This is a genomic window from Virgibacillus halotolerans (assembly GCF_016908515.1).
In the GTDB taxonomy this organism is placed as follows: Bacteria; Bacillota; Bacilli; order Bacillales; family Amphibacillaceae; genus Virgibacillus_M; species Virgibacillus_M halotolerans.
Genome location: NZ_JAFBEA010000003.1, coordinates 115,344 through 173,014 on the forward strand (window position 1 = coordinate 115,344; position 57,671 = coordinate 173,014).

The 57,671-nt window shown below is 39.1% G+C and carries 62 protein-coding genes (2 of these 62 cut by a window edge); 38 read left to right on the forward strand and 24 right to left on the reverse strand.

Annotation, left to right across the window (positions count from 1 at the left end):
- A protein-coding gene (locus JOC34_RS09245) for an acyl-CoA dehydrogenase family protein (protein ID WP_205136475.1) crosses the window boundary here: on the forward strand, positions 1-124 show its final stretch. The gene continues 944 nt to the left of window position 1, outside the view; the window shows 124 of its 1,068 coding nt (coding positions 945-1,068); its start codon lies off the left edge, out of view; it ends in the stop codon at positions 122-124.
- 325 nt (positions 125-449) lie between these two features.
- On the opposite strand, the gene JOC34_RS09250 is transcribed toward JOC34_RS09245, so the two are convergent.
- A complete protein-coding gene (locus tag JOC34_RS09250) occupies positions 450-1,463 on the reverse strand; it encodes an LLM class flavin-dependent oxidoreductase (protein ID WP_205136476.1) in 1,014 nt (337 codons plus the stop codon).
- A gap of 270 nt (positions 1,464-1,733) precedes the next feature.
- Here JOC34_RS09250 and JOC34_RS09255 point away from each other — a divergent pair, with 270 nt between their 5' ends.
- The 10 genes from JOC34_RS09255 (at position 1,734) to JOC34_RS09300 (ending at position 10,239) form a co-directional block, all read left to right on the forward strand.
- On the forward strand, positions 1,734-2,129 hold the full coding sequence (locus tag JOC34_RS09255) for a DoxX family protein (protein ID WP_205136477.1): 396 nt from the start codon (positions 1,734-1,736) through the stop codon (positions 2,127-2,129).
- A 216-nt stretch (positions 2,130-2,345) separates the two neighbouring features.
- A complete protein-coding gene (locus tag JOC34_RS09260) occupies positions 2,346-3,002 on the forward strand; it encodes a carboxymuconolactone decarboxylase family protein (protein WP_205136478.1) in 657 nt (218 codons plus the stop codon).
- A 256-nt stretch (positions 3,003-3,258) separates the two neighbouring features.
- The gene (locus JOC34_RS09265) at positions 3,259-5,670 is read left to right on the forward strand and encodes a Na+/H+ antiporter subunit A (RefSeq protein WP_205136479.1); all 2,412 of its coding nucleotides are present in this window, start codon (positions 3,259-3,261) and stop codon (positions 5,668-5,670) included.
- Positions 5,657-6,079: a Na(+)/H(+) antiporter subunit B gene (locus tag JOC34_RS09270; RefSeq protein WP_205136480.1), complete on the forward strand. Its 423-nt coding sequence runs from the start codon at positions 5,657-5,659 to the stop codon at positions 6,077-6,079. The genes JOC34_RS09265 and JOC34_RS09270 overlap by 14 nt, the downstream gene beginning before the upstream one ends.
- Positions 6,079-6,420, forward strand: coding sequence for a Na(+)/H(+) antiporter subunit C (locus JOC34_RS09275; RefSeq protein WP_205136481.1), 342 nt, complete (start codon positions 6,079-6,081; stop codon positions 6,418-6,420). The genes JOC34_RS09270 and JOC34_RS09275 overlap by 1 nt, the downstream gene beginning before the upstream one ends.
- On the forward strand, positions 6,413-7,894 hold the full coding sequence (locus tag JOC34_RS09280) for a Na+/H+ antiporter subunit D (RefSeq protein WP_275577690.1): 1,482 nt from the start codon (positions 6,413-6,415) through the stop codon (positions 7,892-7,894). The genes JOC34_RS09275 and JOC34_RS09280 overlap by 8 nt, the downstream gene beginning before the upstream one ends.
- Before the next feature lie 6 nt (positions 7,895-7,900).
- Positions 7,901-8,380 (forward strand): Na+/H+ antiporter subunit E, encoded by a 480-nt coding sequence (locus JOC34_RS09285; protein WP_205136483.1) that lies wholly within the window; start codon positions 7,901-7,903, stop codon positions 8,378-8,380.
- Positions 8,377-8,658 carry a Na(+)/H(+) antiporter subunit F1 gene (locus JOC34_RS09290; protein ID WP_205136484.1) on the forward strand — a complete coding sequence of 94 codons (282 nt, stop codon included), beginning with the start codon at positions 8,377-8,379 and terminating at the stop codon, positions 8,656-8,658. The genes JOC34_RS09285 and JOC34_RS09290 overlap by 4 nt, the downstream gene beginning before the upstream one ends.
- On the forward strand, positions 8,642-9,031 hold the full coding sequence (gene mnhG / locus JOC34_RS09295) for a monovalent cation/H(+) antiporter subunit G (RefSeq protein ID WP_205136485.1): 390 nt from the start codon (positions 8,642-8,644) through the stop codon (positions 9,029-9,031). Before JOC34_RS09290 ends, mnhG begins: the two co-directional genes overlap by 17 nt.
- 161 nt (positions 9,032-9,192) lie before the next feature.
- Positions 9,193-10,239, forward strand: a complete 1,047-nt coding sequence (locus JOC34_RS09300) for a DUF1646 family protein (RefSeq protein ID WP_205136486.1) — start codon at positions 9,193-9,195, stop codon at positions 10,237-10,239.
- Between the two features lie 75 nt (positions 10,240-10,314).
- On the opposite strand, the gene JOC34_RS09305 is transcribed toward JOC34_RS09300, so the two are convergent.
- Entirely contained in the window at positions 10,315-10,881 is a 567-nt protein-coding gene (locus tag JOC34_RS09305; protein WP_205136487.1) for an NADPH-dependent FMN reductase, read from the reverse strand.
- Positions 10,882-11,151: 270 nt separating this feature from the next.
- On the opposite strand from JOC34_RS09305, the gene brnQ reads away from it, so the two are divergent.
- The gene (gene brnQ / locus JOC34_RS09310) at positions 11,152-12,507 is read left to right on the forward strand and encodes a branched-chain amino acid transport system II carrier protein (protein ID WP_205136488.1); all 1,356 of its coding nucleotides are present in this window, start codon (positions 11,152-11,154) and stop codon (positions 12,505-12,507) included.
- Positions 12,508-12,554: 47 nt separating this feature from the next.
- Here brnQ and JOC34_RS09315 read toward each other — a convergent pair whose 3' ends face one another.
- A complete protein-coding gene (locus tag JOC34_RS09315) occupies positions 12,555-13,220 on the reverse strand; it encodes a GntR family transcriptional regulator (RefSeq protein ID WP_205136489.1) in 666 nt (221 codons plus the stop codon).
- A gap of 175 nt (positions 13,221-13,395) precedes the next feature.
- Between JOC34_RS09315 and JOC34_RS09320 the strand changes: the two genes are divergently transcribed.
- The gene (locus JOC34_RS09320; protein ID WP_205136490.1) at positions 13,396-13,788 is read left to right on the forward strand and encodes a YuzC family spore coat inner layer protein; all 393 of its coding nucleotides are present in this window, start codon (positions 13,396-13,398) and stop codon (positions 13,786-13,788) included.
- A 104-nt stretch (positions 13,789-13,892) separates the two neighbouring features.
- Here JOC34_RS09320 and pdxK read toward each other — a convergent pair whose 3' ends face one another.
- A complete protein-coding gene (pdxK, locus tag JOC34_RS09325) occupies positions 13,893-14,708 on the reverse strand; it encodes a pyridoxine/pyridoxal/pyridoxamine kinase (RefSeq protein ID WP_205136491.1) in 816 nt (271 codons plus the stop codon).
- A gap of 113 nt (positions 14,709-14,821) precedes the next feature.
- Here pdxK and JOC34_RS09330 point away from each other — a divergent pair, with 113 nt between their 5' ends.
- Entirely contained in the window at positions 14,822-15,235 is a 414-nt protein-coding gene (locus tag JOC34_RS09330; RefSeq protein ID WP_205136492.1) for a VOC family protein, read from the forward strand.
- 162 nt (positions 15,236-15,397) lie between these two features.
- On the opposite strand, the gene JOC34_RS09335 is transcribed toward JOC34_RS09330, so the two are convergent.
- The gene (locus tag JOC34_RS09335) at positions 15,398-16,468 is read right to left on the reverse strand and encodes an NAD(P)H-dependent flavin oxidoreductase (RefSeq protein ID WP_205136493.1); all 1,071 of its coding nucleotides are present in this window, start codon (positions 16,466-16,468) and stop codon (positions 15,398-15,400) included.
- A gap of 208 nt (positions 16,469-16,676) precedes the next feature.
- Here JOC34_RS09335 and JOC34_RS09340 point away from each other — a divergent pair, with 208 nt between their 5' ends.
- Entirely contained in the window at positions 16,677-17,129 is a 453-nt protein-coding gene (locus JOC34_RS09340; RefSeq protein WP_205136494.1) for a GNAT family N-acetyltransferase, read from the forward strand.
- A gap of 55 nt (positions 17,130-17,184) precedes the next feature.
- On the opposite strand, the gene JOC34_RS09345 is transcribed toward JOC34_RS09340, so the two are convergent.
- The 4 genes from JOC34_RS09345 to JOC34_RS09360 form a co-directional block, all read right to left on the reverse strand.
- A complete protein-coding gene (locus tag JOC34_RS09345) occupies positions 17,185-17,880 on the reverse strand; it encodes a response regulator (RefSeq protein ID WP_205136822.1) in 696 nt (231 codons plus the stop codon).
- Complete coding sequence (locus JOC34_RS09350; RefSeq protein ID WP_205136495.1) at positions 17,867-19,303, reverse strand: sensor histidine kinase; 1,437 nt, start codon at positions 19,301-19,303, stop codon at positions 17,867-17,869. Before JOC34_RS09350 ends, JOC34_RS09345 begins: the two co-directional genes overlap by 14 nt.
- A 119-nt stretch (positions 19,304-19,422) precedes the next feature.
- Positions 19,423-19,641 (reverse strand): SHOCT domain-containing protein, encoded by a 219-nt coding sequence (locus JOC34_RS09355; RefSeq protein ID WP_205136496.1) that lies wholly within the window; start codon positions 19,639-19,641, stop codon positions 19,423-19,425.
- 17 nt (positions 19,642-19,658) lie between these two features.
- Positions 19,659-20,150 carry a hypothetical protein gene (locus tag JOC34_RS09360; protein WP_239544232.1) on the reverse strand — a complete coding sequence of 164 codons (492 nt, stop codon included), beginning with the start codon at positions 20,148-20,150 and terminating at the stop codon, positions 19,659-19,661.
- 167 nt (positions 20,151-20,317) lie between these two features.
- On the opposite strand from JOC34_RS09360, the gene JOC34_RS09365 reads away from it, so the two are divergent.
- The 5 genes from JOC34_RS09365 (at position 20,318) to JOC34_RS09385 (ending at position 23,520) form a co-directional block, all read left to right on the forward strand.
- The gene (locus JOC34_RS09365) at positions 20,318-21,082 is read left to right on the forward strand and encodes an arylamine N-acetyltransferase family protein (protein WP_205136497.1); all 765 of its coding nucleotides are present in this window, start codon (positions 20,318-20,320) and stop codon (positions 21,080-21,082) included.
- Between the two features lie 136 nt (positions 21,083-21,218).
- Entirely contained in the window at positions 21,219-21,542 is a 324-nt protein-coding gene (locus tag JOC34_RS09370) for a helix-turn-helix transcriptional regulator (protein WP_205136498.1), read from the forward strand.
- Positions 21,535-22,095: a DUF1700 domain-containing protein gene (locus JOC34_RS09375; RefSeq protein WP_205136499.1), complete on the forward strand. Its 561-nt coding sequence runs from the start codon at positions 21,535-21,537 to the stop codon at positions 22,093-22,095. Before JOC34_RS09370 ends, JOC34_RS09375 begins: the two co-directional genes overlap by 8 nt.
- Complete coding sequence (locus tag JOC34_RS09380; protein WP_205136500.1) at positions 22,088-22,933, forward strand: DUF4097 family beta strand repeat-containing protein; 846 nt, start codon at positions 22,088-22,090, stop codon at positions 22,931-22,933. Before JOC34_RS09375 ends, JOC34_RS09380 begins: the two co-directional genes overlap by 8 nt.
- A 32-nt stretch (positions 22,934-22,965) precedes the next feature.
- Complete coding sequence (locus JOC34_RS09385) at positions 22,966-23,520, forward strand: hypothetical protein (protein ID WP_205136501.1); 555 nt, start codon at positions 22,966-22,968, stop codon at positions 23,518-23,520.
- 164 nt (positions 23,521-23,684) lie between these two features.
- Here JOC34_RS09385 and JOC34_RS09390 read toward each other — a convergent pair whose 3' ends face one another.
- The 5 genes from JOC34_RS09390 to JOC34_RS09410 form a co-directional block, all read right to left on the reverse strand.
- The gene (locus tag JOC34_RS09390; RefSeq protein ID WP_205136502.1) at positions 23,685-24,527 is read right to left on the reverse strand and encodes an aldo/keto reductase; all 843 of its coding nucleotides are present in this window, start codon (positions 24,525-24,527) and stop codon (positions 23,685-23,687) included.
- A gap of 100 nt (positions 24,528-24,627) precedes the next feature.
- A complete protein-coding gene (locus tag JOC34_RS09395; protein ID WP_205136503.1) occupies positions 24,628-25,185 on the reverse strand; it encodes an REP-associated tyrosine transposase in 558 nt (185 codons plus the stop codon).
- A gap of 268 nt (positions 25,186-25,453) precedes the next feature.
- Positions 25,454-27,187: an ABC transporter ATP-binding protein gene (locus JOC34_RS09400; protein ID WP_205136504.1), complete on the reverse strand. Its 1,734-nt coding sequence runs from the start codon at positions 27,185-27,187 to the stop codon at positions 25,454-25,456.
- 32 nt (positions 27,188-27,219) lie between these two features.
- Positions 27,220-28,290: a HAMP domain-containing sensor histidine kinase gene (locus tag JOC34_RS09405; RefSeq protein WP_338062660.1), complete on the reverse strand. Its 1,071-nt coding sequence runs from the start codon at positions 28,288-28,290 to the stop codon at positions 27,220-27,222.
- A complete protein-coding gene (locus JOC34_RS09410; protein WP_205136505.1) occupies positions 28,287-28,961 on the reverse strand; it encodes a response regulator transcription factor in 675 nt (224 codons plus the stop codon). Before JOC34_RS09410 ends, JOC34_RS09405 begins: the two co-directional genes overlap by 4 nt.
- A 258-nt stretch (positions 28,962-29,219) precedes the next feature.
- Here JOC34_RS09410 and JOC34_RS09415 point away from each other — a divergent pair, with 258 nt between their 5' ends.
- Entirely contained in the window at positions 29,220-29,867 is a 648-nt protein-coding gene (locus JOC34_RS09415) for a hypothetical protein (protein WP_239544235.1), read from the forward strand.
- Between the two features lie 208 nt (positions 29,868-30,075).
- Here the strand turns inward: JOC34_RS09415 and JOC34_RS09420 are convergent, their stop codons facing one another.
- Complete coding sequence (locus JOC34_RS09420) at positions 30,076-30,516, reverse strand: DUF2512 family protein (protein ID WP_205136506.1); 441 nt, start codon at positions 30,514-30,516, stop codon at positions 30,076-30,078.
- Between the two features lie 295 nt (positions 30,517-30,811).
- On the opposite strand from JOC34_RS09420, the gene JOC34_RS09425 reads away from it, so the two are divergent.
- Positions 30,812-32,167 (forward strand): MFS transporter, encoded by a 1,356-nt coding sequence (locus tag JOC34_RS09425; protein ID WP_205136507.1) that lies wholly within the window; start codon positions 30,812-30,814, stop codon positions 32,165-32,167.
- Between the two features lie 152 nt (positions 32,168-32,319).
- Here the strand turns inward: JOC34_RS09425 and JOC34_RS09430 are convergent, their stop codons facing one another.
- Complete coding sequence (locus JOC34_RS09430) at positions 32,320-33,204, reverse strand: TetR/AcrR family transcriptional regulator (protein WP_205136508.1); 885 nt, start codon at positions 33,202-33,204, stop codon at positions 32,320-32,322.
- A gap of 174 nt (positions 33,205-33,378) precedes the next feature.
- Here JOC34_RS09430 and JOC34_RS09435 point away from each other — a divergent pair, with 174 nt between their 5' ends.
- The 6 genes from JOC34_RS09435 to JOC34_RS09460 all read left to right on the forward strand — a co-directional run bounded on the left by JOC34_RS09435 (position 33,379) and on the right by JOC34_RS09460 (position 41,083).
- On the forward strand, positions 33,379-34,905 hold the full coding sequence (locus JOC34_RS09435) for a DHA2 family efflux MFS transporter permease subunit (protein WP_205136509.1): 1,527 nt from the start codon (positions 33,379-33,381) through the stop codon (positions 34,903-34,905).
- A 169-nt stretch (positions 34,906-35,074) separates the two neighbouring features.
- Entirely contained in the window at positions 35,075-35,692 is a 618-nt protein-coding gene (locus JOC34_RS09440) for a TetR family transcriptional regulator (RefSeq protein WP_205136510.1), read from the forward strand.
- Positions 35,693-35,818: 126 nt separating this feature from the next.
- Positions 35,819-39,037 carry an efflux RND transporter permease subunit gene (locus JOC34_RS09445; RefSeq protein WP_205136511.1) on the forward strand — a complete coding sequence of 1,073 codons (3,219 nt, stop codon included), beginning with the start codon at positions 35,819-35,821 and terminating at the stop codon, positions 39,035-39,037.
- Between the two features lie 112 nt (positions 39,038-39,149).
- Complete coding sequence (locus JOC34_RS09450) at positions 39,150-39,980, forward strand: hypothetical protein (protein ID WP_205136512.1); 831 nt, start codon at positions 39,150-39,152, stop codon at positions 39,978-39,980.
- A gap of 342 nt (positions 39,981-40,322) precedes the next feature.
- Entirely contained in the window at positions 40,323-40,694 is a 372-nt protein-coding gene (locus JOC34_RS09455; protein ID WP_205136513.1) for a DUF2089 domain-containing protein, read from the forward strand.
- A gap of 14 nt (positions 40,695-40,708) precedes the next feature.
- Positions 40,709-41,083, forward strand: coding sequence for an SHOCT-like domain-containing protein (locus JOC34_RS09460; protein ID WP_205136514.1), 375 nt, complete (start codon positions 40,709-40,711; stop codon positions 41,081-41,083).
- 188 nt (positions 41,084-41,271) lie between these two features.
- Here the strand turns inward: JOC34_RS09460 and JOC34_RS09465 are convergent, their stop codons facing one another.
- The 3 genes from JOC34_RS09465 to JOC34_RS09475 all read right to left on the reverse strand — a co-directional run bounded on the left by JOC34_RS09465 (position 41,272) and on the right by JOC34_RS09475 (position 43,077).
- A complete protein-coding gene (locus tag JOC34_RS09465) occupies positions 41,272-41,991 on the reverse strand; it encodes a pentapeptide repeat-containing protein (protein WP_205136515.1) in 720 nt (239 codons plus the stop codon).
- 16 nt (positions 41,992-42,007) lie between these two features.
- Complete coding sequence (locus tag JOC34_RS09470; protein ID WP_239544285.1) at positions 42,008-42,286, reverse strand: PadR family transcriptional regulator; 279 nt, start codon at positions 42,284-42,286, stop codon at positions 42,008-42,010.
- Positions 42,287-42,453: 167 nt separating this feature from the next.
- Complete coding sequence (locus JOC34_RS09475; protein ID WP_205136516.1) at positions 42,454-43,077, reverse strand: DUF3298 and DUF4163 domain-containing protein; 624 nt, start codon at positions 43,075-43,077, stop codon at positions 42,454-42,456.
- A 143-nt stretch (positions 43,078-43,220) separates the two neighbouring features.
- Between JOC34_RS09475 and JOC34_RS09480 the strand changes: the two genes are divergently transcribed.
- Positions 43,221-43,739, forward strand: a complete 519-nt coding sequence (locus JOC34_RS09480) for a GrpB family protein (RefSeq protein WP_205136517.1) — start codon at positions 43,221-43,223, stop codon at positions 43,737-43,739.
- A gap of 19 nt (positions 43,740-43,758) precedes the next feature.
- Positions 43,759-44,586, forward strand: coding sequence for an aminoglycoside adenylyltransferase domain-containing protein (locus JOC34_RS09485; RefSeq protein ID WP_205136518.1), 828 nt, complete (start codon positions 43,759-43,761; stop codon positions 44,584-44,586).
- 40 nt (positions 44,587-44,626) lie between these two features.
- Here the strand turns inward: JOC34_RS09485 and JOC34_RS09490 are convergent, their stop codons facing one another.
- The gene (locus JOC34_RS09490) at positions 44,627-45,880 is read right to left on the reverse strand and encodes a serpin family protein (protein WP_205136519.1); all 1,254 of its coding nucleotides are present in this window, start codon (positions 45,878-45,880) and stop codon (positions 44,627-44,629) included.
- A 179-nt stretch (positions 45,881-46,059) separates the two neighbouring features.
- On the opposite strand from JOC34_RS09490, the gene JOC34_RS09495 reads away from it, so the two are divergent.
- The 6 genes from JOC34_RS09495 (at position 46,060) to JOC34_RS09520 (ending at position 51,356) form a co-directional block, all read left to right on the forward strand.
- The gene (locus tag JOC34_RS09495; protein ID WP_205136520.1) at positions 46,060-46,701 is read left to right on the forward strand and encodes a TetR/AcrR family transcriptional regulator; all 642 of its coding nucleotides are present in this window, start codon (positions 46,060-46,062) and stop codon (positions 46,699-46,701) included.
- Positions 46,698-47,600: an ABC transporter ATP-binding protein gene (locus tag JOC34_RS09500; protein WP_205136521.1), complete on the forward strand. Its 903-nt coding sequence runs from the start codon at positions 46,698-46,700 to the stop codon at positions 47,598-47,600. Before JOC34_RS09495 ends, JOC34_RS09500 begins: the two co-directional genes overlap by 4 nt.
- Positions 47,600-49,201, forward strand: a complete 1,602-nt coding sequence (locus JOC34_RS09505) for an ABC transporter permease (protein ID WP_205136522.1) — start codon at positions 47,600-47,602, stop codon at positions 49,199-49,201. The genes JOC34_RS09500 and JOC34_RS09505 overlap by 1 nt, the downstream gene beginning before the upstream one ends.
- 244 nt (positions 49,202-49,445) lie before the next feature.
- Positions 49,446-49,817: a GntR family transcriptional regulator gene (locus JOC34_RS09510; RefSeq protein ID WP_205136523.1), complete on the forward strand. Its 372-nt coding sequence runs from the start codon at positions 49,446-49,448 to the stop codon at positions 49,815-49,817.
- A complete protein-coding gene (locus tag JOC34_RS09515; RefSeq protein ID WP_205136524.1) occupies positions 49,804-50,664 on the forward strand; it encodes an ATP-binding cassette domain-containing protein in 861 nt (286 codons plus the stop codon). Before JOC34_RS09510 ends, JOC34_RS09515 begins: the two co-directional genes overlap by 14 nt.
- Positions 50,665-50,675: 11 nt before the next feature.
- Complete coding sequence (locus JOC34_RS09520) at positions 50,676-51,356, forward strand: hypothetical protein (protein WP_205136525.1); 681 nt, start codon at positions 50,676-50,678, stop codon at positions 51,354-51,356.
- A 126-nt stretch (positions 51,357-51,482) separates the two neighbouring features.
- Here JOC34_RS09520 and JOC34_RS09525 read toward each other — a convergent pair whose 3' ends face one another.
- The gene (locus JOC34_RS09525; RefSeq protein WP_205136526.1) at positions 51,483-52,022 is read right to left on the reverse strand and encodes a MarR family transcriptional regulator; all 540 of its coding nucleotides are present in this window, start codon (positions 52,020-52,022) and stop codon (positions 51,483-51,485) included.
- 139 nt (positions 52,023-52,161) lie between these two features.
- Between JOC34_RS09525 and JOC34_RS09530 the strand changes: the two genes are divergently transcribed.
- Entirely contained in the window at positions 52,162-53,175 is a 1,014-nt protein-coding gene (locus JOC34_RS09530; protein WP_205136527.1) for a quinone oxidoreductase family protein, read from the forward strand.
- A gap of 205 nt (positions 53,176-53,380) precedes the next feature.
- On the opposite strand, the gene JOC34_RS09535 is transcribed toward JOC34_RS09530, so the two are convergent.
- A complete protein-coding gene (locus JOC34_RS09535) occupies positions 53,381-54,088 on the reverse strand; it encodes a phosphatase PAP2 family protein (RefSeq protein ID WP_205136528.1) in 708 nt (235 codons plus the stop codon).
- 276 nt (positions 54,089-54,364) lie between these two features.
- Here JOC34_RS09535 and JOC34_RS09540 point away from each other — a divergent pair, with 276 nt between their 5' ends.
- Positions 54,365-55,378: an NADP-dependent oxidoreductase gene (locus JOC34_RS09540; protein ID WP_205136529.1), complete on the forward strand. Its 1,014-nt coding sequence runs from the start codon at positions 54,365-54,367 to the stop codon at positions 55,376-55,378.
- Positions 55,379-55,426: 48 nt separating this feature from the next.
- Here JOC34_RS09540 and JOC34_RS22235 read toward each other — a convergent pair whose 3' ends face one another.
- Together JOC34_RS22235 and JOC34_RS09550 are read right to left on the reverse strand one after the other, a co-directional pair.
- Positions 55,427-56,200: a cytochrome c oxidase assembly protein gene (locus JOC34_RS22235; RefSeq protein ID WP_205136530.1), complete on the reverse strand. Its 774-nt coding sequence runs from the start codon at positions 56,198-56,200 to the stop codon at positions 55,427-55,429.
- 151 nt (positions 56,201-56,351) lie between these two features.
- On the reverse strand, positions 56,352-57,671 hold the 3' portion of the coding sequence (locus JOC34_RS09550) for a catalase (RefSeq protein WP_205136531.1). The gene runs 264 nt beyond the window's last position; the window shows 1,320 of its 1,584 coding nt (coding positions 265-1,584); its start codon lies beyond the right edge, outside the window — the gene reads right to left on this strand; the stop codon is at positions 56,352-56,354.

The following is a 57,671-nucleotide window of genomic DNA, read 5'->3' on the forward strand; positions in this document are numbered from 1 at the left end:
TATGCTTCATAGCGGTGGTGCGGGATATTTATATAAAAGTCACCCTGCAAGAAAACTACGTGAGGCATATTTTCTTGCTAATTTAACACCAACGGTAAAACAACTGGAGAAGATGCTTGCCTAAAAAGATATGTGATATAACGCCCCTGATGTAAAACCATCCAATAGCTAAGTAAACAGCAACAATAACCCGCCTGATGGAAGGTGGGTTATTTGGTGTTTGTGTAAAATTTAGCGCAGTTTGGCGGGAAGTAAAACCCCCACCTCTAGTGGCAACTTCTTTGAACCTCACGTCGTGGGGGGGCTCGACTAACATTCAGGGGAAGAGGCAGACTAAAATCGCGACGTTACGCGTCAACGTCTGGAACTGCGCTAAAGCTCGTCCCACCGAAAACCTTTGCACTAGCATGTCAGTGCGTTGAAAACTCTGAATGAAGTTTTACTTTATGTTAATTGGGTTCCAATCCAAATGCTTCTGCCAATAATTCAATCCCTTTCATCCGGTTTTGGGTATCGTAAAAATGTGGAATAATTGTTATCTCGTCTGCTTGATAATGGTAGGATACATTTTCTATGCCCTTTTTTACCTCCTCCGGGTTTCCGATGATCGCTCGTTTTCGATTTTTCCTGACTTGCTCTTCCTCAAAGGAGCTAAGACCGCGAGCCTTCGCTGTTTCAACCGAAGGGTAGTATGGCGGCTGATTGCCTGTGGAGGGTTCGATAGACAGCAACCATAAATCAAAAGCTTGGGCGATTTCCGCAGCTTCCTCCGTTGTTTCAGCAATAATAGCGAAAACAGCAATCATTACTTTCGGCTTGTTCAGCAAAGCAGAGGGTTGGAAATGTTCCCTGTAATCATTTACAACATCGAGTCCAGCGTAAGAAGGAAAGCCAAATTGGGCAAAGGCATAAGCAGATCCCGTTGCGGCAGCAACTTTTGCACCTCCAGTTCCACTTCCGAGCATCCAGATTTCCGGTGTTGTTTCTATGACAGGGGTTGCGATCAGTTCTTGGAAGCGATGGTCTTCGGTTGTATTATCTGTAAAGTATTTATATAGATCCTGTACTTGCTGTTCATAGGGTAATCGTTTGTCCCTTGCCTCATTCAAGGCTTTGTTAACCAGTCGGAAGCTCGGTGATCTCCCTATACCCAAATCAATCCGATTAGGGTGGAAAGCTTCCAGCATCCGGAAGTTTTCGGCCACTTTGTAAGGACTATAGTGTGGTAACATGACCCCGCCTGAACCGATTCGTATTTGATTGGTAGTAGCGGCTAATTGCATCATCAACATCTCCGGGGTGCTTCCAGCAACAGAAAATACATGGTGATGTTCCGCTACCCAATATCGATGATAGCCTAACCGATCAGCAAGATGTGCTAATTCTCTTGTGTGCAGCAATGCTTCACGGGCATTTGAACCCTCATAGATTGGCGAGTAATCAAGTATATTTAACGAGACCATTTACAATCTCTCCTTTTACATCATGAAGACCTCTTCTTTTATTATAGGAGAATGGTGAACGAATTGACATCAATCGGTTTTACTGTTGAAATGGATTGCTACTTAATGATAGGTTTTGGTACTAATCAGGCAATTAGATCATTGACAAGGAAAGTTTAGAACGAGTCAGAACTATCATTAAAGTTGTTTCGTGAATTAGACTAGGAGGAAAGGGAAATAATAATAGGTAAATCAAACCGATATTATCTTGTTTTAAAAAGGAGCATGGTCATGGATATTGCCTTATTATTAATTCGAATTGTACTAGGATTAACAATTATTGGGCATGGCACACAAAAGTTATTTGGTTGGTTTGGCGGTAATGGTTTATTTAACACAGCGAAGTTTTTTGAATCACTAGGTATTAAACCAGGCATATTTATGGTATATCTGGCAACACTTTCGGAAATGATTGGCGGTTTGTTTTTTGTACTTGGCTTTTTAACCCCCTTGGCAGCTATTCTAATCGCTGGGACAATGGTGGTGGCTATCATTACTGTAACAGGTAAAAATGGCTATTGGATTACAGCTAATGGAGCGGAATATAATATTTTGATTATAACCATATGTATTGCCATGATTATTTCAGGACCTGGTATCTATGCTTTCGATTACTTTATCTTTTAATTGTTAATCAGAGTTAAGGACCTTGGCGGCATGACGGCTGAATAAGCGGTGTAAATTTTGTTACCAGACGATGAAATAAACCAGATTGACAGCATGTTTTTCTGAAAAATCACCCCTAGCGCGTCTCTTCTTTGGGGGTGTTTGCTGTCTGGAACGTTTGAGAAAAACGGAATAGTGGAATATAAGTTATAGCATGCATATGGGAGGAAGTTTATTATGTCCAACAATTTTTATGAAAAGGATCAGCACAAGCATTTAAATAAGTTGAATGAACTCGCACCTGAACAAGCAGAAGCTTTTTCAAACTTTAATACGGAAGTTTTCAAAGAGGGTGCTCTCTCAAAAAAAGAAAAAGAAATCATTGCAGTAGCCATTGCACATGTAACAAAATGTCCTTATTGTATTGACGGTCATACGAAGCAAGCGAAGGCAGAAGGTGCCACGCTCGGTGAATTGGCGGAAGCAGTAATGGTTACGGCAGCAGTAGAAGCCGGTGGTGCTGTAACACATAGTACGAATATGCAAAATGCTTTAGCAGAAGATGCAGATGATGCGTTATACGAACGATCAAATCTTAACAAGCTTAGTACATTAGGTCGCAATGCGCATGTAGGATTTCGAGGATATTCCACATTTAGTGGTGCAGCAATGAAGGAAGGGAAACTAGGTAAGAAATTTAAAGAAATTATTGCGGTAGCAGTCGCACATGCAACATTATGTCCGTACTGTATAGATGTGCATACGAAAAATGCGGATAAGTTAGGTGCAACAAATGAAGCGTTATCTGAAGCGGTATTGGTTGCATCCGCGCTATTAGCCGGTGGTGCTTACACACATATGGCCAATATGATAGAAAGTTATGGCAATGTATAAGAATTAATGTTAAATAACAATTTTACATTTTTAATAAGTTATGTTACACTCATCTCAATCAAATATAAGTAATGTACTTGGGGGAGTCTGTCACCAAGGGCGTTCTATGCCCTCGGTTGACGGCTCCCTTTTGCGTTTTTTGGGGTAGTAAACATATTTCTTCCTTTCTGCGTAAGTGTAATGAAGAAAAGCATCCATGAAGGTCCGGCGAATGCCAATTTTTTAGATAATAACTAATGAAAGGAGCATCATCTTAGTGGAATTCGTGTTATTGATATTTTTCCCTGTTTTGGCAGCGATTTTCGTGCCAATACTTTTCAGGAAACTGAAAAGCATACATACTGGTTGGTTTGTTTTAATAATCCCTATAACACTTTTTATTTATTATACCGGTTTCATTCAAACCACGATGAATGGTGGACACGCCATATCATCATTGGAATGGATCCCTTCTCTTGATATTTCATTCGTATCGTATATAGACGGTTTGAGTCTTCTATTCTCATTACTCATTACAGGGATTGGGGCACTTGTTGTGCTCTACTCGATCTTCTATCTTGATAAAACCCGAGAGAAGTTGAATAACTTCTATGTCTATTTACTGATGTTTATGACTGCTATGCTGGGTATTGTTCAATCAGATAACATTATTACGCTTTATCTTTTCTGGGAATTAACATCTATTTCCTCTTTCTTATTGATAGGCTATTGGTACACAAGAGACGGTTCGCGATTCGGTGCTTTAAAATCCATGCTAATAACGGTATTCGGTGGTTTAATGATGCTAGGTGGATTCGTTCTTTTAGGCATAATGGGGGATACATATTCTATTCGTGAATTGATTGCTAACGCGTCAAACTTAGTTGGACAGGAATTCTTTATATTAGCACTGGTTCTCGTTTTACTAGGTGCTTTTACGAAATCAGCTCAATTCCCATTTTATATTTGGTTACCGGATGCCATGGAGGCACCTACACCTGTTAGTGCCTATCTTCACTCTGCGACGATGGTAAAAGCTGGGCTATATCTTGTTGCCCGCTTTACACCTGTTTTTGCAGTTTCAGAAGTGTGGATTTGGCTTGTTACGGGCATTGGGCTGCTTACGCTTTTTTGGGGAGCGTTCTTTGCAGTCAAACAAACAGATCTGAAAGCTATTCTTGCCTTTTCAACAGTGAGTCAGCTTGGCCTTATTATGTCACTGCTTGGAGCAAGTGCCATCAGCTATCATGTAGATGCGGGTACAGCACTTTTCAAATTTGCCGGGTTTGCAGCCGTTTTTCACTTGATCAACCATGCGGTATTTAAAGGTAGCTTATTTATGGTGGCGGGGATTGTCGATCACGAAACGGGAACAAGGGATATCCGAAAACTTGGGGGGTTAATGGGTGTCATGCCAATCAGTTTTACCGTGGCGTTTATCGGATCTATGTCCATGGCGGGCCTTCCTCCGTTTGGAGGATTTCTTAGTAAGGAATTATTTCTTACATCGACGTTAGCACTGAAAGATTTTAATCTATTTAATTTTTCAACATGGGGAATTATTTTCCCGATTGTTGCTTGGATTGCAAGTGTATTTACGTTTATCTACAGTTTCTATTTTGTTTTTAAGACATTTGCCGGGAAAAGAAAAAAGGAATCACTGTCGGTGGAACCAAAAGAGGCACCTGTGGGGATGCTGATTGCCCCTGTGATTCTGGCTGTATTAGTTGTTGTGATTTTCTTTATTCCAAATGTTGTAGGAGATACTTTGGTGAATCCTGCAGTTGTTGCGATGCAGGCCGGACTCTATAGCCATCCATCTGAAGTGCTTGTGCATGTTTCCGCTTGGCATGGATGGACGCCTGAACTTTTGATGACACTTGGTATTATCGGGCTGGGATCCATTCTGTTCCTAACAATGAGAAAATGGCAGCCATTGTATAACTTACAGCCCGAACTTTTATCGTTGAATGGTTTATATGATTCATTAATGATGGCCGGAGAAAAAGGCATGAATCGATTATCCCGTCTTTATATGACAGGTGTTTTTAGAACATATCTTATTTATATGTTTGTGTCTATTGTGGTCATTACACTGGCAACGTTGTTTATCAAAGATGCATTTAAGGTTGATTTCAATAGTTTCGCACCTTTAAATGCATATGGCATATTGACTGCTGTGTTACTTATTCTCTCTGTGGTCATGATTTTGACTGCAAAAACGAGAATAACTGCGGTTATCGCGCTAGGAGGCGTTGGTTATTCTGTTGCATTCTTCTTCGTTATTTACAAAGCGCCGGATCTTGCGTTGACACAGCTTGTTATTGAAACGATTACGGTCGTCTTGTTTTTACTTGCGTTCCATCGTTTACCAGAGTTAAAAAGACACGGAGAGAGTAAGGGTTTTCGCTTAGGTAATTTTATTGTCGCTGCGGGGGTAGGTATTACCATGGCACTTGTTGCACTGTCCGCACATTCGCAGAAGTTGATTCCTTCTATTTCTCAGTTTTATAAAGACACGGTGTACAGTGAAGCGGGGGGCGGTAATATTGTTAACGTCATACTCGTGGATTACCGTGGATTTGATACATTGTTTGAAATTGCCGTATTATCAATTGCGGGAATCGGTGTATATAGTATGATTCGTCTGAAACTACCAGGAAAGGGGAGCACTGATGAAAGTAAATGATGTTGTTTTACAGACTGCAGCGAAGGTTGTGTTTTTCATCATCCTTCTTTTCTCAATATTTATTTTTTTCGCCGGACATTATACACCGGGCGGCGGATTTGTTGGAGGGCTTCTTGCAACAGGAGCGATCGCACTTCTTTTGCTTGCTTACGATTTGAGGACCGTTCAGCAATTATTGCCATTTAATTTTATGATTGTAGTAGCCATTGGATTGCTTCTATCTATTGGAATGGCATCTGGATCGATCATTTTTAATGTTCCTTTTTTTACACATGCTTTTGATGATTTTTATTTACCGTTATTCGGGGCAACATCCTTGCATACGGCAATGATTTTTGATGCAGGAGTTTATCTCGTCGTCATTGGCGCGGCTATGACGATTATTCAAGCGATTGGGGGAGATTCTTAATGGAACTATTGATGGCGATTGTGATCGGTGTTCTATTTACGGCTGCCGTCTATTTAATACTATCTAGAAGTCTTCTCCGCATCATTTTTGGAACCGGATTGTTAAGTCATGGTGCCCACCTGCTTCTCCTGACGATGGGAGGACTTGGGGGCACTTCACCGCCTGTCCTTGCTGAAGGTATAACTGACTATGCAGATCCATTGCCACAAGCACTCATTCTGACGGCAATTGTCATTAGTTTCGGGGTAACATCATTCATACTGGTCCTTGCGTATAAAACATATTCGAAACATCAGACGGATAATATGGATCTTATGAGAGGAAATGATGAACATGATTAATTTATTAATACTTCCGATTCTCCTGCCGTTTTTATTTGCAGTAATTCTCCTGTTTCTCAAGGAAAACATCCGGGCGCAAAGGCTATTGACGATAGTTGGATTAGTTGTTAGTTTAGCTGCCGCCCTTAGACTCATCTGGAAGGTGAAAACAGCAGGTGTTCAAACAATTACACTGGGAAGTTGGCCAGCGCCATTTGGAATTTCCCTCGTTTCAGATATGTTGTCCGTGTTGCTTGTTACAACGTCTATACTAATTACCATTTTGATTGTGCTGTATAGTTTTACAGCAATTGGAGAGGCGCGCGAGCGTTTTTATTACTATCCTGCTGTCCTATTTATGCTGACAGGGATTAATGGTGCGTTTACAACTGGTGATATTTTCAACATGTTCGTCTTTTTTGAAGTCTTGTTGATTGCGTCCTATGTCTTAATCGTCCTTGGTGGAGAGAAAAGACAGCTGCGGGAATCCATCAAATATCTACTTGTAAATGTTATTTCATCTGCACTGTTTGTTGTTACAGTCGGCCTCCTGTATTCTGTGGTGGGGACATTGAACATGGCAGATATTTCCGCGAAAATTGCCGAAGTGGGGCAACCTGGGATTATTACTGTGATTGCTGTTCTATTCCTGCTCGTATTTGGGATAAAAGGAGCATTATTTCCGCTTTATTTCTGGCTTCCCGGATCCTATTCAGCTCCGCCAATGCCAGTGCTTGCCCTGTTCGGTGCACTGCTGACGAAGGTTGGTTTATATGCCATCACAAGGACATATACGTTGTTTTTCATACATGACGTAGCTTTCACACATGAGTTACTCCTGGTGCTATCTGTTCTAACGGTTATCATGGGTTGCGTCGGTGCACTGGCATATTTCGATTTAAAACAGATTATCATTTACAATATTATTATTGCAGTAGGGGTTATTTTATTCGGTGTTTCGCAAATGAATGAGGCGGGTATGTCTGGTGCAATTTTCTATTTGATTCATGACATGCTTATTAAAGCTGCGCTATTCATATTGATCGGAATTATTATTTCTGTAACAGGCACATCGAATTTAAGGAACATGGGCGGCTTGATGAAAACGCACACTTCTCTCGGTTGGATGTACTTGATTACAGTATTTGGGCTCGTAGGAATTCCGCCATTAAGTGGGTTTATCGGCAAACTGTTAATCGTTCAGGGCGGTTTCGAAGCTGGAAATACTTGGGCCACCGTCATTATTCTTATTTCAAGTATTATCGTTCTTTTGTCTGCTATGCGGATCTTTGTTTACGCATTTTGGGGTGAACCGGTTAAACTGCCGAAATCTGATCGTCGTTCTTACCGTAAAGAAATGCTTCCGGCAACATTGCTTGTAGTCATTTCTATCGTTTACGGCGTTAGCACGGAATGGCTCATTCCTTATATGGCGGATGCTTCAGATATATTATTAAACCCGTCCATTTATATTGACGCGGTTTTAAAGGAGTAGATGAAGATGGCTTTCCAAATATTATTGAACTTTGTCATCGCAGTGACCTGGATGCTTTTGAGCTCCTCGATGACAGCTCAGACATTTATCATTGGATATTTAATCGGGCTCCTCATCATATTTATCATGCGGCGCTATTTCAGAGAAAGGTTTTATTTAGGATGGGCGTGGGCTGCTGTTAAATTGGCACTTATTTTTTTGAGGGAACTCACGATGTCAAATATTACTGTCCTGCTTATCGTTCTCAATCCTAAAATGGATATAAGGCCAGCATTTTTTGCATTTCCAACCGACTTGCAAAAGGATTGGGAAATCATGCTGCTCTCCAATTTGATTACATTAACACCGGGAACATTGGTTGTACATGTATCAGATGATCAGCGGACACTTTATATTCATGCGATTGACGTTGATGATGTGGATAATGAGATCCAATCGATCAAACATTCATTTGAGAAGGCAATTAGGGAGGTGGGTCAATCATGATGACATTCATTTGGATCGGTTTAATGCTTGTTGTTTTATCGATTCTTGGCCTACTGCTTCGGATTTTCTGGGGACCTTCAATCCCTGATCGAGTTATCGCATTGGATGCATTTGGTGTCACGCTTATTTCAGCCATCGCTCTCTTATCGGTTTTGTTCGGAACGGGATTTTTTATGGAAGTTATTTTATTGATTGCTGTTATGTCTTTCATCGGAACGGTTGCCTTTTCCAAATTCATTGAGAAAGGAGAGATCATCGAACGTGATCGTAATAGCTAATATACTTGTCGTTTTGCTGATTTCTATCGGTGTTATTTTTACAGTAGTTGCGGTGATTGGTGTACTTCGTTTACCTGATGTATATACAAGATCACACGCTGCTACGAAGAGTACAACTTTTGGTGTCCTCTGTACATTATCAGGTGTCTTTCTTTATTTTTGGCTGATTGAGGGAGACTTTAATATCAAACTCCTTTTGGGTATTGTTTTTCTGTTTATCACTGCGCCGATCGGTGGGCATATCATGGGTCGTGCAGCATACATTTCAGGTGTGAAGCCGAGCGAATTGACAGTGAAAGATGAATTGGAGGAAGTTGTGAAGCAAGCTAAAAAGGATAGAACTTCCCAAAAAATGAAAAGCGACGAAGATTAAACCAATGAGATGAAATCATATTGCTTAACTTTGAATAACAAGGGGATTGAGGCAATAACATTATTGTGTCCTTGAAGATGTAATTAAAGCGGATTATATTTATAATGGAGAGAGCAAATCATAAAAGTGACATTACATATACTTTAAAGGAGAACATACTTATGATTATTGGATTAACGATCATATTAGTGCTTGTACTATTTTTACCGTTTACGAAGATCGTCGAACGGAACCTGGAAGTGTTTTTATTCATTATGGGTGTTTTATCCGTATTGGTAAGCCAAGTATTAAATTGGGATCTGATAAATGAAGCTTTAATACACCCAATTAACATAACATTGGCAGTGCTCGTTGCGGGGCTGTTATTCAGATGGTTCCAGGATCCGATTGAAAAAGGTGTATTGGGATTAAGCAAAGCGATACCATACCGCTTGTTTATTGCATTATTTGTAATTATTCTTGGATTAATCTCCAGTTTGATTACTGCCATCATTGCAGCAATTATTCTCGTTGCAGTTGTAGGCGTTTTGAAAATGGATAAAAAGTCGGAAATTCGTCTGGTTGTTTTAGCGTGTTTTGCAATTGGTATGGGTGCTGCACTTACGCCGATTGGGGAGCCGCTTTCAACTATTGTAGTAAGTAAATTAAATGAGGATTTCTTCTATTTACTGAAATTAATTGGTGTATATGTCATACCAGGTGTGATTGCCTTTGGTGTAATGGCTGCATTGATGGTGAAATCAAGAGATGAATCAGCTGCTATTTTGGCACAAAATAAATCAGCGTCCGATTCGGATTCAAATGCTGCCTCACAAACAGAATCCTATGCAGAAATCATTATCCGCAGTTTGAAGATTTATTTGTTTGTTATGGCATTAACTTTTCTAGGGGCAGGATTCCAACCATTTATTGAAAGGTATTTACTCGATTTAAGTCCGCTAATTTTATATTGGATAAACATGATTTCAGCTGTGTTGGATAACGCTACACTAGCCGCGGCAGAAATTAGCCCTGTAATGAACGAGACGACAATCAGAGATATTTTACTTGGGTTGCTTGTCAGTGGAGGAATGCTGATACCAGGAAACATTCCAAATATTATTGCTGCTGGAAAGCTGAAGATTACAAGCATACAATATGCACGTTTTGCTGTACCAGTCGGCTTGGTTGCCATGGTATTGTATTTCATTGTTATTGTTCTGTTCTGATTGGTTAATTTAGATGGCAAGTAAAAAAGGGATCTTCTGTGGAAGATCCCTTTTGCACTTTTAAAATAAAGCGAGTTAAATCGTAATGGCTGTATTCGTTTTGTGATAGAATTCAATAAAGTTATTTACAACTAAATCGAGGAATTCAATGGTTCCGTGATCCGTTATTTCACCAGCTTCATTCATTTTTTCATGAATGGATCCGATATATACTTCGTTTCCTGGAAGTAAGATCGGTGACAACGCCGGATTTGATAGTATATCTCTTAAGTGCATTTGTGCACGGACACTTCCAAGGACACCCATAGAAGAACCTACAATGAATGCTGGTTTGTCTTTGATTGTAAGGTCGCCACCACGTGATAGCCAGTCAATGGCATTTTTCAACGCACCTGGAATGGAATAATTATATTCCGGAACCGCAAATAATACTGCATCGGAATCTTTTACATCCGCTTTAAATTTATTTACATTTGCTGTTGGATCATTTTCAATGTCGATTGAAAACGTTTCAACGTCATTAATAAACACTGGGGTGATATCTAATTTATCTGCATAACGGTTTTTCATATATTCAACTAACTTTAAGTTATTTGATGTTGAACTCGTACTACCAATAATTGCTTTAACGCTTATGGTCATGTTTGTAAAACTCCCTTTTTATTATAATTAATAACCAACTTACATAATATAATGTCTTCTTGTTTGATTCAACTAATTTGCCTAGTATATTGTAAATGACATAAAACAATGCCAAATTAATTTAACACTTTAGCGTAGTGGGGGACTGTCCCCCACTAATATATTGCATTCTAGATGAAAAAATAGTATGATGGTTTTTCATTGATATATTGCATATGACGCTTAATGATATCAACTATAGAATCTTACATCATAGGGAGTTTGGATTGCATGAAGGATAAACTGGGATTTTCGTCTTATTTCGTAGTAGGGGTCATGTTGTTTGCCTTGTTTTTTGGAGCGGGAAACCTGATATTTCCGGCACAGCTTGGTCAATATGCAGGAACAAATTTATGGCCGGCAGTGATCGGATTTTTGATTACGGGCGTGGGGTTACCATTTCTTGGAATCCTAGCAATGGGATTCTCTGGGAGTCGTAACCTGCAGGAATTAGCGGGTCGCGTTCATCCAATTTATGGAATTATCTTTACTGCGCTTCTCTACTTAACCATTGGACCGTTTTTCGCCGCACCACGTACAGGTGCTGTAGCGTATGATATTGGTATTGCGCCATTTTTAGGAGAGAGTTTTGAAGGAGTAGGGTTAATCGTGTTCACATTATTGTTTTTTGCTGTGACACTGTGGCTTTCATTAAACCCTACCAAGATTGTAGACCGCGTTGGAAAAATATTATCGCCAGGAATTATTATCCTGTTGCTTGCTTTACTTGTTATGGTCATTGTGAAACCTATGGGTGCGATTGAAGCGCCGCAAGATGCCTATGCAGGCGGTGCATTCATGAAAGGTTTCACAGAAGGATATAACACGATGGATGCATTAGCATCTCTTGTATTTGGGATTATCGTTATCAATGCCATACATGCGCTTGGTGTAAAGTCTACGCGTGGCGTACTTGTTGCAACAGCAAAATCAGGCATTGTAGCTATTGCGTTTCTTGGTATACTTTATACTGGAATAGCTTATTTGGGAGCAACGAGTACGGAAGCAGTTGGACTTTTTGATACAGGTGGGCCTGTTCTTGGCAGTGCTGCATCCCATTATTTTGGAATGACAGGGTCTATCATGCTGACGATTGTTATCATACTTGCCTGTTTAACGACAAGTATTGGATTGATGACAGCTTGCGCTGAATACTTCCATACACTATTTCCAAAGATTAGCTATAAAATATTTGTATCTTTCTTTACAACCATGACGTTTGTCGTTGCAAACTTTGGATTAGCAAACATTATTAATTACTCGATTCCGGTATTAATGTTCCTTTATCCACTTGCGATTGTTTTAATGCTTTTGACATTTCTATCACCGTTATTCAATCATTCGCGAATTGTTTATGTTTCGGCAACAGTTGTTACATTTATGATTAGTATTATTGATGGCGTAAAGACATTTTGTGAGCTTTTCGAAATGGAATATTTCGGCTGGTTGGCACCTATTGTATCTTTCTATGAAGAAGTCTTGCCGCTTTATAGTGAAGGTCTTGGTTGGCTCTTGCCTGTTGTGATTGTGATTGCAATTACAGGGGTGATCGTCCACCTGCAAAGGCCGTCTGAAGTTCGTGCTTAAAAAAATCCGGTTTTCCCATAAATTAGTGGGGAACCGGATTTTTAATGTTATTCAGGCTTTTTAGTAGAACGAAATTCGTCGATGGCTCGAAGCCAATTTTTTCGCATGACAGAGGAGACCTCTGTGACATTTTTTTCTTTCATTAATTGAATGATTATATCGTGTTCGGCTATGGACTTTTCGGTTAAAATGATCGAGTTATGGAAAAATAATCTTCTAACATGTGCTTGCAGTTGTTCGATCATCGTAGGAATATAAGGATTGTTTGCGGTATCCACAATAATTTGATGGAATTCCTCATCGCTTTTCAATGCGGAGAAATAATTTTCTGACCGGATGTCCGCTGCAAATCGTTGATTCGTATTTTCAAGCAATGTAAGTGTATCAACTGTTAGATGAGCGATTGCCAGCTCAGCTGATAATGCTTGCAATGCGGCTAAAGGAGGAAGCAAGTCGTTAATTGATTCCTTTTCTATCTCTGTTACTTGTGTTGCCTTGCCGGGGAACAATTGAACAAATCCCTGTGCTTCTAGTAACTGCAAGGACTCTCGGATGGGGGTTCTGCTAACACCTAGGGCCTCCGCGAGCTCACTGTCATTTAACTTTTCACCTGGACGTAAAGTTCCATCAATGATCCATTGTTGTAATTGGTTAAATGCACTTTCTTTTGCAGACTTTCGAACTGGTTTCAAGTGATCAGCAGGTATCGGCATGATAATTCACCTTCCCTTAGTAATATTTTACAGCAACTATATATAGTATACAATATATTACGAAAAGTGTCATGCACGATTAGTTTGCAGGGTAAGAATGAATTTGTCTCATGGGCAAGCGTATTGGCATATGATGGTATGACCTTAATTTCCTGTGATAGGAAGGAGACTTGTTATGTATTATCACTGCCCGCTTTATTTCTTTCCTACTTATCTACAAAACTATCCACCTTACTATGCTCCGCAGTTATCACCAGTGCGTCAATATCCTCCGGTAGATACAAAGATATTGTCACAATCTGCGAAAACATTTAAGACACTTTTAAAGCAGGGTGAACTTCTTATAGATAAGTTTGCTGACAGAGAATTTTCTCATCAGATGATGGATGCGGCACAAAAAGGGGAACAAACAGAGGTGGATCGTTTAATTCAATCCGTCGAAGGGGTAACCGTTCCAGTTAAAGTTCGCTATACACCATCAGGCGTTCAAATTGATATTACCGCTCCTCAAGAAGGGGAAGGGAAGGACTGCTGTACCTTAACAATTACCCTGAAATGGGGATCCTGAATAGCGAAAGCCCCTCTATAAGGGGCTTTTGCTGTAAGGAAGTGAAACATAAACCTATTACAGAGGCGAACGGGCGCTTTACGTCGATTCCCGAATCACTATTCCTATTTGCTATTGCCAAACTGATTATATGCTCCATGCATGACTGGACCAACGTATGCATTCATTTTCCAGCCATGAGCAATTGCTGCAGTAACAAAATCCTTCGCCGCGATAACTGCGTCTTCCACAGATTTCCCATTTGCTAGATTTGCGGTGATCGCAGCTGCAAATGTACATCCGGCACCATGGTTATTGGTTGTGTTCAGTTTATCCTTTTCAAGCAGGATAAATTCACTTCCATCATAAAATAGATCAACGGCTTTTTCATGATCAAGCGCCTTCCCGCCTTTAATGACGACATTTTTAGCTCCAAGCTCATGAATTTTTACCGCTGCTTCTTTCATGCCATCAATTGTTTTAAGTGGGCCTGTTCTCGCAAGTTGTCCCGCCTCGAATAAATTAGGTGTTGCGATCGTTGCCCGTGGAATAAGCAATTCGCGCATTGCATCCGTGTTTTCTGGTTGCAATACTTCATCTTCGCCTTTGCACACCATTACGGGATCAATGACAATATTGTTTAGTTTATATTCATCCATTTTTCTAGCACCAAGTTCGATAATCTCGACTGAGCCGAGCATCCCGGTTTTCATAGCATCGACACCAATGGATAAAATCGTGCTTAATTGTTTCTCTACTGCATCCACATCGATTGGAAATACATCGTGACTCCAACCATTATCCGGGTCCATTGTTACAATGGAGGTAAGAGCATTCATGCCATACACACCATATTCCTGAAATGTTTTTAGATCTGCTTGTATACCTGCACCACCACTTGAATCAGATCCTGCAAGTGTTAATGTTTTTTTCATCGGCATAAAAATTCCCTCCAACTGTTATTTATATTAAAGTATCTATGAATAGGATATAATATTTATGAAGCTAGGGAAAGCATTATTTGGGGACAGTCCCCGAAAAGGAGGCAGATTTAATGGGAAATATCAATCAAAAAGTACATCCATTTCTTATGTTTGAAGGACAGGCAGAAGCAGCCATGAATGCATATACATCTATTTTTGACGACTCAGAAATTGTAAGTATAACACGCTATGGAGCGGATGAGGCTGGTGATGAAGGGACAGTCATGCAAGCCGTCTTCTCCATTAAAGGACAGGAGTTTATGTGCAGCGACAGTTATGTGAAGCATAACTTTACTTTCACTCCTTCCATATCTTTGTTTGTAACATTTGATTCAGAGGAAGAGATTGACCGCGTTTTTGAGGAACTGGCAGCAGATGGCAATGTGTTTATGCCGCTGGATGTTTATCCATTTAGTGATAAATTCGGCTGGGTAGGCGATGCGTTTGGGGTTACTTGGCAATTGAGTCTTATAAAAAAGGAATAGACGAAACAACGGTCGTTGAGCGGAATGAAACCCCTTTTGGACGTTGTTTATCTCCGCGGCGTTACTACTACACCCGCCTCTTCAAGTGGGTGTAGTAGTTGCGCTTATTTTTGTGTAACGCGGATGGTGAATAGTTTTCTAATGTGAACGGATCATCTGCGTTTAAAACCCCTGAGAGATATTACGAATTTGACTAACGATGTCAGAGATGATTTGGTCAGCAGATTTGTTTTGACTAAGGCGCGTATTTTGACCGGACCAAAGTGACATATATTCTGGTTTGTTCTGTTTGGCGGCTTCCTTTCGAATAGCATTTGTCATTGTATTCTGGATAGGGTAGTCAGGTAATTGTTGTTCATGTTGTTTCATGCTTGTGATAAATTTATTCTCGACACCTCTCGCTGGTTTCCCACTGAATGCGGAGGTCATAACAGGCCCGTCTTCTGCGCTATTCAATATTGCTTCTTTATGTTGCTTCTTTGCGCCGCTTTCAACACTGGTGACAAAAGCTGTTCCCATCTGTACACCTTGCGCTCCTAATATCACTGAGGCTAATACGCCACGCCCGTCCATAATACCACCGGCAGCAATAACAGGAATATTTACTCGGTCAACTACTTGGGGAACAAGAGCAACTGTACCAATCATCGCTTTTTCAAATGATCCATTAAAAGTTCCACGGTGTCCACCAGCTTCACTGCCTTGGACAACAACCATGTCCATACCACTTGCTTCATTCATGATAGCCTCTTCCACGGTTGTTGCTGTCCCAATCAAAATTTTATTTGCTGCTTTTAATTTTTGAATCATCTCTTTAGATGGGATGCCGAAAGTGAAACTAATGACTGGTACATTTTCCTCCAGAAGCACATCTATTTGTTCTGCGAATAATGTTGATGGAGTGTCCTCAGATATAGAAACGGGTGCAACACCTAATTCCTTTCTAATCGGTGACAGTAAATCATTGGTTTGGTCAATATAATCTTGTTTTGTTTCTGGGTACTCGGGATTAAACACATTCACCCCAAAAGGTTGAGTGGTTAGTTTATGAATGGCACGAATGGTATGCCTCATATCTTCGGCACGCATATATCCAGCACCTACATTTCCTAATCCACCGGCATTGGAAACTGCAGCAACTAATTCAGGAGTAGTTATACCTCCGGCCATACCCGCTTGAATAATAGGGTATTTGATTTTTAGCTGATCTGTTAATTGATTGCTATTCCACATTTATTATCCTCCTGATCAAAATTTCATTGCTTCTATATCTATGTTAACGATTACGAAGCATCGTGTAAAATAAAAATTAATGTTATTGTATAAATAATGCGAAAAATATGCCGAAATACGAACCAATCTTATTTATAGCAAGTAAGCATTGCAAAATCTATTATTATCGAATTTTACTTTGTTGTTAAAAATGGAGAGGAGTAATATAATGGTTCATTTTCGAAGCGCAAGAGAAGAAGATGTGTCGGCAATTGTTAAATTACTTGCTGATGATGAACTGGGAGCTACGCGTGAGCGTTATGTAGAAAAGCTGCCTATTGAATATTTTGAAGCGTTTGCAGAAATCGAACTGCAAAGGGGTAACCAGATTATCGTAGCTGTAGAAGACTCATCCATTATTGGCTGTCTCCAATTAACGATTATTCCGGGTTTGGCAAGGCTGGGTATGAAAAGGGCACAAATTGAAGCTGTACGTATTGATAGAGCGTATCGCGGTGAGGGGATAGGAGAAGCATTGTTCAAAGAAGCTATTTGCATCGCGAAGTCTGAGGAATGTGGCCTGGTGCAATTGACCACTGATAAGCAAAGGGAAGATGCCCATCGCTTTTATGATCGGTTAGGATTCGTAGCAAGTCATGAGGGGATGAAGTTGATTTTTTAACATTAAGTATTTTTAGGGACCGCCCATTTCTAACATTGAATGAACGGTGTCATGATTATGATTTCAGTCTGTAGCCTGATCCCCAGACTGTCTGAATGTACTGGGGATCGCTTGTATCTTTTTCGATTTTTTTACGGATCTTTTTGACGTGAACAGTTACTGTTGCGTTATCTCCCATCGCATCGAATCCCCAAATGCTTTCAAATAAATGATCTTTGGAGAAAACCTGATTTGGATGGCGAGCAAAAAATGTTAGTAAATCAAATTCCTTGGTTGTGAAATTAACTTCTTTGCCGTTGATATAAACTTGCCTGGAAACTGTATTGAGATGTAGTCCTCGAATATGAATTTCATCTTTCAGTGTGTCGGTTTGGATCAACCGTTGATATCTCGCCAGGTGTGCTTTTACACGTGCAACCAATTCACTTGGACTAAACGGTTTGACGATATAATCATCCGCGCCGAGTCCTAAACCACGAATTTTATCAATATCCTCATGTTTCGCGGTGACCATCAGAATCGGGATGTTTTTTTCCTTACGAATTTGCTTACACAGTTCAAAGCCATCCATATGGGGGAGCATGACATCTAGTAAAATTAAATCGTAATGGTGATGAATAGCGGCCTCTAGACCACTTTTCCCATCCGGAGCGATGTCAGCCTGAACCCCCCCAATTTCAAGGTAATCTCTTTCCAATTCAGCAATGCTTTGATCATCCTCAATGATTAATATCTTTTTACTCATGGTTATCTCCTTCAGACTTTTTTAATGTGAAGTGGATGGCGAGGCCTTTATCAGGTAGATTTTCTGCCCAAATGGAACCCCCATGTGCTTCAATGATTTGTGATGCGATGGCTAGGCCAAGTCCGCTACCTTGTGTACTTCTGGATGGGTCAGTTCGGTAAAATCGGTTGAATATTGTTGAGACTTCTTCCTCTGAAACACCAGGTCCGTTATCCATAATAGTTACTTTAACCACTTGTTCCTGATCAGTAAGTAAGACGGTAATTCGACCGGTGCTTTTATCCATATATTTTACGCTATTAAAGATAAGATTTTCCATGACACGGATGAGTTTGTCTCTATCTAACATAACATGTTTCTGAAAGTCCTTTGTATCCAGTTTTAACTGAATGTTCTTTCCTGCGAGCTCTGATGCAATCTCGTCTAAATAGTCCTGTACAAATGCGTGTATATTTACAGATTCAAAATAGAAAGGAAGTTTTTTTACATCCAATTTTGAGTATAGAGAGAGCTCTTCAATTAACCGATTCATATATGTTGCTTTTGTGTGGATGGTTTCAAGATATCGTTCTTGCTTGGCAACTGAATTGGCGACACCATCCTGGATACCTTCTACATACCCAAGTATAGAGGTAACTGGCGTTTTTAAATCATGGGAAATATTTGCGATTAATTCCCTGCGATTATTTTCATATTTATCTCGTAATGCTAAGGACTCTTTCAGCTGTGCACGCATTGTATCAAAAGACTGAACAAGTTGTCCGAGTTCGTCCTTGCTTTTGGATTGAACAGAGAAGTCCAAGTTGCCTTTGCTAACCTTTTCTGATGCATCAGAAAGCTGTTTGACAGGAAGCAAAATGCCTCGTGACATGAAATAAGATAGCAGTACGTTGGTCAAGATAAGGACAACGATTAAACTAATAAAAATGATCGGGAAGAATGTCCTGGCAAATTTCACAAAGGATGCGGCATGATCTAAGAGAAATATAGAACCCTCTGTACCATCGTTGAAATAAAAATCATGTTGTCTAATCGAATAATGTTCCTGCCCAAACCGTGCTCCTGCCGGGTCATATCCTTCATTCCCAAACGAAGGGAGATCCTCATTTGAAATGATTTTCAAATGATCGGTTGTATAAATAAAGCTTTCTCCTTTACGGATAGCAATATTAAAATCCTGATTATTTGTCAGGGTGCTCATATAGTCCCCGTCGGACAACTTTTCTTGTTCCAATGAAGCAGCCTTTTTTAGATCGTTAAATACTTCCGAAGTAGGCGCTTCGGTTGATTGCCAGCGCTGTTTGAAGTGATTTCCCTTAAACCCGCCATTAATCACGATATTGAATAAGAATATAATTAACAAAATAATGATAATTGGCATCACAATCATGGCGAAGTTAGATAAGAAGAGACGTTTGCGAATTGACATATCATTCTCCTTTGAGATAAGTATTCATGATACTTATCATAATAGCAAAAAATAAACGGCAACTGGACAAATCATAGATAAAAAGCCCACAACTATAAAATGTGGGCATTCTAGAAAGGTTATCTTTTTAGCGTTTCCTTTACTTCTTGATATTCTTCTTTACTAATTTCTCCTCTTGCAAGGCGGTTTTCTAAAATCGTCATAGCATCATATGGATTGTGGAAACATGTTCCTCTTCTACGTCTCCACATCACCATATTTGCAATAAATAATCCAACAATCAATAAAAAGAATATGAAAGCAAATGGATGAAAATTTGCCCAAAATATATCAATCAACTCCTATCATTTTTTGATTATTTCTGTTGTTTACGCCTGCCCCATGGCTTAAAGACGGAAATGGTAAAGATGAAGATCAGTGAAATAATTTGAATGGTGATGCCGATCCATAAATCAATTTGCAGCATGAACATATTCGTTTGATCAGTGATTGTTTCCACTCGACTTAGGGCTTGTAGTGTCCAGGCGTATATTCCCCATAGATTGAAACCAATGAGCATTATCGTGATGATTTGTTTTGCAATGATCCAATAAAATTGAAATAATCCCCATTTTGTCCAAATAGAAAGAAGAATTCCTGTTACAGTGGTCCCAATGGTTGATGCCTTCACAGATGTACTAGCGAGAACATGCATGATTTGATAACAGCTTTTGATCAGTTGTGCATTTTCTGTTGTCGCTGCAGTAATACTTAAAATAAGAAGTGTCACCATATTTCCAAACATGATCGCAGCAAATAAAATATGGATGGTTAGCAATCCCCTTTTAGATGTCATGGACAACTTCATTATTTCACCTCCTCAACTGTTTACATCATAACAAGTAAAAATGAACACCATCTGAAGCATTTATAAACTTTCTATAAACTGACATGGAAAGTTCCTTTGAAGGATTGTCTTCATTCGGGTATGTTAGGATTAATGGTAACAAGGTGGATAAGAGAGTAGGTATAATAATGAAAGTAAATCCATATTTAGAGAGAATAAAAGCTGGCCCTGTGAAAGAAAATAGTTTGGAAGAACTTAGCAAATTACAGTACCAACATATGCTTCATGTACCATTTGAAAATTTGGATGTAATGCATCATGTTCCGATTCCGTTGGATGTGGAAGTTTATTATAAAAAGGTTGTTTTAAATCATCGGGGAGGATTTTGTTATGAATTAAACGGTTTGTTTCACTGGTTACTGCAAAGTCTTGGGTTTTCATGTCAGCTAGCATCAGCTACGATTAATCGCCCGGATGGTACGTGGGCAAGATCTGGAAGTCATGCATGTACGATTGTTATGCTAGATCAACCCTATTTAGTAGATGTTGGCTTTGGAGATTCCGCCAGATCACCATTGTCATTAACAGGTGAAATTCATGAAGATATCAGTGGAACTTATCGGGTTAAAAAAGTGGAAACGCATATTTATGATGTTGAGCGACAGCAGGTAGGCGATGATGCGTGGGATACGATCTATCGTCTGGATACAAAGCCGATGAATTTAAAGGACTTTGCTGCGGCTTGTGTATTTAACCAAAAATCAATGCATTCTCCTTTTACCCAAAAGGAAATTGTCACACTTGCAACTTTAGAAGGCAGGGTAACACTTTCCGGCAATGTTTTAACAATTACCCGCCATGGTGTAAAACAGCAGCAAACCATTAGTGAAGAAGAAAGACCATATGTATTGGAAAAGTATTTTCAGATTGGGGACAGTCCCTTACCACGCTAACGCGTTAAAGGGGTGGGGGACTGTCCCCATTTTAAATAATTTACTACCTTGCAATAAACAGTACTGTGTGGTAAATTAATATTAACAGGTACTGTTCAATGCAAGGTAGTGGTAATTGATGAATGGAGTGACAATAGTGAACGTACAATTTAAAAAAGGTATCTTAGAAATTTGTGTGCTTGTATTATTGGATAAACAAGATCGATACGGTTATGAATTGGTTCAGAAAATCTCAGATAAAATTGAAATATCGGAAGGATCTATGTATCCACTTTTAAGAAGATTAACGAAAGAAGGCTATTTTACAACTTACTTCCAGGAATCTACCGGCGGGCCTGCTCGTAAATATTATAAATTGACAGAGCAGGGGAGAAATTATTTGCATGAACAGATGCAGGAATGGAAGGAATTTTCAAGGGCTGTGAATCAATTGATAGAGGAAGGTGTCAGCAATGAATAAAGAACAATTTTTAAAAAGCTTAGATAAATCTTTAAAACGACTTTCTTCAGATGAACGTCGAGAAATTATACAGGATTTCGAAGAGCATTTTGCGTTTGGATTAGAAGAAGGGAAAACAGAGGAAGAAATTGCAGCCTCGCTTGGCTCGCCAAACCAAATTGCGAAAGAATTACTCGCTTCCCATCATATGGAAAAAGTGGAGGCAACTGCATCAACCGGTAATATTTTCCGGGCAGTATGGGCTGTTATCGGTTTGGGGTTCTTTAACTTAGTGATCGTGCTTGGCCCCTTTATTGCACTAGCCGGAGTGGCTTTTGCTGGATGGGCAACGGGGATTGCGTTTATTGTGTCACCATTATTAGTGCTGGTAAATGCGGTAATATATCCGGAAACATTTGCACTCTTTGACTTATTCCTATCAATAATGTTGTCAGGTCTTGGGTTATTTATTGCGATTGGGATGTTTTTTGCAACGCGCGGATTAAGCAGCGGATTTGTTCGATATTTACAATTTAATGTAAAGCTTGTAAAAGGTGGGATGAAACATGATTAAAAAAATATCAATTGTTGCTTTAATACTTTTACTGGTTGGTATTGTAGGAAGTATCTTCACATTTAAATCAATAAATACAGCCAAAGACGTTACAGAAGAAAAAGTAGAAATTCAAGATGCATTCGATGAAATAGAGATTTCATCGAATGAAGCGAGGGTGGAAGTACTTCCCACAAGCGATTCGAAAGCCACAATAGAGCTAAGTGGTAAACATTCGAACTACCATTTATCGGCTGATGTTGAAGCATCTACACTTAAGGTAGATGTAGGCTATAGGCAGAACAAACTTTTTAACTTTGATTTTACTTCGGCGCTTTTAACGTTAAAAGTATACGTCCCTGAAAAGTTATATCAGTCCCTGCAAATAGAAAGCGGTAATGGACGTGCCCAAGTAGACGATTTACAGGCGAAAAATGTTTATGTAAAAACAGACAATGGGCATATTAAATTGAATAACTTGGAGAGTTCTAAGGTCACTGCCGAAGCAGATAATGGAACGATTGATCTGAAAAATGTAGCATCGTCTGCCGTTAATATAAGAGCAGATAACGGGAAAATTCATTTAGACAATGTAGAGGGTAATCTTTCTGGTAAAACAAACAATGGAAGTATTTCGCTTGTAACACATGATTTAGATCGCGCGATAGATTTTGAAACAGATAATGGGAAGATCAAAATCCAAACGGAAAAAGACCCAACCAATGTTATTTTTGATATAAAATTAGACAATGGAAAAGCTGATATTTTCGGAAAAACAAATTGGGATACCGTTATTGGCGACGGAGAGCATTTAATTAAGTTAACAGCGGGAAACGGTAAAATTACAGTGACAAAATAAGGGGACTGTCCCCACGATAAGGGGTATTTACTATGAAAAAACAGAAGGTGTATATACTCCTTACAGATACAGGAACACTTTTTACAAAAATGATAAAGTTATATACAAAAAAACCGTATAATCATGCGTCCATCGCGTTTGGTCGGAACTTGATGGAAGCCTACAGCTTTGGAAGGAAAAATCCCCGTAATCCATTTAAAGGCGGATTTGTAAGGGAAGATATACAGGGACATTTATTTCAACAAGCAAGATGTTCTGTTTATTGTTGTACTGTCACGGATGATGAACTGCAAAAAATGAATGATTATGTAGATGAAATGGAAGCAAAAAAGGATCTCTATCGGTATAATTTAATTGGATTATTCGCTGTTATTTTTAATAAACCGCTGGAAAGAAGGAATGCCTTTTTCTGCTCTCAATTTGTTGCTACTGTATTGTTGGAATGTAATGTCGTTGCATTTGAAAAGCCTTTATCACTAATAACACCTCACGACTTGCAAGCGTCTCCTGAATTTGAACTCGTTTATCAAGGAAAGGTTGCAGGTTTTTATACAGGAACAGAGATGGAATTGATGCACGCCATATAGGCGAATGCTTATTTCAAATAATAACCCCTATAAATTTTGTGTTTGGGGGTTATTACTTTCGCTAATATTGCTATCCTCGTAAAGGGAAATTCCAGCGTAATATATATTGCAAAAAAGTAAAGCACATCACTTGTGTAAATAAGTGATGTGCTTTATATGTTTTTTTAAAACTCTTCATAAGTAGCAGGATCCTGATCTTTATTTCTACCATCAGGGCGAGTTAATGTTGCAATGGTACTCATTTCTGTGTCATCAAGAGTAAAATCAAAAATGGATATATTTTCAAGTTGTCGTTTAGGTGATGCGGACTTAGGAATTGGGATTGCCCCGAGTTGATAATGCCAACGTAAAATAACTTGTGAAATAGACTTGTTATGATGATCGGCAATCTTCTTTATCGTTTCATTTTGTAAGACTGTGTTTGCTCGGGCTAATGGACTCCAGGATTCTGTTTTCACATTATTTTCTTCATGCCATTTCCTTTGTTGTTCCTGGTTGAAAAATGGATGTAATTCGATTTGGTTGATGCTTGGCATAACACCAGTTTCCTTTTCTAAACGTTCCATATGTTCAGGTAGAAAATTGCAAACACCAATAGATCGAACTAGTCCCCATTTTTTAGCGTCAACTAATGCTTGCCAAGCTTCAACATAGTTATCTTGTTTAGGGTTTGGCCAATGAATAAGATATAAATCATAATAATCCAAGTTTGCGCGATATAAAGATTCTTGAATGGTAGGAACAGCTTTATCATATGTTTGATAGCGACCCGGTAATTTAGATGTAATTCTTAAATCAGTTCTTGGAACAGAACTGCGTCTAACAGCTTCACCTACAGTTCCCTCATTTTCGTAATTATAAGCGGTATCAATTAATCGATAACCAACATCAATGGCACTATTTATCGCGTTGGCACCCTCATTTCCATTCAGATTATATGTACCAAAACCGATAACTGGCAAAGTAACGCCATCATTAAGTGTGATTTCTGGAATTGATTTATTCATAACGAACCACTCCTTTCAATATTAATTCAAGAATACCATCAATCTGAATGAAGATTCAAATATATTGTGTTGGGGGACAGTCCCCCAACACGTTAACGCATTAAATCGTTGAGGGACTGTCCCTATATTCTCCGACATAAGTGTAATACGCTTGCCTGCTAGGTTCTTGAAATGATGATAATATTTTCTTGGTTTCAACGATGGGATTATGTGTGGTTTCGTCTAGGTAAATTGCATAACTGCTCCAAAAGTAATGTTCTGGCTTGCGAACTATTTTTGCTTCAACAGGATTTAAATGAATATAGCTGCTAGCTCTCAGAAAGTAATTTTCCGAATCTATGATGTTCGAATGATAGCGATCCTGAAAAACGTGACCAGTTAATTCATAGCGTTTGTTGAAATGAATGGCGTATCGGGTGTGGATAAATTTGAAGATGGAGCCAGGGGGGTCATCTCGTGTTTCCAAGAGCAGATGAATATGGTTGGGCATGAGGCAATATGCATGAATGTCAAAGGGGATATCTTGCTTGCATGCTTTAATAAGATCCAAGTAATACTGGTAATCCTGTGCATCATAAAACATGGTATCACGTCTATTTCCTCGGGCTGTAATGTGATAAATAGCGCCTGGGAACCATGTGCGGGGTTTTCGAGCCACTGTATTATTCCTCCTTCTTTAATCCTTCCCATTATATATAGACATACAGCACAGAACAAACATGTGAAAATAGGTTTTAATATACGTAGGAGCAGAAAAATGCTATTTTATCTATATAAAATTGACGAACACTAACAGTTTCCGCTTATAAAATCTGAATTCGATGATGCTAATGAGCATTAAAAAAACCTTGTAAGGTGTTAACCTTACAAGGTTCCAAACCACTTTAATACTTTAATGCGGTAGTTTGGTGGGGGACTGTCCCCGTTTATGTCAATTGTTGTTCGGCAAATTGTCGATACAATGCATGTGATTGGGTTAATTCCTGGTGTGTTCCGCTTCCGGTAACGCGCCCTTTTTCAATGAAAATAATATTATCGGCATGAATGATCGTTGATAGCCGGTGTGCAATGACGAAGGTTGTTCGTCCTTCCATTAAACGGGTTAATGCTTGCTGAACGACACTCTCTGATTGGCTGTCAAGGCTTGCGGTTGCCTCATCCATCATCAGGATTTTAGGATCTCTTAAAAAAGCACGTGCAATTGCGATTCGTTGCCTTTGACCACCGGAAAGTTTTACGCCACGTTCACCAACTTCTGTATCCAATCCGTGGGAAAACTCTTTAATAAATTGATCGGCATAAGCCATTTTAGCTACTTCCCATAGCCGCTCATCCGGTATCTTTTCCCAATTTTGTAATCCATAGCACAGGTTTTCTCGTATCGTTCCAGCCATCATGGCACTTTCTTGCGATACATAACCAATTTGACTGCGCCATGACTTCATTGATAAATCTTTGATCGGTGTATCTCCAATTTTAATTTCACCGGATGTTGGTTCGTAAAAGCGTTCGAGTAACCCAAATGTGGTTGTTTTACCGCCACCACTTGGACCGGCAAAGGCAATCATTTCGCCGGGACGCGCTACAAAGGAAACATCTTCTAAAACAGATTCATCCTCATCATATGCAAATGATACATGGTTAACATGCACAGGTTTGTTGGCTACATCGATATCCAATCCATCCTGTCCTTTTTCCAACGGGATATCCAATATCTCGATGATTCGTTCTGTCGCACCCTTTGCCTTTTGTAATTGGGTGAAAAACATCGCAAACGAAGTTATTGGCATAATGATTTGGAAAAGATATAGCAGGAAAGCAACAAGTGATCCAGTTGACATCGTTCCGTTTGCAACACGCATGCCACCATAGCCAATAATCGTTACGATGACAATCATGATGACCATATACATTAGCGGACCGATTAAGGCAAGAATCTTCGCCTCTTTGAGTCCAAATCCAAGTAGTTTTCCAATACCATTAAGTCCTTTTGCTTCTTCATTTTTTTCTGCATTGGATGCTTTCATTAGACGGCTTTCACTGAGTGTTTGTTGAATGTCCCCGGTAAACACTGCTGTCTGATCTTGTAGACCGCGTGATATTTTGGCCATTCGACGACCAAGCGGAATCATGACCGCGACCGTAATCGGAACAGCTAGTAACATGACTAGTGTCATTTTCCAGTCCATAATCAGCAAAATTGTGACCGCGCCGATGATGGAAATAATGCCTGTAACGAACTGTGGAAAATGCTCAGAGATTAAATCTTTTACAATATTTGTATCATTTACTACCCGGCTTACCGTTTCGCCGCTGGATGTTTTATCAAAATAGCTGACAGGTAAGCGGATAAGCTTAACCCACATATTTTCCCGTAGTCTAGCTACGATTTTTTGCCCGACGGCTGTCAAGAGATACGTAGAAACGCCGTTGACAACTGCTTGGACGATGAACGCAGCGACAATCGCAATGATCAGTGGAACGCTTAACGATGATACGGAGAAGCCATCCACTAAATTCTTGGTTAATAATGGGACAACAAGACCAGCAATGGTTGTAATGATACTCGTGATTAAACCGAAAGTTAGTGCCAGTTTCGGAATGTTTGTAGATAGAATAAGCGAGATAAATGGCTTAAGTCCCTTTTGTTTGTTTTTCATAAAATGTAACTCCTGTTCTTTATGTTAATTTATTAGGATGGGGACTGTCCCCCAAATGAAATTTTAAATGTTGTTCCTTCTTTTGGTTTGCTTTTCACAAATATCGTACCTTCATGCATATCGATGATGGTCTTTACAATGGATAAACCTAGACCACTTCCGCTGGCGTTACGGATGCGTGCTTTATCCGCTTTGTAAAATCGTTCAAACAGATGAAGCTGTTCTTCTTTCGTTATGCCTATTCCTGTGTCGGTGATTTCGACAATGAGCGCATCCTGTTCATGATATAGAGACAAGTTAATGCTTCCTTCATCTGGCGTGAACTTAATCGCGTTATTCAGCAGATTCGTCCAAACTTGATCCAGTAATTCTTTATCAGCAACAATCTCTGCATCCTCTAACGAAAGATCCATTTCTATATTTTTATCGGTCCATTGAGGTTCACAAGATAGGACGATATTTCTTAGCTGTTTATCTAACCGATACCGCTTTGTTTCAAATAAATGGTGTTCTGATTCCAAGTAGGTTAATTTGAGTAAGTTATCGCTTATTTTTGATAGACGCTGGCTTTCTGTTTCAATAATCGAAAGATAATGCAGTCTTTCGTCGTGATCCAGCTTATCGTTTTTTAATGCTCGTGCAAAACCACTAATAGATGTCAACGGAGATTGAATTTCATGGGAGACATTGGAAACGAATTCCTGGCGCAACTGCTCCATTTCACCCAATTCACTGGCCATATAATTAATATTATCAATAAGGTCTGCAAACGGATCGCCAGGATTATCATGACCTGAAATTTTGCTTAGATTAACATTATAATCCCCAGTTGCAATTTGCTTCATGGCATCTGTGATGGATTGGAAAAATTCCATATGGTTTTTTCTTTGACGAGAGGAGAACCGCGAAACAAGCGCTATTCCACATCCAAAAATAAAGAAACCGAGCAAGGAATTGATAAGCTGAGTGAGCAATGGATTGAAATGGATGTGAAGATAACCGTAAATAAAGTCCGTAAAATAAAAGGCAGCAGCCCAACAAACGCTTAGTGATACAATCACAGTTAAAAAACCAAAGAACATCTTTAGACGTGTTTTATTCACGATTGCATCTCCAATCGGTACCCTAATCCACGAACCGTTTTTATTTGAAAGTCATCGTGTCTATTTGAAAACCTTCCACGAAGTCGTTTAATATGAACATCCACTGTCCGCTCATCACCTTCATAATCGTAACCCCATATCTTTTCAATTAATTGCTCGCGTGTAAATGTTTTTCCTGGATAACTTGCCAGAAGGAATAGTAATTCAAATTCCTTTAATGGTAAAATAAAATGCTCACCTTGGTGCATGACCTCATACGTTTTTTGGTTCAGGTGCAGCTCCCCGATCTGTACGGTTTGCGAAGTCGAAATCTGGTATCGCTTCAATAGTGCCTTTACACGGGCTACAAGTTCGAGTGGCTCAAATGGTTTTACGAGGTAGTCATCTGTTCCCATGTCAAAGCCCTTTAATTTTTGAGAAGTTTCTCTTTTTGCAGTAAGCATGAGCACGGGAAAGTCGTAAAATTCCCTCAGCTCCTGGCATAATTCCCATCCATCCATGTTTGGCATCATGATATCGAGAATAACCATGTCGACTTGGATGGATTCCAATGTTTTTAGAGCTTCGACGCCATCTGATGCCTCATAAACCTGGAACCCCTCATCGCGAAGAAGTAGTCCCACCAATTCCCGAATATGTGAATCATCGTCAACGATTAAGATTTTTGCCAAGTCTCTCAGTCCTTTTCTAATATGGATACCATCAGCATACAATAAAAATAAATCAAGCACGAATTTGATCATAAGTTAGGAGCAAGCAGGCAATATTCCCGCTTCAATCGGCTAACATAAAGCAGTATATAATAAAATTATGAACTCAATATGAACTTTTTGAGGAAATATCTATTTAAATAATATGACTTTTGTTCTATGTCTATATATACTCGACATATAGATATGCATTATACAAAGATTGGAGCTCATGGTGTAATGATGGATGTATTGCTTAAACATCAGTTGGAAATTTTCGTTGTAATGGAATTGCTGTCAGTGCTTTCGCTTCTATCGTTCGGTGTTGTACGTTATTTCTTTAGCAAATATAGAATGAGCGTGTTTTTTCTGTTACTTTTTATCATATTAATTGTATTTGAAGCTATAATGGCCTGGCTGATTTATCAAGAAACAGAAGAGATTTCAAATTTACTGATCATCATAACCATCTTCGTTCTTTATGCATGTACGTTTGGAATTTCTGATTTTAAAAAGTTGGATCGTTGGATGCGTAAACACATAGGGAAATGGCGCGGTATCGAACTACTTACGGTGAAGGATATCGAGATTATGTCCAAACAAAAGGACCCCAAACATATAGCAAGAAAATATCGCTGGAGTTCAACGGTTCATTTGATCATCTTCGTTGCAGTGCAAATTGCATTTTGGGTTTATGGAATGAATAGTGTTCAGGAAATGTTTGATTATGTTAAAGATTTATCATGGATTGGTACAGAAAATATTGCGGAAACACCATATGCGAATGAAACAATTTACCATATTTCGATGCTGTGGGGGCTCGTCTTTATCGTAGACTTTATTTGGTCATGGTCCTATACCGTGTTTCCATCTAAAGGGAAAGGATGAGCGGGGCGCGCTTGTCAGATCACTAGGCCATGATCAAAAGAATAGGAAGTTATAAACCATAACAGAATTAGGAAAAAATTTTGGTGTGGCTGAGGCAATTAGGAAATAGAACACTGGAAATGCGAGTAGAAGGTGTATTCTTGCATATGGAAACTGATTTAAAAAATGGGGACAGTCTCGGGGGACTGTCCCCATTATAACCTAATCTTTACTTGTCCTTTTTTATATTTTTAGTGATCGATTGCGCATCAGTTTCTTTTGCAAATTCAGTCTGTAGCTCATTAGGAAATGGGACATGCTCCTTTTTTTCGAACACTTTTTCATACATGTAAATATGAATGATGGATTCGCTAATTGCAGAGAAAAAAGCCGCTGCAAATGAAGCAAGCACCATTGGCATAGACACATCAATTAATAGAGATGCGAGCCCCCAATATAACAAAAAAAATAAACCAAAGTCTGCAACTACTGCAACCACTTTATTAATTCTCGGTAACACGAATAAATCCGCAATAAATGTAATTCCAGCAACAATTAAACTCATCCAAAATAACCGAATTAAGGACGAATTATAAAAGATACCAAAGATTGAAGCGGTAATCACTACCGATACAATAAATTTAATTCCAAAAGCTTTTGCAAGGTCCATAAATACCAAACCCTTCTTTTTGATAATTAGTATTTGGCTATAGTCATTTTTTATTCTATTGATGATTTGGGGACAGTCCCCGTGGAGTCGCTTTCCATGTCGCGCGCATGAAGGAGGTAAAAGAGATTGTTTTCTTTGATTAGAAATATCAAATAAACGTTTGATCAATCCACAAAGGTATCTACGTTTTCAATGAAGTAGGGTAAACTCAAACAAACCACTTTTTATCCATCGGGATTTGACCTATGATAGAGATATTATTATAAATTTGACAGTGTATTCTAGGGTGATCATAATGGCAGAAAAAATCCGCAAGCCATGGTTGTTAATTTTAACGATTGGGCTTGGAACATTACTTAATCCTTTAAACTCATCGATGATTTCAGTGGCATTAACAAGGTTACAGCATGAATTTGCATTAACATTTGCTGACGCTTCCTGGCTTATCTCTATATTTTACCTTGCGAGCGCTGCGGGGCAACCTGTCATGGGGAAATTAAGTGATATGTTTGGGCCGAAGAAGTTGTTTATGTCAGGGCTTATTCTTGTGGCGGCTGCTTCCGTATTGGCGCCTTTTTCGCCAAACTTTCCTTTTCTATTAGGATGTCGTGCATTGCAGGCGATTGGTAGCTCGACTTTATTTCCTAGTGGTATGAGTATGGTAAGGACACATATCACGAAAGGACAGGGGAAAGCACTAGCTGTATTATCTATCTTTGCGTCAACATCAGCTGCTTTTGGTCCTTCTATCGGTGGTTTTCTAATTGCGTCATGGGATTGGCAATCGATCTTCCTTATCAATTTCCCGTTCATTATTTTGTCCTTTGTGCTAGCTTTATTTATTTTGCCGAATACGGCACAAGGGAAATTTGAAGTGAAACGGATTGATTTTATTGGCATTGTGCTCTTTATTAGTGCAATTATAGGATTAATATTGTTCTTGTTGTCACTTGATCAGAACATTCGCTGGTGGGCATTATTGCTTTTTTTATCTGCCGCTGTTGGATTTTACTTTTCCGAGCTCAAGCACGAGGATCCCTTTATAGATGTGAAGGGATTAACCAAAAATCATAATGTTTCCTTTATCTACTTACAATTTATGAGTATTAATTTGATTTATTATTGTTATTTCTTCGGATTTCCAACCTATTTGCAACAGGTACGTCATTATGGTGAGCAGCATACCGGAGTCATTATGTTATCGTTGGCAGGCTTTGGTGTAATCGTTGCGCCACTGGCAGGTCGTATGATTGACAGGTATGGTTCGAAGCTGCCAATGGTTATCGGGGCATCTTTGCTTTTGGTTGGTACAGGTTTGTTATTAACGTACCATGACACGTCACCTTTACTCTGGCTGCTTGTTATCATGGCTGTCCTTGGTATGAGTAATGGATTTAATAATATTTCGATGCAGACAGCACTTTATGAACATGTGAAGCCCGAGGATACGGGTTCAGCCTCAGGTTTATTTCAAACAAGCCGGTATCTAGGATCTATTTTATCCTCCAGTTTACTTGGCTTGACCTTTAATCGTCATTTGGACACACAACATTTGCATCTGGTTGCGATTGTCTGCTTTGTCTTTTGTATCTTTGTCCTAGCATTGGCATTAAAGCTTCCTGGAAGGATGAAGAAGGGAAGGAATTATTAATCCTTGCTTATAAGAAAACGTGGCATGCGGCAGGCCATTAAGTGATTTGCTTTGGTTGCACTTATACGTGGAGGAGTAGGCATCTACTTTCCCTACTGCCAAAAAGATACCCCCGTACATTTTTATAAGAATGAACGGGGGTATCTTATATCCTATTTTATCGTATCCGCATAATACCATAGTTTTGAAGCAATTTCCTGCGCTTCCGCCTCGTGAGGGGTTGCTGTAAAAGTGTTGTTAAAGGAATGGGTGATTGTCTCTAAGAGAAAAGTTCTTGGTCGTGCTTCACGTAATTCATCCATTAAAAATTGGATGTATTGCTTTTCTTCAGGTTTGGTTTCTCCCTCAAGGTGTTTTTGGAACCCATCGAGCTGGAAGAGTAGCTGCTCTTTGGAATAGGTCTTCTCACTTTTTGCTTGATCGATATTGAAAAGTATTTCACCGCCAATAAATATATCATCTGTCCCTATCATACCGTTGATAATGGAATCCATTCTTCTAATAATAAAGTGGACAAGCTTTTCATGATCTACCTGTCCTTTTGAAAGAAGCATCCATATATGGGTCATATGCTGTAGCATGCCAAGCAAAAGCACCGTACAATCCGCTGCAAAAGGTGTTACTTCCTCACCGTATATATCAATTATTCTTCCGGAGAGCCATGAAAGTTCTTCTTTGAATTGTTTCGTAACAAATGCTCGTAATTCTGGATCACCAGAGTGAAAAATGGCCTCAAAGAGCGGAAGTAGATTTTGCTCCTGACTTACTTGCATATGGATGGATATTTGTTCAGCAAGAATATCCTTACTAGAAGCACTTCTTCCTATTAATAATTCCCTTCGTCTGACAGAAGTCTCAACCTTTATACGTTCCAATATTGCCAAAAGACATTCGTTTTTCGATGAAAAATAATTATAAAATGTCCCTTTTGAAATCTTTGACTCTTCTAAAATATCTTGAACAGACGTAGCGGAAAATCCTTTTTCCACAAAAAGACGCTGCGCTGTTAATAGTACCTGTCGTTTTCGATCATTCATATAATCACCTTTGTACGCTTAGTATAATTGTATTTTAGCTGATAAAGCCTTTATGATCAATCTAATAAAAAAGTTGATTTTAAACTTGCTAAAAATATACAGGACGTATAAAATATGATAAGCATTGAACCGAAAGTCTAATTTTTATACAATGAGTATGAACGGGGGAATGAAATGGAAATTAACGAAAAGGATATAAAAAAAATGCATGAAAAGCCACCCTATGGCATGATAGCGATCCTGTTTATAGGGGCTTTTGTTGCTTTATTAAATAATACATTATTAAATGTTGCTTTACCAACAATTATGAAAGAGTTTGATGTGTCAGCATCTGTTGTTCAATGGATCACGACAGGATATATGCTCGTAAACGGTATTTTGATTCCGGCCAGTGCCTTTTTTATTCAAAAGTTTACCAACCGGAGATTGTTCTTGGTTGCAATGACATTGTTTTCTCTCGGAACGCTTCTTGCAATGCTTGCGCCTACATTCAGTGTACTCGTCATAGCGAGAATGATTCAGGCAACCGGATCCGCGATGATGATGCCACTTCTTATGAACGTAATGCTTACTGCATTTCCAGTTGAACGAAGAGGAAGCGCAATGGGAATTTTTGGTCTAGCAATGATTACAGCGCCAGCAATTGGTCCAACATTATCTGGATGGGTCATTGAAAATCATGATTGGCGAGTACTTTTTGGAATCGTGCTTCCATTTGCGTTATTCGTATTGATTTATGCATTTATTAAACTTCGTAATATTACACCGAACCGTGATGTGAAATTAAATATGCCATCTCTGATCTTATCGAGTGTTGGTTTTGGCGGAATATTATACGGGTTCAGTTCTGCAGGAGATAAAGGTTGGGATGCGCCAATCGTCTATGGAACAATTATTATTGGTGCACTTTCACTAATTGCCTTCGTCTTGCGCCAGTTACGTATGAAAGATCCAATGTTGGAATTTAGAATTTATAAACATCCGATGTTTGCTTTGTCTTCCGCCATATCTGTTGTGTTGTCGATGTCTATGTTCTCTGGGATGATTCTTACGCCAATCTATGTTCAGACAATACGAGGCATATCGCCATTACATTCAGGGTTACTGATGCTTCCCGGAGCCATTGTGATGGGGCTCATGTCACCGGTAATGGGGAAATTATTTGATAAATATGGTGCGCGTATTCTCGCCATTATTGGTCTTACCATTACAATTGTTACAACATTCCTATTTAGTAGATTAGGTGTGGAATCAGGATATTATTATATCATGGCGATCTACACCATTCGTATGCTTGGAATTTCTATGGTGATGATGCCGGTAATGACGAACGGTTTAAATCAATTACCAATGTCAATGAACCCACATGGTACAGCGATGAATAGCACATTACAGCAAGTTTCCGGTGCAATTGGTTCTGCATTGCTTTTGACGGTCATGGATAAAAGGACGACAACAGCAGGAGAGGAGCTTATTGAAAAAGCAATGGCATCTGGAAATGCGCCAACCAGTGCTGAGGGAGTCGCAAATATGAAAATGGAATTAGCTAATCAAGCAATGCTTAACGGCATTAACTTTACATTTTTTGTGTCAACATTGATTGCGATTGTTGCATTGGTTTTAGCATTTTTCTTGAAACGGGTAACTCCGCCCAAGTATGAGGAAAATGTTGAGCATGACGATCAGGAGGAAATTAGCTAAGTGAAATCCCCCTATGATAAATTGTTACGGTGATGGGGATTATCCCAACTCCGTCCAACGAAAGCGACAATGTGTCATATTTTACATTGACAGGAAAAGCCATATAAGATATGCTTAACAAGTCAATTTATGACATTGTGTCATAATCGTTATGTGTAGGAGGGGAGTAGTGCCAAAACAAACTTTCTTTAATTTGCCATTAGAAAAACAGAACAACTTAATTCAAGGCGCTAAAAAGGAGTTCTCAAGCAAGCCATTAAATAAAGCTTCTATTTCTAATATAATTAAAAACGCTGGAATACCAAGAGGGAGCTTTTACCAATATTTTGATGATAAAGAAGATGCTTTTTACTTTTTATTAGAAAAACAGATGAAAGTAGATAGTGAAGCATTTATTTCAATGCTAAAGAAAAATGATGGAGACTTGTTTGACACATTCACGGAAACTTTTCAAAAAATGCTCAAAGAATTCCAGGTGCAAAAAAACCGGGACTTTTTTAAAAATGCTTTTTTGAATATGGATTATAATATGGAAAATAAAATTTCCCATAATTTTTGTGAAGGCAATTTCAGTAAACAATTCTTAGAAATCATAGCGACTATTGATAAGAAGCAGCTGAACATTTCAAACGAACAGGAAGTTATTCATGTTATTGAAATTATTCTCGCTGTCACATTGAAGAATTTGATTAGAAACTTTGCGCGGCAAAACACGTTTGAAGAAACGGTAAATAACTACATGTTCGAAATGAATTTGCTCAAAAAAGGATTAAATAAAAAAGAGTGAGCGATGTTGGGGGGAGCCCCAAAGTGCAAGTTCATATTGAGTTCATAATTATGTTATATGCTGATGTAACAGGCATGATCAAAATCTAAAAAATAGATTTAAACACATATATAAGGAGTGTGCAATTTGAAGAAAATTATCAACTTTTCCCTTAACAATAAGTTTGCCATATGGATTCTTACCATTATGGTAGTTGTTGCGGGATTATATTCAGGTCTTAATATGAAACAAGAAACAATGCCTGATATTACATTTCCGAACGTTTCTGTTATGACAACTTATCCTGGAGCTGCTCCGGATGAAATTGTAGATGAGGTAACAGAGCCAATTGAACAACGATTGCAAAATTTAGAAGGAGTAGAATTAGTTACTTCCTCTTCTTTAGCAAACGCATCTTCTGTTCAATTAGAGTTCAATTTTGATAAGGATATGGATAAGGCGACAGACGAAGTGAAAGAAGCACTATCCGATCTTTCCTTGCCAGATGGAGCAAAGGATCCGGAAGTTTCTCGATTAAGTATGAATGCACTTCCGGTGATGGCTTTAAGTATCAGTGACGGAGAGCATTCTTTAGAAGAATTGACAAAGAGCGTTGATGAAGACGTTGTGCCAGTTTTGGAAGGCATAGAAGGCGTTTCTGATGTTCAGGTTACTGGACAGCAGATGAAAAAGGTCAACATTGACTTTGACGAAGACAAATTAAAGGAATACGGGTTAACCCAAGATACAATTGAACAGGTCGTTCAAGGATCCGATATTTCATTTCCACTTGGACTAACTACTTTTGATAAAGAAGTGAAAAATCTAGTGATCGATGGGAATATTACATCGATTGATGATTTGAAGAAGCTTGAAATTCCAGTCACACCGTCGCCATCTGGTGATGCTGGTCAAGAAGGAATGCCTGAGCAAGGTGGAGAAGAACAAGGCATGCCAGGTCAAGAAGGAATGCCCGAGCAAGGTGGAAAAGAGCAAGGCATGCCAGGTCAAGGGGATGCAATGCCTGATCAAGCCGAAGTACAGCAACAAATGCCAACAGAAATGCCGACAGTTCAGCTGAAAGAACTTGCGGATATTGAAATTGTTGGTGAGGCGGAATCGGTCTCTCGAACGAATGGCGAAGATTCCATTGGGATACAAATTGTTAAAACTGCTGATGCGAATACAGTGGATGTTGTGAATGGTGTTAAAGACGAAGCGAAAAAGTTTGAAGATGAATTAGGTCTAACCGTAACGTCAACATTTGACCAAGGAGAACCGATTGAAGAATCAGTCAACACCATGTTAAGCAAAGCGCTATTTGGGATACTCTTTGCGGTCGTAATCATCTTGCTTTTCCTAAGAAGTATAAAAACGACACTTATTTCTATTATTTCAATCCCATTGTCACTATTGATGGCAATATTCCTGCTACATCAAATGGATATTACGTTGAACATTTTAACGTTAGGTGCACTCACGGTAGCCATTGGGCGGGTAATTGATGACTCGATTGTCGTGATGGAAAATATATATAGAAGAATGGCTTTACCAGAAGAGAAATTACACGGGAAAGATTTGGTGCGTGAAGCAACCAGACAGATGTTTGTTCCGATATTTTCTTCTACTATCGTAACGATTGCGGTATTCTTGCCGTTAGGACTTGTGCACGGCCAGGTTGGCGAGTTGTTCCTACCGTTTGCTTTAGCAGTGGTTTTTGCCCTTGCTGCTTCATTATTAGTGGCAGTGACGATTGTTCCGATGCTTGCACATTCGTTATATAAAAAGAAACTAAACAGCAAAACAGTTGAAGAAAAAAGTGAACATGCTGAGAAACCGAATAAATCAGCACGTTTCTATAAACGCATCCTGAATTGGACATTGGATCATAAGCTGATTACGTTTGGTGGGTCAGTGATTGTGCTTGTGCTAAGTTTATTCCTGTTACCAGTTATTGGTGTAAGCTTCTTACCAGAAGAAGAGCAAAAAATGGTTATGGCTACTTATAGTCCTGAGCCGGGAGAAACACGGGAAGAAGCAGAAGAAGTAGCAAGTGATGCAGAGAAATTCCTGAGTGATCGTGAAGGGGTTACAACTTACCAGTATTCACTTGGTGGTGGCAGCCCGATGGATGCCATGATGGGTATGGGTGGCAGCAATTCTGCATTATTCTTCATTGAGTATGATAAGGATTTTGAAAACTTTAGTGAGGAACCGAGTAAGGTTATTGAAGCACTAAACAAAGATACAGATATTGGTGAATGGAAGAGTATGGACTTCGCTAGTATGGGTAGTGGATTAGAGCTTTACCTCTATGGTAATAACGTGAAGGATATCGAAAGTGCTACCGATCAGATCTTACCTATTATGAAAGACAACAAAGATTTAGAGAAAGCCGAATCTAGCATGTCGGAAGCATATGATCAATATACACTTGTAGCAAACCAGAAGGAATTAAGTGAATATGGATTGACTGCTGCGCAAGTAGGTATGCATTTGAGTGACGGTGAAGAAGCCCCAGTACTCACAACGGTAAAACATGATGGGGAAGATATAAATGTGTATATCGAAGTGGAAGAAAAAGAATATAAGAACATTGATGATTTAACAGATATTGAAATTCAAACACCATTAGGAACCACGGTTAAAGTGGGCGATGTGATGGATGTGAAAGAAGGAAAATCACCAGATACAATTGACCGTAGAGATGGTAAAATGTATGCATCTCTTACAGCAGACATCAAAACCAATGATGCTGGAGCTGTGTCAACTGAAATTGAAGACAAGATTAGTGAATTGGATTTACCAAGTGGTGTAAAAGTTGAATTCGGCGGTGTAACCGAAGAAATCAATGACTCATTTACGCAATTAGGACTTGCGATGTTGGCAGCAATAGCCATTGTTTACTTTGTTCTAGTCATAACGTTTGGTGGCGCATTGGCCCCATTTGCAATTCTGTTTTCACTACCATTTGCAGTAATCGGTAGTTTAATAGCCCTTTGGATCGCGAATGAACCATTAAGTGTGTCTGCGATGATAGGTGCATTGATGCTCATTGGTATTGTGGTAACCAACGCAATTGTATTAATCGATCGCGTGATTCACCAAGAGAAGGAAGGACTTTCTACAAGAGAGGCACTTCTGGAAGCTGGTTCTACACGTCTTCGTCCGATCTTAATGACGGCTCTTGCTACAATTGGAGCACTTATCCCGTTAGCAATTGGCATGGAAGGCGGCGGTCTGATTTCTAAAGGACTTGGTGTTACTGTTATTGGTGGTTTAATAAGTTCAACCTTGTTGACACTTGTTATTGTACCGATTGTCTATGAAGTACTTGCTAAGTTTCGTAAAAAAGAACTGAAGTAACGAGAACGATAATCAACAGGGTAGCTTGTCTAAACAGGCTACCCTGTTTTATTTTTTGCAGGAAGGGAAAAAATCATATAGATATGATAAACAAAATGAAGGGGAGGTAGTTATGAAACGAAAGCTTCGATTCACCATACCTATTATTGCGGTTGTTCTAATTACGGCATGTGCATCTAAAAGTGATGATTCACAGGAAGAAAATCCTGGATCAAAAGGAAATACACAAGTACAGACGGAGCAAAATAATGAAAGTGTTGAGGGAAGTGAAAAAGGGAATGAGCAGGTGGCGTCAGAACAAGAAAAGGAAAAAACGATGACACAGGCCGAAGTAATAAAAGCGGTAAAACAGCAAATTGATACAGACTTATCATTGAAGCTACCGGATAAATTACCATTGGAAAAAGGGAAACATTTAACTGCTGTGACGGAAAATGATAAAAATAGTTATCGGATTGTGTTTTATGAAAGTGACGAACCAATCCCAATTAATAATGAAAAATTGAAGAGTGATGACGATGCAGTGGATGCGATTGCGACCATCCGTGCTCAGAAATATGATAGCCAGGAGGAAGCAGATGAAGAAATAGCTTTTGAGGAGTTTGCTGAAAATGGGGCTCAGGAAGTAGATCTTGGTCACGGTATAACTGGTTATCAGGACGCGGGAGCTGGTTCTGCCTATACAGGCTGGAACGAAGGGCGATGGGCACTTGCTACACACGCCCAAACGAGTGAGGGTGACAAAGGAACAGATCTTGCCAAAGATGCTGTGGCATACCTCGAGGAAAATACGTTACCTATACCGAAGCCGCATGGATATGCGCATCTTGATGTTGACGAGAAAGACAATCGGATACTTTGGGAAAAGGACACAACTGTTTATACGATTGATCAGGTGAAAGATCCAATGGATGCCTTAGAAATTGCCACAAACTTTAAATAATAGAAAGAAGATTTGGTTCGGATGACGCTTTTTATTTGAACGTTAATAAACACTGCTATGTCGATTTATTTGATGTAGCAGTGTTTTGATGTGTTTCAGTTTACTGTATGATGCGGGTCATTTTTGGTTTTTTGAGGGGCCCGAAAAGCACGTCTTAGGGCTTCATTTAATTTCATTTGTTTTCTGGTTTTCGTTATAGTTATGAGCTAACGTGAAATTAATTATATTGATATATATATTCACATATATAATTTTATTAAATAAACAAATAAATATAATTAATACATACATTGATTTAATGAATATGTTGTTATATACTGTATTTAGAGAAAGGGGTTTAAAATGTCTTATCCAGTAATTAATTCCTGCCCAATATGCAATCATTCCTTACATGTAACAAAATTGGAATGCGCGAATTGTCATACAACAATAGAGAATAATTTTACACTATCTAAATTTGCCTCTTTATCAGATGAACAAATGCATTTTGTAGAAGTGTTCCTTGTTAACAGAGGAAATATAAAAGAAGTAGAGAAAGAGCTTGGTATTTCATATCCTACCGTACGCGGTAAATTGAATGAAATTATCACCCAGCTAGGTCACGATAAGAAACCGATAGAAGAAAAGGAACAAGGTAAGTCACGAATAATCGCAATGCTTGAAAATGGCGAAATTACCACCGAGGAAGCTATCAAGTTATTAAAAAATGAATGAGAGGTGTGTGAGCGATGAAGGATGAAATAGCGAAGGTCATTGCAATGTTACAAGAGGGTAAGATTAATTCCGATGAAGCGGGCGAATTAATTAGTGCGTTAAAGGAAGAAGAGGCACCTGCATCTACTGAAAATTATTTAAACAAAATGTTCAAGGTAAGAATCTCGTCTGAAACACGGGATAATGTAAACGTCAATATACCGATAAAATTAGTAAAAACATTGTTAAAAATGGGGCATGGTATTGCTTCAAATATACCCCAGGCAAGTAAATATGCCGAAGATATTGATGTTGATTTGATTCTAAAGGCAATTGATAATGAAATTGATGGAAAAATAGTTGATGTTAAATCTTCAAATGGCGATATCGTCGCTGTTTATATCGAGTAAACTTTGAGAAAACACCTTGAATGGAGAATTCAAAAGCCAATGTTCAATGAGATGAACGTTGGCTTTTGTAGATAATCAATCACCCATGCTCATGCCTTTTAGCGTGACAGCAGTGATGAATCCCGTTACACAAATAATGGCTGTAGATATTACAATTGCGGTTCCTATACCCATGTGAAATTCCTCCTTTAGATTAATGTTACATTGCTAAGGTCAACCTTAGCGGCGCTTAAAAAGTTATATGTTAATTTATCCATCTTCGCACCATCAAAATCAACTTTCTTTACATCCGACATGCGGAATTGAACGTTTTTAAGTGTTGCATTACGAAATGATGTCTTTTTTAATGAAGACCCTGAGAAAATGGTTTGATTAAATGACTCCCCGTCAAAAACAAGCCCGGATAGATTGCAGCCCTTAAATTGCGCTTGGTCATATACTGCATTTTTAAAGGTGGCTCCCTTTAGATTCGTACTTTTAAATAAAGTTGCAGTCAAATTGACGTCTTCAAAGGTACAGTGCTCCAGGTTACTGCTTTTAAGTGTACAATTCGTTAAATCTGAATGACTGAAGTCAGATCCTTTTAAATCACTGGAATTAAATTTTCCGTCATGAACAGACACGGAACGAAAGTCAGAACCCCGAAGACGCTGCATCGAAAAGTTCATCCGTACGGCTTCCTCAAGTTCATTATGCTGAAGGTTAATCGATTCTACGAGTTCCGAAACTTCTCCGATGGAATCAATGGTAAACCTGTATGCTTCCTCATCACTATACCCTTTCTCTTTATAATCATTAAACTTTTCCTTTAGGTTCTGTGATAGTTCCTCTTCTAGCTCCTGTGCGGATTTTACATTTTGATATGGTGCAAAAATGCTGTGGACATGTGCTTTTAATTGGTCGATCATATTTCATTATCCTTTCTTATAACAGGCGTTCAAGAATTTTCTTTGCCTGTTCCCAATTTATTTTATTTTGTTTATAAGTGCTCTCCCCAACTGGTGTAATTGTATAATACTTTCTACGTCCACCCTGTGTCGCGTCACCCCAATAGGAGCGAATACTTCCTTCTTTTTCAAGCCGTTTCAAACTTGAATACATCGTTGCTTCCTTTAGTTCGTATTGTTCACCTGAGCTCGCTAGAATGAGTTTGCTAATTTCATAACCATATTTATCTCCACTAAGTAGGAGCTTTAAGATCATCGTATCGGCATGTCCGCGAAGCAGGTCAGAGGACAGTGTTTGTTGCACTATATCCTCACCTCCTTATGTACACTATAAAACAAATTACTGTGTCTGTCAAGGTAATGTGCGAGGGACAGTCCTCCATCGCTTTAGCACTTTAGCATGATGGGGGACTGTCCCCATTTTTAATTATTCTCCGCCATTCTCCCAAGTGGTCCGTTTTCTGCGATGATATCTTGCAATTCGAAAACGGAAATCGGGAACATTGGGAATCCAACATAGTGTGGGGTGATTTCGAAAAGTTGAAAATAAAGTACAAGCGACTTGTCGGCAATATAGAAATCTTGATTTGGCGAGATTTGAGAGAAGGTCCCCAAGAGTTGTATATTCCGTTCATTGATTTGTTTCTGGACAATTTTTGAAAGAACTTCCACGTAATTACTATTCGGTTTAAATAGATCTTTTAGTTTGTAGCTTTTTCCAGTTATTGTATCAAAGGTTAATGATTTCATGAGTGTTAATCCATTTGCATGTTGATAAGCAAATGCATAGTTGGATAAAGATAAACTCAGGATATTTCGTTCGTTGGTTTTGATCTCGAAGGATCCAATCATTTCTGTGAAGTTATTGGTACCTTGTTGTTGATATTGTTGTTGCATCAGAAATTGCATTAGCTGAAAAATAGTTTGATTGATGGATTGCTGCACATTTGTATTTTGTAAACCAAACACTTGCGGATAATAAATGGTGAAACCTTGTTGTTTGTGTACCATTGTTTGAATCGAAACAGGTAACGTTTGGGTGGGCATACTTATCATTCCTCTCAATGATTGTATAACATCTTATTCATATACTGGGATAATGTCCATGTGTTACGTTAAGCATGCGAAGTAATATGATAAAATGAAAATATATTATAGTAGGCGATTGCATTATCTTTGGGGGAATGTATATGAAAGTAAGGGTTATGAACTATGATGCGCAGTGGAGCAAGAACTTTAGAGCGGAAGCGAAAAAAATTCGGGACATATTAGGTGATGAATTAGTTGATATCCATCACTTTGGTAGTACTGCTGTTCCTGGAATACGAGCGAAGCCGATTATTGATATCATGCCGCTAGTGAAGGAGATTAAAAGGGTAGATTCATTTAATGATCAGATGATTGCACTAGGTTATGAACCGTTAGGAGAATATGGTATTAAAGGAAGACGTTATTTTCGAAAGGGTGAGGATAACAGAACACATCAAATGCATATGTTTCAGTTTGATAATGCTCAGGAAATCGATCGGCATTTGGCGGTAAGAGATTATCTAAGGAAACATCCTGAGGCAGCGCGAGCATATGGGGACCTAAAAGCAAAACTTGCCCTACGTCATCCAGAAGACATTGAAGCTTATATGAATGGGAAAGATGCATTTGTTAAAGAACTGGAGAAAAAGGCGCTAGATTGGTACAACAAAGATATATGATTTGAAATGGGGTGCTGAAATGAATCGGCCGCAAATCTGGACCAACTGTGACGAAGATATCCGGCAGTTTATTGAAAGACTGATTGATAGATTGGCCAGTGTACTTGGAACACAGCTGGTAGGTGTGTATCTTCACGGATCGCTTGCCATCGGAAGCTATTACCGTTCGAAAAGTGATATTGATTTGATTGTTGTTGTTGCTCATCCATTGGAATATACTGCAGCAGAGCGAGTTGGACTATTGATTGCGAATGAGGCTTTCAGTAGACCCACTACTGGTAATGTAGAATTAAGCGTTATTACTGCTAAGGCGGCCAAGCAAGCCCAAATGTTTACACCCTTTGAGGTACATTATAGTTCAGACTGGCATGAAAAAGTCATAAATCATCATATAGACTACACTATCGAACAAACCGATTCGGACTTAGTCTCGCATCTAACCTATGTTGTCCAGCGTGGAATCTGTTTACATGGGGCATCGATACAAAATGTGTTTGGGAAAGTGGAATGGCATCTTTTTATGGATTCCGTTTTGGATGATCTGGCGTGGATCCTTGAAAATGAACATATTCTAGAGGCGCCGTTCTATGGCGTATTGAACATTTGCCGTGTTCTCCAGTTGTTACACGTGAAAACGGAAACAGTTCATAGTAAGGATGAAGGCGGGGAGTGGGGGCTGAAGCACTTACCTCAGGACTATCATCCATTAATTCGCCAAGCACTTCATGTTTATCGATCGTCAGAAAAGGTAAATGAGGACAAAATAAAATCAGGTGGAGTGAAGTGGAATCAAACCGCTTTACGCACATTAAGAGATTACGCACGGTTAAAAATAGATGAACAGTAAATGAACACTTTAACACATTAGTGTAGTGGGGGACTGACCCCTATGGATTGAAAATTGTTCCCATAAATAGAATCGCGTCAGTTTCTTCTTCTGTAATGGAGATGAAAAATGGACGATTTACTTCCATATAGAATGAGTCGTCGTCAGGCTGTATAGCCGATGATTCTGTCACAATTTCTATAGATGTCACCCCGGCAGCTTCTGTTCCCGTTTCATTTACGTCAATGAATGTTTTTTGTTTTACCTTGCTAATCCATAATGGAGCATCTTCCTCAATCAGTCTCTCAAATCTTGCTTCGTCTTTATCAAATGCGGTTGTCATTCCTAGCCTTTGAAGCGGCTCATTTAATGTTGCTTCGTATTCCAACTGAAACTTTGGCAGCATGATCGTACCTTTTTTCCTCTGGAATTCAGATTTCCATTCCGCCCAGTTTTCATTCGTAAGCATTTCCTGGAAGTCTATCATATCGATATTTTTTTTAGGAAGAAATATATTCATACTCATTTCTCCATCCTCTCCGTAAGGCAACGAAACTGCTTGAAAGTTGTCATTTTCCATATAAGCTAATTCCCTTTTTTGTTTCATAAGCGGCGCATCTTTTGTTGCACCATCAGCTAGATAAAATGTCCGGTCCGCTGTTTCTTTTTCATCAAATTCATTTGTCCATTCTCCCTGAAAGTAAATCGCATTAATCAGCATTGTTACCATATCAGAATCCAAGGGAGAATCAGCTATTTTGTCAATTTTATAATTTGTCGCTTTCCTCACCCAATCATTTATTTTCTCGGCAGACTTTCTGTCATCCACATTGATCTCCTGTATTTCAGCATTAAAGTAACTTTTATTGTTTTTTGCAAAATCATCCTGAAACTGAAATCTCTTATTTAGCCAGATGGAGTTAGCTATATCTAGTTGAACCTGATCAGAATCGTTATTCATAATAGATATCAATGAAGCGTTTGCTTTATTTAGTTTACCAACATCGATCCCTTCAACTTGTAACACGTCCGCTATTTCCTCTTTCGTCTCGCCAACTGCTCCGTTATATACCATGGAAAGTGCCATCAATAGACTTGTAGGTGAAATAAATGTGTTGCCATTATCATCAGGCTCCGTGGTTGCTAATAAATCAAATCCCAATTCATTATTAGAGGATATCATCTTTTTATAATCATTTTTTTGAAAATCTCGATTACTTGTCTCACCAGCATGACTGGAATCATCTTTTTCCCCGCATCCAGTTGCAGATATAAGAAGAATTGTGATTGAAATTAAAGCAATTAATTTCTTCATATGCACCACCATCCCATAAAAGTAAGCTACCTAGATACTATTCTAACACCAAAGTTATAATTTTTGGAATATATCTTAAAAAGGATTGACCACTATGGTCGAAGCATGTTATGTTTAATTCGACCATAGTGGTCTATGTGGAGCGTAGATAGAATAAGATCAAATGGAGGTAGATGGAAATGAATAAAACGTTTAAAAACCTCGATAGAGATAAACAAAAGCGCATTATTAATGCTGCATTAAGAGAGTTCACAGTAATGGGATTTGAACAGGCATCAACCAATCGAATTGTAAAAAACGCGGAGATTGGGAAAGGGATGCTATTTTATTATTTTACAAGTAAAAAGGACCTGTACCTATATTTAATTGATTATTGTATAAAGATGATTGAAAGTAAATATTTCGCTTTAATTGATACGAGTGAACGTGATTTAATTGAACGCCTGAAAAAAATATCCAATGTCAAAATGGATTTTATGGGGGAACATCCGGATTCGATGAATTTTATGGCGACTATTCTAGTTGAGGGTGTTGATCAAATTGATGATACGCTAAAATCTCGGATTGAAAAACTGCAGGAAAAAGGATATGACATTATCTATGATAACTTAGACTATTCGTTATTCAGAAAAGACATTGATGCTGAAAAGACCTTTAAATTAATACAGTGGGCTTTTCATGGTTATGAAGAAGAAATCAAATACCGCTTGCGTGACCAAGATGTAACGACGATTGACTATGAGCCGTACTTTGATGAATTTTTTGCGTATCTGGATATTATGAAAACAGCTTTTTATACAAAAGAGGGGGATATAAAATGAGTCTGTTAAAAATTTCCGGTTTAACAAAGAAGTTTGGGAAATTTACTGCATTAGATGACGTTAACATGGAAGTAAATGAGGGGGAAGTCTTTGGCTTTATTGGACCAAACGGCGCTGGAAAGTCGACAACTATTCGTGTGTTGCTGGGTATTTTAAAAGCCACGGAAGGGGAGGTCAAAATCTTTGGTAAAGACGCATGGAAGGATGCAGTTGAGATTCATAAGCGGATTGCATATGTGCCGGGAGATGTGAATCTTTGGCCGAACCTGAGCGGCGGGGAAGTGATTGATCTATTTATGAAGTTGCGCGGTGGTAATCATAAAGATAGGCGCGATGAGCTGATTCAAAAGTTTGATTTGGATCCAACAAAGAAATGCAGAACCTATTCTAAAGGAAATCGACAAAAGGTTGCGTTAGTTGCTGCATTTTCGTTGGAGGCAGATTTGTATATTTTGGATGAACCAACATCAGGTCTTGATCCATTAATGGAAAAAGTTTTCCAAGAATGTGTACTGGATGCCAAAAAGAAAGGAAAGAGCGTCTTGCTTTCCAGCCATATTTTGTCTGAGGTGGAGAAATTATGCGATAGGGTAGGTATTATTCGCCAGGGGGAAATCATAGAAACCGGTTCGTTAGATGAACTGCGCCACCTGACAAGAACGAGTCTGCTTGTGGAAACAAAACAGCCAATTGCCAATTTGAAACAATTACAAGGTGTTCATGATATAGGGGAAAAGGAGCAGGCGCTGTCGTTCCAGGTGGATACCGAAGAACTGGATAATGTCATGAATCATATTACGTCATTTGGTATCGTGAAATTGGAAAGTGCACCACCAACATTAGAGGATTTGTTTATGCGTCATTATGAAGGACCGGGAAAGGCTGGAGGTGCATCCTAATGGCTAAAAGCATGTACAAAAATACAGGGCGGCTTTCCCGTTTTAATTTGCGAAGAGATCGAATTCGAATTCCTGTCTGGCTATTGTCTTTAGCTGTCCTTACCTTTGTAGTCGCCTTAGCGTTTACAGACCTATATGAAACAGCAGAAGACAGACAGGGAATTGCAGAAACGATGAAAAATCCTGCCATGGAGGCAATGGTTGGTAAGGGTTATGGTTTAGACAACTATACGTATGGTGCAATCATGGCTAATCAAATGTTGCTGTTTACTGCGATTGCAGTTGCGATCATGAGTATATTATTTGTTGTCAGGCATACACGGGAAGATGAAGAGGGTGGGCGTATTGAATTAATTCGCTCCTTGCCGACTGGACGCTTAGCGAATTTAAATGCAACGGTTATTGTTGTATGTGGTGTGAATGTGTTATTCGCTTTAATCGTTGGTTTGGGATTATATGCACTGGGCATTGAAAGTATGGATCTGGAAGGTTCCCTATTGTATGGTGCTGCATTGGGCGTCACAGGTGTGTTTTTTGCAATGGTAGCCGCTGTGTTTGCGCAAGCCTTAGAAAATTCCCGTGGCGCGGTTGGGCTGTCTTTTGCAGTACTTGGTGTTTCCTATCTTATTCGGGCAGCTGGTGATGTCGGTGATGGAGTCCTTTCCTGGTTTTCACCACTGGGGTGGGTGCTTGGTACGGAGGTTTACGTGAATAATTATTGGTGGCCGATTGTACTTACGATTGCAGCTGCCACTGTTTTGACTGTGCTCGCATTCTATTTAAATGCGATTCGCGATCTGGGATCCGGTTTTATACCAGCTAAACCTGGTCGGAAACATGCGTCAGCATTATTGCGGGGTCCGATTGGTCTTTCCTTTAGAATCCAGCGTACAGGATTAATCGCTTGGGCAATTGGAATATATGTTATAGGGGCTTCTTATGGTTCTATATTTGGCGACTTAGAGTCGTTTTTAGAAGAGGTGGAAATGATGCAGGAACTGATCAATCCTGTTGAATCTGCTTCATTAACAGATCAATTTATACCAATGTTGATGTCCATTATGGCAATGATTAGTACGGTTCCTGTGCTGATGTCCGTGCTCAAGTTGGTCGGGGAAGAAAGGAAAGAGCGAACGGAACATTTACTGAGTCGCGCAGTATCTCGTACAAGATTGCTGGCTGGTTCATTTGTGATAGCAATTGTAACCAGCTTTGCTATGCTGTCGCTTGCCGGTACTGGTCTCTGGTCTGCAGGGACAGTAGTGGTGGAAGACGAACTTGGCTTTGGAAAAATTTATGGCGCGGCAATGGTCTATTTACCAGCGATGTGGGTGATGATTGGTGTTGCAGTGTTGCTAATTGGTTTTGCTCCGAGGTTTACTGGTTTGGTTTGGGCGTATTTGTGCTATTCGTTTATCGTTGTTTATTTAGGCAACTTGCTTAAATTTCCGAGCTGGATGGCTAATTTATCCCCATATGGCCATATTCCACAGCTACCTGTAGATAATATGGATTATATGAAGGTTTCCGTATTAACGATCATTGCGGTTGTTCTAACGATTGCTGGGTTTATCGGGTACAGGAAGCGGGATATGTATTGATTGACCTCAGCTTTTTCAGTTATTAATGGAGTCGCTTCTAAAAATTGTGCCAAGCGTTATCTTAAGGATAATTCTTGGCACGTTTTTTATGTCAACTTTCAGGTATTTCGGCCGTGTGAAATATGAAAGATAAGATTGAATGCTTTTGCAAAAAAGACTTTGACAAAATAATAGACATAGTTTATAGTTGATTACACAACTAACCAACCAATCGACCAGTAAATGGTTGATAAGGAGACCAACTATGAAAGCCAACTTAAATGATCAAACGCCAATTTTTATTCAAATAGCCGATATGATAAAAGATGCACTTGTGGAAGGTGTAATCAAAGAAGGTGAAAAGATTCCCTCTACTACGGAATTATCAAATTTCTATCACATTAACAGGGCGACTGCCCAAAAGGGAGTCGGAATTTTAATGGATGAAGGAATTGTGGAAAAAAGGCGTGGTATTGGTATCTTTGTTGTTCAGTATGCGCGTGACAAATTAATTCAGGAAAGAATGCAAGACTTTTCTGATTCGTATATTCAATCATTAGTTAAAGAAGCAAAACGATTAGATATTTCTAAAGATGACGTAATAAAAAAGGTGAGTGAGTACTATGACAATTATTGATGTTCGAAACGTTGATTTTAAGTATAAAGATGAATTGGTTTTAAAAAACATAACTTTCCATGAGGATGCCCCCGTTATAACTGGACTATGGGGTAGGAATGGAGCAGGTAAGACGACATTAATGAAACTGTTATCCGGCCAAGAACGTGAGGTATCAGGAAACTTATCTGTATTGGGTGCACATCCGTTTAATAATAGTGTAATTACCAAAAACATTAGCTATTTAAGGGAGGATCATTATTTCGGGAAAAGTTGGACTGTGAAAGATGCATTGCATTTTGCTTCCCTTTTCAACGAAAATTGGAAACAGGAAGAAGCGGATGCACTGATTGAACAATTCAAGTTACCCAGAAAAAAGAAAATTACTTCCTTCTCTAAAGGGATGCACACGATGGTTCAGCTTGTCATTGGTTTAGCGAGTCATTCGAAAGTGACAATCTTTGATGAGCCAACAAACGGTTTAGATGCGCATGCCCGTAAACAGTTCTTTCAGGCTTTAAAAGATTCTTACGAGAAGGATCCACGTTATATCTTAATTTCTTCACACCATATTAATGAAATTGAACCACTTTGTGAAAAGTTAATGATCATCTCTGATCACATAGTTCAATTCCATGAACCAATTGAATACTTTCAAACACAAGGTGTTAGTATGATGGGGAAAATAGAAGATATTGAAAGCATAGTGGATCCTGAGAATATTTTAGAAACAACGCATATGATGGGCCAATCCAAAGTGATGGTTAATGTAGCCTTAACAAAGGAATTGCAGGCAGCATGCGAGCAGAATAACATTCAATTAGAAAAAGCATCAATGCAAGATTTTCTTGTTAACATAACTTCTTAGGAGTGATAGACATGAACCATTTAAAAGGCCCAATTAAAATCATATTTAAAGATTTAAAACTGCAGTTATATATATTTACTGCTATTACACTAGTGTTAGTAATCATCTATAATGGCGTTGGCTTATACGTAGGTCCAGATAACTTTTATCCCTTTATTTCTGGACCAATCTATGGCATCTTGCTATTCACCCCGTTTTTTATGTTCGGTGATGCTCTTAAATCAACAATTGGTCTTGGGGGTACGCGTATCAATTATTTAACCAGTCTTATTATCAACTACCTAGTATATATAATTTCACTGGTGATTGTTCATAATGTACTGTTCCAATTATCCGAGTTAATAACAGACCATACGAAGAGTACAATGCATATTTACCACATTGCCAGTTTTTTTGGGGTATCAAATGCAATATCCTATTTCTGGGTGGATATGCTTATTGGTATCTTTTTCGTTGGAACAGGCACCATTATTGCGGCTGTTTTATATCGCTTTGGTTATGTATGGACCTTAGGAATAACTTTAGGCTTAGGAGTTTTAGGATTTCTTTGGTTTACGCTAGGAGACATGGGAAAAATATTGAAGTGGATATTAGAAAATAAGTATTTATTACTTCACTTGTTAGGCGTATTGGGTGTTGTATGTATGATGCTTACGTATCCGCTCATGAAACAGGTGAAATTAAAACTCTAATGGAAGCTTATTTTTACTGTGCGGATAAGTGCAACTAGCTTTTACCGGATTAAATGTAGAACGAAAAAAGTATAAGAAATCCAGACAGAACAATATGTTCAAATTGTTCTGTCTGGGCTCTGAATATTAATTATCTTTAAATGATGTCACATCAACCCAGGAGGTTTCCAGCATATCCTGGGAAAATCGCATCAGAAAATCTAATTCGCTTTGCTTATATTTGCTGAGAAATTGAATAACATTTTTTTCGATTTCCTGATGCAGCTCACGATGAAGATGAAAAAGTTCCTTTCCCAAGTCAGTTGTATGAAATATTCTTTCCTTTTTGTTGTTTGGAAGGGGAGATGACTGGATTAGTTGTTTATCGATTAATCGCCGAGTAGCTTTAGATACCGTTCCTTTAGGGATGTTCATTTTATTAGAGATGGTAATCCCATTTACCGGTTCTAATTGGCCGATCGCTTCAAGAACATGCAGCATTCTAACCGTTATTTCTTGTAAAATTGCTTTTAACGCTGGATTGCTGCAATGTTGTATCATCCACTGTATTTCTTCATCATCGCCATCTGTATCCCATTTCTGTATCAATTTCGCACTTAAACCCAATAGCTCTTTGATTACTGGTTGTTTATCGTTATTAGTCTCTTTGCTGTGTGGACGAATCATGGGAAAATCCCCTTTCATTGCTTGTTTAAATTAGTATATCATAACTTAGAATGCATTATTGTTTCCGAGAAACAAATTGACAAAGAGGATCCTTTATTGTATTATTGTTTCCAGGAAACAATAATGAGGAGGGACGTTTATGACAAGTAACAAAAAGAGGAAAGTAGCGCGTATGTATGAATATGGTGCACCGAATGTCATCCAGCTGGAGGATCAGCCTATCCCAACGCCACGGCGGGGAGAAGTACTTGTGCGTATGGAACTGGCATCGGTGAACTTTTTGGATATTCAGAAGCGGCGGGGCGATCTTGTTAATCAGAAGTTTTATCAAACAGCATCATTGCAGGAAAAAGAACTGCCTACAGATTTAGGCAGTCAGGGTGTTGGTGTTATCGAGGATATAGGCCCAGCGGTCACTGGGGCTACGATTGGTCAACGCGTTGTTTGTGCTGGTGGCAGTACGTACGCTTCATACATCACTTTTCCAGCACAGCGTTTAATTCCTATTCCCGATTCAATTCGTATGGAAGACGCAGCAGCAGGTTTCTTGCAAGGTTTTCTAGTTTGGGCATTTACAAATAAGGCGTATCTTGTTCAACCCAATGATTGGTGCCTGGTTCAGGCTGCTGCTGGTGGGCTTGGCTTATTGATTTGTCAGATGATCAAGCTTCGTGGCGGAAAAGTGATTGGTGTCACATCAACAGAAGAGAAGGCAAAGTGCGTAAGGGAAAATGGGGGAGCAGATGAAGTGATTATTTCCTCACAAACGGACATTGCAGAAGCGGTCAAGCGCATAACAGAAGAAAAAGGTGTAAATGTTGTTTACGATGGAGTAGGAAAGGATACGTTTGAAGCAAATCTCGATACGCTTACTCCTGGGGGATATTTCATTATGTTTGGGCAAGCAAGTGGCTATGTGCCCCCATTTGATTTGATGAAACTGCAAGAGAAAGGGTCTATTTTTCTAACACGAACCAATGGTCTGCCTTATATGAAGCATTGGCCAGAATATCAACATGATTTTGTTAAATGGATGGAAAACAAGGAACTTAAGCTGAAGATTGATCATATTTATCCGTTATCAGAGGTTGCTGAAGCTCATGAAGCAGTGGAACAAAGGAAGACGAGTGGAAGGGTTTTGTTGCGGGTGTGAGTCATAGAGGGAAAAACCAAAAATAATTAATAAGGAAAAAAGAGGCATGGTGTTCTTAGGGGAAAAATGCTATACTTAACTTTGCGATGAGCTGATTTGCGTAAGACGAAGGACAACGTATTACATGCGGATGTGAACCCCATGGTCTTTCGCCGCAAATTTCGTAAAGGCGCCTGTACTTAAGTACAGGCGCCTTTTAAAAGTTTTAGCCTCTTGATCTTTCAAAAGTCTCGCTTTGGTCGTTTAATTTAAATTTTCTAAGCAAATTGCGAAGCGGCTCTTGGACAACGAGATAGACACCCATCGATAGGAGGATAGCCGCTATTCCATATAAAAACCCACCAATGACGTCTGTTGGAAAGTGTACCCCTAAATAAATACGTGTGATTAAAATAAACCCAATCCACGCCAGGGTGATAAAACCGACAACAAATTTCTTCCATACTTCAGTTGCCGCAAGGACAAGCACTAATCCAATCAAACCATAAAATATAGTGGTTGCGGTTGCGTGTCCACTGGGAAAGCTTTCGTTTGTCTTTTCGATGAGCTGTAGAAATGCTGGTCGATCCCGGTCAAATACCTTTTTTAGAATTTTTCCGCCGATGGCCGCGCAAAAAAGAATGGTACCACCAAACCAAAGTCCTTCCGCATACTTACGCTTAAAAAACAAGACAATGGCAATAATAATTGTTAAAACAATAACAAGTTTCATATTTCCAAGTTCAGTTATTTTCATAATGAAAGATGTTTTACCTTCCGATACAGAACCTTGAATTCGCTCAATCCATGATAAATCAAAGGAAGTAACCCATCCACTTTCAAAAAATACGCCCCAGGCAATCGTGCCAAATAATATTAAAAATAGAATCCCTATAATAAAAAAGGGCATCGTAGATAATCTCCGTGTTCTCAATTTATTGACCTTCTTTCTATATGTACTATTCATTTTAACTGATGAAAAGCTGCAGAACTCTAATTATATATAATATCATGTTTCTTTGCATAGTCATATAAGAAAAACAGACAAAATTATCACAGCTATCCATTTTAGGTTGCTGTTAATTATGTTTATCTTATTCGGATAAGAGGAATATCGGAAAAGAGTAATGTATGATGGTACTTGAATGAAAAATGACTGAATCAGTTCGATATTCGATATTACAAAGAAAAGATCAGGGAGGAAATATAAATGAAACAAGAGCAATTAATATTACGTGAGCGACCAAATGGACTTCCAAACGACCAAACCTTTGCGTTTAAAGAGGTAGAAGTTGCAGAACCGAAGAAGGATGAGCTATTACTGAAAACCCTCTATCTTTCTGTTGACCCATACATGCGAGGGAGAATGTCAGACGGACCTTCCTATGCAGCGCCTTTTCAAGTTGGAGCTGCATTAGCAGGAGCGGTCGTTGGCCAGGTGGTAAAATCAAACAGTGATCTATTTACGATTGGTGACATTGTGACAGGAACGCTTGATTTTCAAGAATACAATGTTGTGGAAGCGAGTAATGTTCGTAAGGTCAGTTCAAACGGATTAAGCCCCAGCAATGCGCTTAGTGTACTGGGAATGCCAGCGCTGACTGCCTATTTTGGTATGATGCATATTGGTGAACCCAAGAAGGGTGAAACGGTTGTTGTTTCCGGAGCGGCAGGCGCTGTCGGACAGGTTGCGGGACAACTGGCCAAAAGAGCGGGAGCGCATGTTGTAGGGATTGTGGGGTCTGAGAAAAAGGCAGCCCACATTACAGAGACACTAGGATATGATGCTGCAGTTGAATATAAAAAAGGAAATGTTGCCGGCCAGTTAAAAGCGGCATGTCCTAACGGGATCGATGTTTATTACGAGAATGTCGGTGGTGATATTTCAGATGCTGTGTGGCCGCTACTGAATGTGTTTGCACGTGTACCTGTATGTGGTTCTATCTCTTCTTATAATTTAGAAGAAGGGGAAAAAGATATTGGATTACGTGTACAGCAATTCTTAATTAAATCGCGTGTAAAAATGCAGGGTTTGCTTGTTGGAGATTTTGCAGCACACTATAACGAGGCATATGAAGCACTTGAGGGAGCTGTTTCCAAAGGTGAACTGAAATTTGAAGAAACGATTCACGAAGGATTTCATGCCATACCAGATGCTTTTCTTGGTTTGTTTTCCGGTGAAAATATCGGGAAGCAGCTGGTAAAAGTCGCAGATGAGGAATAACAATATGCAAAAGCGATGAAAGTAGCCTGATTCATTAAAAGGATCAGGCTACTTTTTCATGGGCTTCGTAATGACCATTCCAAATTTATGCATGCCAATCATCAGTATCCCAGCTGCAGATTGATCGATTCTACTGTTGAAAGGAAATGGAAGTAAATCTGATGGGCTAAAATTGGAAGGAAGACATAGCGTTGCATTAAGTTCAGTATGAAGCGGGAGGCTACCAATGCCACCCAATATTCCAGAGAAAATAAAAAAGAAGCATGCCGGCATAATCAACAAACTACTTTTAAACGCGTAGGCTTTTTTGCCCACTTTACTATATTGGTGTGGGGACAGGAGCGGCCACCAGATGATAAATGAAAGGTAAAACATTAGGAGCATGTAGCTTGTATGAATTGTCGGGTATTGTGAGAAAAGATTTAATGTTATTTGCAGATGATAGGAGAAGAACAATAAAGCGAAAGTATAAAGTGCTATATTTGATGGGAAGCATAATTTCTTGATCCAAGGTTTCTTTTGCATCTGTTGGAAAAAAGGATAAGGAATTCCTAGCAAAAGTAGTGGCGGAATTATAAAATAGTGGATACTCATGAAAAACATATGGAAACTGAATGAAAGATGACTGATAGTTGATAAGGGACTTCCCATCGTTACGTAAATAAGTAATAGGCCAATAAAGAAAAAAATGGGCTGTCTATGATAGAGCTTTAGTGCTGTAAACCTTCTTAAAAGGCTTCCATATAAACATGCTATGATCATTAGGCCTATCAGGAATGACATATTCCATTCACCACTCACAAGCATATACATAGAAAGCATGTATCAACCTCCTTTTTGGGGTCAGTCCCCCAACACGCTAAAGTGATAAAGCAATAGTGTAATGGGGGACTGACCCTCAATTATAATATGCTAGTATGTGAACTTTTATGATGAAGAGGCCTCTTTCACTTGGAAAGAGGCCTCTATACGATTAATAAGGCTCAGCGTCATGTCCTTTTTCTATGGCTTGTTCTGGTGCCTTTTCGCTATGCTCATTTCCGAGTGGGTTTTTACTTGAGCCATCTTTGACTGCATTTGCGAGTCCTTCCCGCAGACGGCGACCGTATTCCTCATCTGCCGCTTCGGCTAACGTGATCATGTTATCCTGGATGACTTGTTCGCACTCAGAAACATCACCAACTAGATTTTTAATTAATTCATCTTTTTCCCAGTCTTTAAAGGAACGAAATGTTTCACCCGCTTGCTTTGTATTATTGTTCCGTTCAATGGATTCGCGAACCAGATTACCTTCGATCTTGGGTGTGTATTCCTTTCCGGTTTGCTTGGCCTCTTCTAAACCTCCTAAACTGGATGGTTCATAATTAACGTGCGGGTTTTGGTTTGGTGATTTATCATTCTCATATCGCATAGCGCCGCCTTCTTGATTGGTTGCAACCCGCTTTTTTGCCGCATTAATTGGCAGTTGTAAATAATTACCTCCTACGCGGTAGCGCTGTGTATCTGAATAGGAGAATGTCCGCCCTTGCAGCATTTTATCATCGGAAAAGTCAAGACCATCTACAAGAACCCCTGTGCCAAATGCTGACTGTTCCACTTCCATATGGTAATTTTCTGGGTTTTTGTTTAACACCATTTTACCAACGGGTAGCCATGGGAATTGGTCTTCTGGCCATAGCTTCGTATCGTCTAGTGGGTCGAAGTCCAATTCAGGATGCTCATCATCACTCATTATTTGCACAAACAGCTCCCATTCCGGATAATCTCCTTGCTCAATTGCATCATACAAATCCTGTGTCGCGTGGTTAAAATTAGTTGCTTGAATCTCGTTCGCATCTTCCTGGGTTAAGTTTTTAATCCCTTGTTTTGGTTCCCAGTGATATTTAACCAAAACAGATTCCCCGTCTTTATTGACCCATTTATATGTGTTTACGCCGGATCCTTGCATCATTCGATAATTTGCTGGAATACCCCATGGTGAATAGATAAACGTCACCATGTGGAATGACTCCGGAGAATTGGAGCAAAAGTCAAAGAAGCGTTGGCTGTCCTGTATATTTGTAACAGGATCTGGTCTAAAGGCGTGAATCATATCCGGAAATTTCATCGCATCACGAATAAAAAAGATTTTTATATTATTTCCGACTAAATCCCAGTTTCCATCTTCTGTATAAAACTTTACAGCAAATCCCCGCGGGTCACGAAGTGTTTCAGGAGAATGCATACCATGTACAACCGTTGAAAAACGAACAAATACAGGTGTCTGTTTTCCTTTTTCCTGAAAAACTTTCGC

Bases quoted from the DNA above. Each gene is read 5' to 3' on its own strand.
- JOC34_RS09425 (WP_205136507.1), top strand. From the start codon at position 30,812: ATGGCAGAAAAAATCCGCAAGCCATGGTTGTTAATTTTAACGATTGGG.
- JOC34_RS09500 (WP_205136521.1), top strand. From the start codon at position 46,698: ATGAGTCTGTTAAAAATTTCCGGTTTAACAAAGAAGTTTGGGAAATTT.
- JOC34_RS09465 (WP_205136515.1), bottom strand. From the start codon at position 41,991: ATGATCGACCAATTAAAAGCACATGTCCACAGCATTTTTGCACCATAT.
- JOC34_RS09255 (WP_205136477.1), top strand. From the start codon at position 1,734: ATGGATATTGCCTTATTATTAATTCGAATTGTACTAGGATTAACAATT.
- JOC34_RS09435 (WP_205136509.1), top strand. From the start codon at position 33,379: ATGGAAATTAACGAAAAGGATATAAAAAAAATGCATGAAAAGCCACCC.
- JOC34_RS09540 (WP_205136529.1), top strand. From the start codon at position 54,365: ATGAAACAAGAGCAATTAATATTACGTGAGCGACCAAATGGACTTCCA.
- JOC34_RS09390 (WP_205136502.1), bottom strand. From the start codon at position 24,527: ATGAATAAATCAATTCCAGAAATCACACTTAATGATGGCGTTACTTTG.
- JOC34_RS09275 (WP_205136481.1), top strand. From the start codon at position 6,079: ATGGAACTATTGATGGCGATTGTGATCGGTGTTCTATTTACGGCTGCC.
- JOC34_RS09335 (WP_205136493.1), bottom strand. From the start codon at position 16,468: ATGTGGAATAGCAATCAATTAACAGATCAGCTAAAAATCAAATACCCT.
- JOC34_RS09460 (WP_205136514.1), top strand. From the start codon at position 40,709: ATGAAGGATGAAATAGCGAAGGTCATTGCAATGTTACAAGAGGGTAAG.
- JOC34_RS09305 (WP_205136487.1), bottom strand. From the start codon at position 10,881: ATGACCATAAGCGTTAAAGCAATTATTGGTAGTACGAGTTCAACATCA.
- JOC34_RS09285 (WP_205136483.1), top strand. From the start codon at position 7,901: ATGGCTTTCCAAATATTATTGAACTTTGTCATCGCAGTGACCTGGATG.
- JOC34_RS09365 (WP_205136497.1), top strand. From the start codon at position 20,318: ATGAAAGTAAATCCATATTTAGAGAGAATAAAAGCTGGCCCTGTGAAA.
- JOC34_RS09270 (WP_205136480.1), top strand. From the start codon at position 5,657: ATGAAAGTAAATGATGTTGTTTTACAGACTGCAGCGAAGGTTGTGTTT.
- JOC34_RS09360 (WP_239544232.1), bottom strand. From the start codon at position 20,150: ATGAAGTTGTCCATGACATCTAAAAGGGGATTGCTAACCATCCATATT.
- JOC34_RS09260 (WP_205136478.1), top strand. From the start codon at position 2,346: ATGTCCAACAATTTTTATGAAAAGGATCAGCACAAGCATTTAAATAAG.
- JOC34_RS09315 (WP_205136489.1), bottom strand. From the start codon at position 13,220: ATGCCGATACCTGCTGATCACTTGAAACCAGTTCGAAAGTCTGCAAAA.
- JOC34_RS09290 (WP_205136484.1), top strand. From the start codon at position 8,377: ATGATGACATTCATTTGGATCGGTTTAATGCTTGTTGTTTTATCGATT.
- JOC34_RS09300 (WP_205136486.1), top strand. From the start codon at position 9,193: ATGATTATTGGATTAACGATCATATTAGTGCTTGTACTATTTTTACCG.
- JOC34_RS09320 (WP_205136490.1), top strand. From the start codon at position 13,396: ATGTATTATCACTGCCCGCTTTATTTCTTTCCTACTTATCTACAAAAC.
- JOC34_RS09470 (WP_239544285.1), bottom strand. From the start codon at position 42,286: ATGATCTTAAAGCTCCTACTTAGTGGAGATAAATATGGTTATGAAATT.
- brnQ (WP_205136488.1), top strand. From the start codon at position 11,152: ATGAAGGATAAACTGGGATTTTCGTCTTATTTCGTAGTAGGGGTCATG.
- JOC34_RS09420 (WP_205136506.1), bottom strand. From the start codon at position 30,516: ATGGACCTTGCAAAAGCTTTTGGAATTAAATTTATTGTATCGGTAGTG.
- JOC34_RS09340 (WP_205136494.1), top strand. From the start codon at position 16,677: ATGGTTCATTTTCGAAGCGCAAGAGAAGAAGATGTGTCGGCAATTGTT.
- JOC34_RS09495 (WP_205136520.1), top strand. From the start codon at position 46,060: ATGAATAAAACGTTTAAAAACCTCGATAGAGATAAACAAAAGCGCATT.
- pdxK (WP_205136491.1), bottom strand. From the start codon at position 14,708: ATGCCGATGAAAAAAACATTAACACTTGCAGGATCTGATTCAAGTGGT.
- JOC34_RS09380 (WP_205136500.1), top strand. From the start codon at position 22,088: ATGATTAAAAAAATATCAATTGTTGCTTTAATACTTTTACTGGTTGGT.
- JOC34_RS09400 (WP_205136504.1), bottom strand. From the start codon at position 27,187: ATGAAAAACAAACAAAAGGGACTTAAGCCATTTATCTCGCTTATTCTA.
- JOC34_RS09280 (WP_275577690.1), top strand. From the start codon at position 6,413: ATGATTAATTTATTAATACTTCCGATTCTCCTGCCGTTTTTATTTGCA.
- JOC34_RS09350 (WP_205136495.1), bottom strand. From the start codon at position 19,303: ATGTCAATTCGCAAACGTCTCTTCTTATCTAACTTCGCCATGATTGTG.
- JOC34_RS09505 (WP_205136522.1), top strand. From the start codon at position 47,600: ATGGCTAAAAGCATGTACAAAAATACAGGGCGGCTTTCCCGTTTTAAT.
- JOC34_RS09375 (WP_205136499.1), top strand. From the start codon at position 21,535: ATGAATAAAGAACAATTTTTAAAAAGCTTAGATAAATCTTTAAAACGA.
- JOC34_RS09385 (WP_205136501.1), top strand. From the start codon at position 22,966: ATGAAAAAACAGAAGGTGTATATACTCCTTACAGATACAGGAACACTT.
- JOC34_RS22235 (WP_205136530.1), bottom strand. From the start codon at position 56,200: ATGCTTTCTATGTATATGCTTGTGAGTGGTGAATGGAATATGTCATTC.
- JOC34_RS09415 (WP_239544235.1), top strand. From the start codon at position 29,220: ATGATGGATGTATTGCTTAAACATCAGTTGGAAATTTTCGTTGTAATG.
- JOC34_RS09455 (WP_205136513.1), top strand. From the start codon at position 40,323: ATGTCTTATCCAGTAATTAATTCCTGCCCAATATGCAATCATTCCTTA.
- JOC34_RS09515 (WP_205136524.1), top strand. From the start codon at position 49,804: ATGACAATTATTGATGTTCGAAACGTTGATTTTAAGTATAAAGATGAA.
- JOC34_RS09485 (WP_205136518.1), top strand. From the start codon at position 43,759: ATGAATCGGCCGCAAATCTGGACCAACTGTGACGAAGATATCCGGCAG.
- JOC34_RS09530 (WP_205136527.1), top strand. From the start codon at position 52,162: ATGACAAGTAACAAAAAGAGGAAAGTAGCGCGTATGTATGAATATGGT.
- JOC34_RS09475 (WP_205136516.1), bottom strand. From the start codon at position 43,077: ATGCCCACCCAAACGTTACCTGTTTCGATTCAAACAATGGTACACAAA.
- JOC34_RS09330 (WP_205136492.1), top strand. From the start codon at position 14,822: ATGGGAAATATCAATCAAAAAGTACATCCATTTCTTATGTTTGAAGGA.
- JOC34_RS09525 (WP_205136526.1), bottom strand. From the start codon at position 52,022: ATGATTCGTCCACACAGCAAAGAGACTAATAACGATAAACAACCAGTA.
- JOC34_RS09450 (WP_205136512.1), top strand. From the start codon at position 39,150: ATGAAACGAAAGCTTCGATTCACCATACCTATTATTGCGGTTGTTCTA.
- JOC34_RS09520 (WP_205136525.1), top strand. From the start codon at position 50,676: ATGAACCATTTAAAAGGCCCAATTAAAATCATATTTAAAGATTTAAAA.
- JOC34_RS09430 (WP_205136508.1), bottom strand. From the start codon at position 33,204: ATGAATGATCGAAAACGACAGGTACTATTAACAGCGCAGCGTCTTTTT.
- JOC34_RS09490 (WP_205136519.1), bottom strand. From the start codon at position 45,880: ATGAAGAAATTAATTGCTTTAATTTCAATCACAATTCTTCTTATATCT.
- JOC34_RS09510 (WP_205136523.1), top strand. From the start codon at position 49,446: ATGAAAGCCAACTTAAATGATCAAACGCCAATTTTTATTCAAATAGCC.
- JOC34_RS09250 (WP_205136476.1), bottom strand. From the start codon at position 1,463: ATGGTCTCGTTAAATATACTTGATTACTCGCCAATCTATGAGGGTTCA.
- JOC34_RS09480 (WP_205136517.1), top strand. From the start codon at position 43,221: ATGAAAGTAAGGGTTATGAACTATGATGCGCAGTGGAGCAAGAACTTT.